We start from the raw sequence: 57,671 nt of genomic DNA on the forward strand, positions 1-57,671 counted from the left end.
TGATTTGTCGATCAACCATGGTGTCCGTAATGCCGCCAGTGAACTGGTCATAGAGAAGTTGACCGTTTTGTTCATAAGAATCTGCAATGCTAAAAGCACCCGAAGGCCCATAGGTTTGTTTCCAGCCCCAGCCGCTCTCTACATGGTTCACATCATAGGCTACAATTCGTTTGTGAATGGCGAGAGCTTCATTCTGCAGAGCAGAGTAGTCCCCTGTAATTCTGGCATCCCGAATTTGTTTGTAAGCATCTATATTTTTATTACCGGGAAAAGGAGTCACCGGTGAGAGCATCCACACCGCTTTGGAGTCATCATTGTAGTATGTTTCATACTGTGCCTGATCCCCCCAGTTGATGTCCAGATGCAGATTCATGAGCTTAACCACGACCTCTGGATTAGAGAAGCCTTTTTTTACAGCAAAGTATTGACCAGTGTTGGAACGTAGCGGAACAAACAGACTCTGGTCAGACTTTGCAACAATGGGATATGCCTGCCATTCTACACCGTTATCCGTATCACGGGTGGTCTGAAGCATAAAGGATGTCCACTGTTCCCCGTAGAGCATCCCTATCTTTCCATCCTGAACCATTCTAGACGCCTTGCTTCCACTCTTATAGCCAAAATCCGGATCAAGCTGGCCTTCACGATACATCGTTTGCAATGCCTTCAGAGCCTCTCGGACTTCAGGCTGGATACCTCCATAAGTGAGTTTTCCTTCCGCATCTTTAACCCATATCGTAGGATAGGCACCGTAGCCTGACATCAGTCCTGCAGCTCCCATAACTGGATCCCATAGATGGTTCGTTAGCGCAAGTCCGTACGTATCCTGCTCTCCGTTTCCGTCTGGATCTCCTTCTGTAAACGCTTTCGAAATCTGAAGAAGGTCTTCCATCGTTTCAGGTGGCCGCAGCCCCAGATTCTCCAACCAATCGGTTCTAATCCACAGATATTGTGCAGTCTCAATAGAGGAAGAAGATTCGGGAATAGCCATCAATTTGCCATCAATGGTTGCCGCATCAAATGCTCCTGTTCCCTCTGCCTCTAATATACTCTTCGTAAGTGGTGAAGCATGCTCTTGGTACACATGGGTTAAATCTTCAATCAATCCAGCGTTGCTCAGTTGTCTAAGTTGATATGGATTTACTTTGACCACATCAGGGAAACGTCCTGCAGCAAGGGATACACCCAGTTTCTGATTGTACACATCTCCATTAGCAATCCAGTCGTAGTGAATCTGAATTCCTAGCTCCTTCTCATACAAACGAGTCCAGCGATTATCCAGCATCGTCTCCCCAGGCAACTGGCTAATCATACGCTCAAGGTCATCTCCGGTTTCCCTGACAAAAGAGACTACTATGGGAGGAGAATATTTCTCATATAACGCGGGAAGTTGGATCTGCTGCCCATCTGGCTGCGAATGATGTTGTTTGGAATTTCCATCGGTATGACCTGCTGGTATCGACACAGCAAGGAACAGAATAAAGGTCCATTTTGTTATGTCCAGACATCTCTTATACATGACGACATGCCCCCAGTTCGGTTTGAACAACTCTTTTCTCTCTGTCAACTTTGAATCCATATCATTGTACAACAACTTGTAATTATTGAATACGAAAAGCCGCCGTTGGGCGGCTTTTACATATGTTCATTGTTTCTCTTCCGGATTAATCACACAATATTCGAAATTCGAAAAGTCAGCTGTTCCTCCAACCATTTGGGTTGAATATACAAACAACCCCGTTCGGCAACCCATAAAATGATCCAGTTTATATATCATCTTATGGACAATCCCGATATCTCTCCATTCCGTCCCATTGAAGTAGGCAAAAGAACACTCATCCAGATTGTTCTCAAAATTTCCGAATGCTTTTAGTTTAACTACTGGACCTGACACAGGGATACGTTCATGCTCCGTAGCTGGCTGCTGGTCAATCAGATTACCAAATATGGTCGAGTCCTCACCATCTCTAGCATGCATGACCAAGTAAAACTGGTTATCCTGCTTCGTAAGAGCGATCATTCCGTATGAACCAATCAGAAAGCACAGCCCGGCATAGTCGCCATTATTCAGACGGCTGCCATCAAGCGTAACGATTGCTTCGCAAGCGGGCCCCATTGAACGCTGGGTTAGTGTGTTGACGGCGAATGTCAGATTCGGGCTGATCTGTCCCGTCCGAACACGATAAACCCCGGGTTTCTCTGTGACAGACCAGAGTTCTTGATTAGGGGTATGATTCCATTGCCAAAAGTCATGGAGGCGTATTCTGCCATCTTCTTCGGCTTCATAATTGAAATTGTCGCTACCTATTAACGGATTATAACGGTGCTCTGGTCTGGTGCTCGGAATATCAATCTGCTTTGGAGCTTTGCTCGCAAATATCGGAATACCTTGATCGAAATGGAGTGGAACCAAAACAGGAATTCGCCCTACAGCCCCATGATCCTGAAACAGCATTGCGTACCAGTCCCCATTCGGCGTATCCACGATGCCGCCCTGAGCAACACCAGAATTAAAATAATCCATATCGTCATTAAATACTTCTCCACCAGAGAAGACATCTTCCAGAGATTCAGCCACGTAACACGCCTGTGTTCTCCGGCCGGAAGCTTTCGTAATATGAATTAGGAACACAGTATATTTGCCATTGATCTTGTAGAAATGTGCTCCTTCATAACCAAGGTGATAAGGCTGCTCTTCTTTTACAATCAAGCGATGCACTCCACCCGGTTTGGGACCGGTCAGATCAGAACTTAATTCAGTCAGATAGATCTCGGTATTCCCGTACACAAGATACACTCGTTCATCATCGTCGAAAAATAAAGAGCAATCATGGTAAAATCCCTCCACTACTTGCTTCTTCCACTCACCTGCGATGGAGGTCGACGTGTACAAGTACGTTTTACGGGTATCATTTGCGACAAAAATGACATAGAACATGCCTTTATGATAACGAAGGGATGCGGCCCACATGCCTTTACTATATATTTGCTGACCATTTTCCAGCCGTTGCGCGGGTGTATCGTCCAGTGTGTCGTACACATAGGTAGCTACTTCCCAATGGATCAGATCATATGAACGCAGAATGACACATCCCGGCATCATATGCATGGTTGTACTAACCATGTAATATGTGTCCTCTACACGAATCACGTCAGGATCTGGGTAATCGGCCCAAATAATCGGATTTGGATACATGCTTTAATTACACCTCATTTTTTCTATTAAACTGCCATTCTCTCAAAAGGATAGTTGAGCTGTCTGTTGTACTTTTAAAGATAATGTACAAGTCTTGCACACCTTGCGCACCCGTAACTTTGGTTGTTACTTCCATCCATTGAAGCGATTCGGTGGCGGGCTGAACAATCAGTTCTCCAATTAAAGGTCCGTCGGTGCGATCCATACGGAGCTCCAACGTACCTTCGGTTCCTTGATTCGAAATCATGGCTGAGAAGGTAGAAGGTCCTCCACTTTCAAAATCAGCCTTGGATATAGCTATCCAGCTTTCATTTTGCAGCTTGGCGGCAATGATATTCGAATCTGATAGAGACATCTCACCCGAGTCCGGATATTGCTCAGTGGATACTCTGCTGCTCCATCCAATCGTGGAACCCGTTACCCGCGCATAGGGATTGAAGTACTTGATTTGATCCACGCCCTGATAATCTGCATGTACTTTCTTAATCTTCCCCGTAGCCGCATCATGCTCGACTCGATTCAGATGTGTTGAACGGTAACCTTCGGGGATATTCATGGCTTGGCATAATGTCTGGGCATGATAGGCAATGTACCACTGATCTGCCAGTTGAAATATAGCCTGGTGGTTGTTGCCGCCAATATCAAAGAAGTGTCCGGGATTCTGAAGCAGCGTGCCCTGATATATCCATGGACCCATTGGTTGAACGCTGGTCATATATGCAATCTCACCAGGTGGCGGGCTGCCCTCTGGCCGATCTTCCTTGTCAAAATTGGAACAATACGTATAGTAGTAATTATTATTATATTTATGTATCCCTGAGCTTTCAAACATATAAGGCGCCTGAATAACCTTAGCTGTACCAACGACACTGATCATATCGTCTCCCAACCGCATAACTCTTGCCGTATCAGGTCTTCCTGCTTTCCCTTCCGGAATACCACCGCCAAAGTAAAGGTAAGCCTGATGATCATCATCTACAATTACAGCTGGATCGAACAGCCAAGTTACGTCTTCCACTCCCGGAGTCTCTCTTGTAACAAGTGCTTTTCCGATGGGGTCTACCCATGGACCTACAGGTGTTGGTGCAGACAATACCCCGATTCCACTGGCGTTGTTAGCGAAATATAGAAAGAAGCTATCCTCGCCATCCAAGATTTGATGAGCAGCTGCTGGGGCCCATGATTGCGAAGCCCATGTTGCTGCACCTTGAGGTCCGGCAACTCTGATCTCCCCATGATCAGTCCAGTTGATTAAGTCATCTGAGGAAATGACCGTAATCCGGTTGATTGAACTATAGCTGTTTTTCTGAGGAAGACCATCCTTATCATATTCAAGCTTATCACTTGTCATATATAAGTAGACTCTATTGTTAAATACCAGAGCATAGGGATCGGCTCCGAATTTGTGGGCCACCAAAGGGTTCCCGTTTGGACGAAGCTTTCCAATCTCCCCTAGATTGGCTGCCTGGTCTTGCTTTTGCTCACCTGAATGTGGTGTAGTATGTTGATTCATCGAAATAATCCCCCTAATAATCGTTATTCGTTACGTCTTTTATAAGAAAGCGTTTGCAATACAAAAGGTATCATGATAGGATGATTACATTTTAAGGTAAGCTGAGTACAATTTCATTGCGTTAACCGCTCTATTTATTGCGTGAAATGACGGGAGGTACTTCATGAGTGGATCCTCTGAGTGTTTTTACGATCCCATCCAGCCTGAACTCTTATATCTGCACCGCGTAACAACGTATAAGCTGGAAACGATCTATCATCGCCATAATGCATATGAGATTTACCTGTTCCTACGTGGCAATGTCCACTTTTATGTAGAAAATCGATGCTATCATGTGCAACCCGGGGATTTGCTTGTGATGTCACCCGAGGAGATGCACCGAGCCTTTATTCTGGATGAATCCGAGTATGAGCGCATTACAATCAATCTCAAAAAAACATACCTTTATCAGCTGTCTACACCATCAACTAATCTGTTGTCATGTTTTGATCATCGCCCCAAAGGAAAGGGCAATATCGTACATTTGGACGATCAAAGCTTGAAAATGATGATGCAATGGACAAACGAACTGGAGGAACTGCTTGCTTCGGATGCTTATGGCACGGACATCAAGATTAATGCAGCGGTAGCCCAATTGTTGGTTTTGGTTAACGTCTGGTTTCACAACAACTCATTTGTTCCCAATGACATCATGCCCGAGCTGGTTCGTGAAACGATGGATTATATTGAAATTCATCTAAATCAAGATATTACACTTCGCAAACTTGCCGATGCATTCTATATGAACAGCACATACATCAGCAGACAATTCAAAAAGCATACCGGACTAACAATCCGCTCCTATATTTTGGGTCGTCGTATAGAACGGGCCAAATTCCATCTGTCTGATGGAATGAGTATTACGGATGCATGCTTTCAATCAGGCTTTAGTGACTATGCCAATTTCATTCGCAGTTTTTCCAAAATGGTCGGCATCTCCCCCGGTAAATATATCAAACAAAGACGAGATGCAACGGAAGTCTTACTAAAATAATGACAAGTTCATTCAATGTAAACTGAAAACATCGAGCCATGCAGAATGGCTCGATGTTTTCTAGTTCTTGACGTATTTATCTTCGGATCTGTAAACCAACCATTATTGTGATCATATCCGATAGTTAATTGACCTCTTTTCCCGTCCACAATCTAACACGATCTTTAATCCACTCTGAGTACTGCTGTTCCATCCCAACTGCACCTGCTTTATCAAGTTCTGAAATCATATTGTCATATATGCCTTCAAAGGCACTCGGAGAGGATGTAATTGCTTCCGCAATCCGTTTCTGGATAATATCTTGTGTCTTCTGATACACCACGTTATAATCTCCGCTATCCGTAGGAATCGGCATATTATAAGCAGCGCCCCATTCTCTCACCGGGAACTCATCTCCGTTAGGGAAGAGCTCCTTCCAGGTTGTAATGCCATAACCTTTCAGCGTTTCTTTTTCAATATCAGAGTAACCTTCCTGGATCTGCTCAGGATAGTTGGTTGTATAATAGTTGTCCGTTGAATCTTTGACACCGTCTCCATAATGAGCACCAAAAATAGTGTATAAGTTTATACCAGTTTCTTTGCTGAATGTGCTATTGTCCTTGTTTTTACGCTCCTGAATATCTGCTGGTATTTTGCGAACTCCGTCTTCCACAACGTAATGTTCACCTTCAATCCCCCAGTTCCTCAACACTTGACCTTCCTCAGAAGAAAGCCAATCCAGGAATTTGATGGCCCGGACAGGGTCTTCAGCATTAACGGTTATGCCGATACCATATCCATCAAAGCCCATATTCTGAAAATCTTTGCGTTGAAAGCTGTCATTCAGCGTTACCGGATAGAATCCGTAAGTCATGTCGTCCTTGCCAGCACTTTTAAGGGCATTTTCCGCATCGCTGAATCCCCAAAGCGGATCAAGCACCGATAGAACACGTCCACTGGCGATTTTGGACTTATACTGATCATCCTTTTGTACAAAACTGTCTTTATCCACTAGACCTTCATTATACATTTTGTTCAACCAACGGAAATATTCCTTCTCCTCAGGACGCTTATAATGAAGAACAGCTTCATATGTGTCTGGGTTAATGAAATATTCACCATCCCCAGGTCCTCCAGTTGCCATCACAGCCGGATCGGTAACGGTGATCATTCGCCGCCATCCATCTGCACTGAGTGTCAGCGGGATTGTCGGTTGGCCATCATCGGTAGTTGGATTATTTTTATAATACTCACGCAGGACATTTTCATAATCCTCCAAGGTTTTGATCTCGGGGTATCCAAGCTCTTTGACTACTCGGTGCTGAATAGCAGCACCATTCGTGGCATCGAAGCTTTCTTGATCAATTGCACCATTCGTTGGAATCCAATATATGGATGGATCTTCATTGCTATATTTCAAGCGATTAAACTGCTCACCATAGATTTTTTTCAAATTGGGTGCATGTTCTTCGATCAGATCCGTCAGATCAATCATTGCACCAGCATCAACGAGTCTGCTCAGGTTACCTTTAGGGAATATTAAATCCGGGTAATCACCGCTGGCGGCCATAAGGGATATCCGGTCGTTTCCTCCTCCGCTTGAGATATCGAATTCTGCATTAAGGGTTACACCCGTTTCTTCCGTAATTTTCTTCCCTACAGCATCCTGCATATTGTTCCAGTTAGGACTTGCATCTGCGCCAAAGAAGGTAAACGTAATCGGACTGTTGGGGTCACTGGTATTCGATTCGGAATTCTCTGCAGTGTTTCCGCAACCTGCAGAAACTAGCACAACACTCGTTACGAGACATACTCCTAGCATTTTTGAAACGGCTCTCATTATTTTTCTGCCCCCTAAATGGTGTTAGTTGTAATAATTAATCCAGACATTAAGATGGTTCGCTATGGAGTGGTATACGCTTACATATTCAACCGCTAGTGTACAATTACACTCCCGCCTAACCTATTCCATGCTTAAAGTATAAGGAAGTCTACTAACCCCAACCTTGATTATTAAGCCATGAAAATAGCATGATCTAGACATGAGTCTGAGTAGAATCTGATGAGAATCTGAAGACCAAAAAAGCGATGGTTGCCCATCGCCTCATCACACCAAACCTATTTTTCAATAATATAATTCCAACGTAAATCCTTGGATCTCCGCTTCAACTTCCCGCAACAATTCGATGACTTGATCTGCGTAATCTCCAAGAATTTCTTTGCTCTTCTCGAAGCCAAGCCATTGAACGGTAAGCGGCATACTTACAGCCCCGGTTAAGACATCCCACAGCGCGTCCAGATTGCCTCCGTAGTTCTCGTCTAACTCAAGCTGATTCCGAAGTGCTTGATGCAATTCTTCCTTGCTGTGAATGTGGTATCCGTCAATCTGAATATTGCTCATATCATGACCTCCGTTTATTTTAACTGTTCAAATGACTTGTAATGATCTGTCGTCTTATAGATCAAACCGTCATTCGAGTATAGAATTCGGTCGCTTCCGCGCCGTCCTCCTGTGTAATTGATATCGGCTTCATACCATATCCGGCCTTTTTTGTTAGGGAGTAGTCCTTCCCGGTTCCCGAACACGTCACCGCCGATGCTTTTACCTGGAGCCACTTCATGTAAATTTCCTTCACTGGCTTCCCATCCCAGATCCCTGGCCTCTTTCTTGGTGATATAGTTGGGTGGAAGCTCTTTATGCTCCGAGATATAATTGGCAACCTCATCGAATCCCATATCCTCCGAAACTTGAGGTGATCCGACGTCTAGTAAAGACTCTGATGTACAACCGGAGAACAATAATGCGGCGAGGATGATTACTAATGTGTACGCGAATTTTCTGAAAAACATAATCTTTTCTCCTTTAGATGTTCTTGCTCTGCTGTCTACCGTTTATAAGCCTATCATTGAATTGAGATTCAATCAATAAAAGCAGTTAGTCCTGCTTCATAGTAGCACAGAGTTATCCTTCAACTAAAAAAGCCGCTAAAATAGCGACTTTAAGCGCATCACGAATCATGATCATTCGACACATGTATTATATTATTTTAATTTATCCATCCAGTTCCGCAATGCTACGACAACCTCTTCCAACTGCTCTTCTTCCGCAGTAGCAGGCTGATTGTCTCCTTTTTGCATACCGTATGAGCCGAATTGACCGTGATTCCCACCCTCAATACTGATGTATGTTGTGTCTTCTGGAAGATTTGCTTTGGCGTTCTCCCAGTCTTCCCTGTTAAGCACCCCGTCATCCGAGCCTGTAATCTGTAAGATAGACAAGTCCGTATTCTTCAAGCTACCTCCTTCATCTGCATAAGAAGCCAAGAAAAAGACGCCTTTCAACTTCTCCGTATGCTCGGCAGCATACCGTGATGCGAATGATCCTCCCAATGAATGACCGCCAATAACAAATGCTTCATCGGGATGTTCCTCAATAAAGGAATCAGCCTTGTTCTGACCGAAAATCGCCAAGTTTATTGGCATATTCGCGATGTATACGCGGTGTCCCTGTTCTGCCATTGCTCTGGCAAGCGGAGAATAACTTTCAGGTTCAACCAGACCGCCCGGATAAAAAATAATATTCGGTTCAGTTACCTCTGTACCCACGGGTTCAAACCGGTAACCGTCCTTAATCTTGGTGATATTAACCTGTGCATCACTTGTCATTGCCGCTTCAGCTCGTTCAGAAGGACTATACGTAACCGAATTAACATATACGAAAGCTCCGGCTACGATGATAACGATGGACAAAATCGTCCACGTGATTATCTTCTTCCATTTGTTTGTACGTTGTGCTGTTTTCAATCCTAAAACCACCTTGTCATGAGGATAATGTGTTCTTATTTTAACTCTTCATAAATTATACTTACCGGTAAGTATAATTACAAGATGATTTTGCTAACCATCGTTATTTGTCATAAACTATTCATGGAGGGAAGTTCAATGACAGAAAAATCACACAAACGTTTGCCTGGAAGACCCAAACATGGCGATGACGATATCTCCATTCAGCAAACCATCATACATACAGCTTCAAAGCTATTCATGGAGTATGGCTACGAAGCAGTTACACTTCAGCAAATTGGCAAAGCATGTAACGTGTCAAAACCAACCATTTATTATCATTTCACCAGCAAGCCAGAGCTGTTTAAAGTTGCCTTCACAACGATGCTTCAAAATGTGAGCCGATTAACCTCGCATATGCTCGATCAAGCCGAGAGTCTGGAGTCGGGGCTTGTGCGTTTGGCAGAGGCCAGACTGGCCAATCCACATGCAGAGATTGTAACGATGCTCCGAGAAGCTGAGCCTTTTCTTGACCAGGTCCAAATTCAGGACATACGGGATGCAGAGCATCATATTCACGAAGTGTTAGCCATTCATTTTCAACGGGCAATGGATGAAAACAGACTACGGATGGACGATCCGTTTTTTCTGGCAGAGACCTTCTCGACCATGATGCTAATGGGTAATCGGGAAGATAACCTGAATAAATATGGTTCCAATTTATCATTAGGCCAGAGACTAGTGGATATTTTCATTCGCGGAGCGCAATGAAAATTTGGGGCAACAAGGAGAGCTGATATGAATATCCCCAGAGGAACTTATGGGTTTCGATTCGCCGAAGACAAAGAGCTCCAACTGTGTGTACTCTATGCAGCCGGAAGTGATTCAATAACTGAACCTTCTTATCATTGGGATGGACTTGAACGTTCGGACGGGCCTCTTCTATTATTCCAATATACAACTTCGGGTGAAGGTGTATTTGAGTCAAACAATTGCATACATCATGTTTCCGCAGGACAAGCTTTTTTGGCAGAAATTCCAGGAGCACATCGCTATTACTATGATTCAGCGTCAAAAGAACCTTGGGAGTTTCTGTTCCTGTTGTTCAGGCCCACTCTTATTCTGTCCCATTGGCGAAAATTCCTTCGGGAAGCGGGAGAAGTTCCCTATCTCCCCGTTGATTGTACACCCATCCGATTGTTGCGTATGATCGTGACTGATGCGGCGGCAGGCAGAATCACTGATCCCCTGATTGCATCATCCAGCGTATATCAGTTCATGACAGAATTGACCCGCTTACAGAGAACAACATTACGCAACAAGGAGAATTGGTCTGAAAACATTCAAATAGCCGTTGAATATATAGAGAACAATTACTCCAAGATGATCAGTATTGATCACCTTGCCGAGTATGTTTCCCTTTCCAAATATCACTTTATACGTCGCTTTTCCTCCAGTACAGGCTTGACTCCAGGTGCTTATCTCACCCGTGTACGTACCGAGAAAGCTTTCGAACTGCTGCGCGGAACTACTCTTAGCATTGAAGTCATCGCCGAACAAGTTGGTTATTCCAGTGGAAGTTATTTTATCAAAGCTTTTCGCAGTATAACCGGGGTTACGCCAGGCGAATTTCGAAGCGGTGGTGAAAGCCTTGTGTACCGTAAATTATTCTTCGACTAACCGCAATATTTTGCTATTACACACTCAACATTACTGTAGATATTAATAAAATCCTTTATTATGATGAATTTAGCGAGAGCAATAATTAATCAGTAGAGGAGTATTCCCATGAATCATACGCTTGCAGCATCAACTCCACCGCTTGGCTGGAACAGTTGGGATTGTTACGGTGCGGCTGTTACGGAAGACGAAATTCGTGGCAACGCGGAGTACATGGCAGAACATCTTAAAGACTTCGGCTGGAGCTATATTACGGTCGACATTCAATGGTACGAGCCTTTGGCCAATTCTTCGCAATATCGTCCATTCGTTCCACTAATCATGGATGAATATTCACGGCTTATGCCTGCTGAGAATCGGTTTCCCTCTGCTGCAGGTGGACAGGGATTTAAGCCATTAGCCGACTACGTTCATAGTCTGGGGTTGCAATTTGGCATTCACATCATGCGGGGTATACCACGTCAAGCTGCACATGCAGGGACTTCGATCTTGGGCACAACCGCCACTGCGCGCGATATTGCTCATCCGAACTCCATCTGTCCGTGGAATACGGATATGTATGGTGTCGATAGCTCAAAAGAAGGCGCACAGGCCTATTACGATTCGCTCTTTGAATTATATGCCCAATGGGGCGTTGACTTGGTGAAGGTAGACGATATCGCTGCTTCCAGGCTCTATGATACTCATCAGCCCGAGATTGAGATGATATCCAAAGCGATTGAGCGCTCCGGGCGCCCCATGGTACTGAGTCTCTCTCCTGGGCCTGCTCCGGTGGAATACTCGGAATTCTTAGCCGCACATGCAAACATGTGGCGTGTTACGGATGATTTCTGGGATCTTTGGCCGCTGTTATTGGATATGTTTGATCGCTGCCGGACGTGGCAAGGGGTTCCCCAAGCTGGCTGCTGGCCAGACTGTGATATGTTGCCATTGGGTCATATCGGTATCCGTTCTGTAGACGGTGGTGGAGCGGATCGCTGGACTCGGTTCACACCTGACGAGCAATTAACGATGATGTCACTGTGGAGTATCTTCCGTTCCCCGCTCATTTTTGGTGGTGAACTGCGAGATAACGACGAATGGACGCTGTCCCTGTTAACCAATCGTGAGGTTCTGCGAATGCATCGCGAGAGTTACGGAGCCAGAGAAGCCTTACGCCAAGAAGATCTTATTGTATGGACTGCCCAACATGCGGATGGTTCCGCTTATGTCGCTGTATTTAACCCAGGAGAGAACCCCCTTCCCGTGGATCTGTCTTTTGATAAAATCGGACTATCCGGTATTACCGAAGGTAGCGAATTGTGGAGCGGGGATGCGGCTGAAATTACACTGAATTCTTTAACTACAACTGTGCCAACACACGGTGTACGTCTCTATCGGTTTTCTTAAGCTTCAATAAGAAAAAGAGAGGTCTGTCATTCATTAGGCAGACCTCTCTCATTTTATGTTCATCCTTAAGATGAACTCGACTGATGAACAGTTTTGGACATACGTCCAAATTGAAGCATATATAGCATAGTCATCGCAATAACAAACAAGGCGAGCACAATAAATATATTACTGTACACAAAAGCTGTCTTATTTTGAAGCAGAGGGTTAAGTTGAAGCGTTGCTGTTCCCCCGTCAAGAACCTTTCCTAAGGCAGCAGTAGACACAGACACTGCAATGAAGTTAAACATGGATAGTAGCCCCATCCCTATTCCAATTTGCTCTCTGGGAAGCGTCTGAGCAATGGTATTTGAGACCGCAATTTGCATATAAGACTGACCCAGAACACCAAAAACAAGAAAAAAGGAAATCAAGACCGGTGTAGCACCTACAACTAACGATAAGCTTATAAAACCAACAACAAGTAGTGAAGATGCCGTATACAGTAAAAAAGGATTCCCTTTTTCATCCGCGAGCCTTCCACCTCTGCGTCCGAGAAGTGCAGCTACGAGCGCAGAAGGTAGCATAATGACACCTGTCCATGCTGGGGATAGACCATGTACTTCCGAGAGCAATTGTGGCGTAGTAAATGGAATAGCAGGACTGATAGCGACCAGAAGGAATGCAATTCCCATTCCAGCTGAATAGGCTTTGTTTTGAAATAAGACCGGTTTTACAAACGGCACTTCCGCATAACGAATACGCACGATGAACAGTAGCAATAAGATAATCCCGGTTAGTAGGAACCATGCATTAGATTGGGTTAATGAAAGCAAAAGTGTAGCAACTGTTCCTGCTAATAACGCTCCACCCAAATAATCCATTTTTTCACTGCCGCCTTTTTCATCATCCAGGTATTTTCGATAAAAAGGTAGCGTAGTAAGAGAAAGTAATGGGATCACAAAAAGAAATTCCCAACTCAAAGCGCTCGATACAAATCCGGCCACGATCGGAGCAAGGGCATTTCCAAGAGCTATGCCAATGGCAGAGGTACCCATGGCTTGCCCTCGTCTCTCCGGTGCGAAGTATCGAACGGGAATAATCATGGCCAATGCAGGTATGACCGCTGCACCAGCAGCCTGCACGATCCGTGCGATAATAACCATCCAATACTCTGTTGCCACCATCCCCAGAAGAGAGCCTGCTGCCAATATCCAAAGACCAAACGAAATTAGAACCTTCATGCTGTATTTATCGGTAAGTTTCCCGTAAGTCACTGTACCAATCGCATATACAACTAAATAACCTGTAACGATCCAGCTCGATTGAGAAGCAGTAAGTTGGAACTCTTCGCCAATCACAGGTAATACAACATTAAACATCATTCCATTCATGACTGATATAATCAGTGTAAAAACAAGAACACGGAGTAATAACGCTTCTTTATTGGTGTTCATCATATTCTCCTCAATTCTTTTGAATATATTTAGTCTGTCAGTACTTACTGTCATTAAAAAGCTTAAAAAAACTAGGGAGTTAATGCCCTAGTAAACGTCCATACACTCTCTGTAATGATGCCTTCCAATGAGAGCCCTGGAAAAAGCACTTCTTCTTCGAGATTATTTATGAATACACCATAATTCAATGACATGAATGAAAAAGCTTGCAGTTCAGGATTGATTTTAGCCAACTTTCCTTTATCATACATGATATTAAAGTAATTGGTTAGAATATCCAAAAGTTGTTGAGGATGCTTTACCGTTCTCTCTCTATAACCGGGTAAATTCTGTACTTCCTTGAGGCTAATCATAAACAATTTTCGATTACGGTTCATGATATTATGATATGTCTTGCTGATTAGCAACAAATCTGTATACAGATCCCATACCAGTTTTTCATTGAAGATCCTTGTCATCTCTTCTGCATAATGATATTGGTCAAAGGCAGTCTCTAACAAGTTTTGTTTAGTTTTAAAGAGACGAAACAAGGTTTTCTCACTTAGTCCGGCTGTTGTGGCTATTTCCTGTGTCGTCACACTTTTATAGCCTTTTTTTGAAATTAAATCGATGGCCGTCAACATTAATTTTTCTTTACTGCTAAGATTACTGCTGATGGACATGTTTATATTCCTCCTTCCTGTATGTCAGTATCCACTGTCATTGATGCAATGTTAACTAAAGAACTTTTTATTGTCAAGGTGTATTTCCAATAGCACTTGAAAGCACAAAAAAAGCCGCTAATTTAGCGACCTGGACGGAACTATGATCTTATAATTTTGATTACGAATCGACAAACAACCTTCATAATGCCTTTCATATTCATAAATCCATTTTCTTGATGGAGACGACGGCTTTTCCTTTCACACGGCCTTCTCCAATATCCCGAAAGGCTTGAGCCGCTTCGCTTAACGCATACTCCCGATAAACAATCGGCACGACTTCTCCTGATTCAACAAGTTCTCTCCACACCTCTTGATCCTCATGATTCGGTTTATGGATAAGAAGCATTATTTTCTTATGTTCAAGTCTGGCAATGAACGGTGCACATATCAGATTGAGAAGAATACGGGGCATTGGGCCTCCGATCATTACGTACCTGCCTCCACTACCTAGTGCACGTTTCAAAGCAAAAACCGAGTGCTTTCCGATGACATCCAGAATCAGGTCGTATTGTACACCTACAGCAGTGAAATTCGCTTTCCTGTAATCCAACACATAGTCAGCTCCCACAGCAAGTATCATGTCGAGCTTTTCAGCACTGTCAACGCCAGTCACCTCAGCCCCAAGCAATTTGGCATATTGGATGGCATATGTTCCGACTCCGCCACCGGCGCCATTAATCAGAACACGCTGCCCCTTTTGCAGCTTTCCCCGATCACGTAGACCTTGCAAAGCCAGAACGGCTGCTTGAGGAATAGCCGCTGCCTGCACATAGTCGATACCGGTTGGCTTGAGTGTCAAGGCCTCCTCAGCCGCACATACATATTCCGCGAATCCCCCCCACCCGCAACCGGAAAGATCTCCGAACACCTCGTCTCCTGGTTTGAACCGTGTAGCAGATGCTCCAACGGCGATTACGCGCCCTGCGACGTCTGCGCCAAGAATTCGATAACGCGGCTGCCTTGCCGCGCCGATGCGGTTAACAAATGGCTTCCCACGAAGGAGATCCCAATCCCATGAATTTACCGAAGTCGCATGGACCTCAATTAACACTTCATGATCCTTGGGCATAGGGACAGATACTTTTTCCAATCGCAGGACTTCTGGTGTTCCATAGGTATCATATACCAATGCATTCATGAAGTTATTTCCCGATTTTTGGGGTAATCCAGCATGATACGTTTTTCCGCCCATGATCAGTCTCCATTCGATAGACATAGTTGTATCCATGGTCCATTACGCATACCCAATCTTCCTGTCAAACAACGGATACGTTGATATATATTCAGCGGTTTCACTTGTAGAAGATTTGTAATGTTGGAATACTTAAAATGCGGGATCATCCATGGCATGAACGGCAAGATGAAATGCTTTCATTCTTCTTTCCAGAAGAGTCTTTTGAGGGCTACCTTCTTTGGCCTTGGCATACATGCTCTCAAGGGATGGAAACAATCCAATCAAGACAAGACGGGCTTCTGTTATATCTTCCTTCGTGTATGAATGAGCTTTTTGATTCCACTGTTTATCCAACAAAGCTAGACCAATGTAAAAAGCTTGGAGACGTTTCTGTAGCAATGTTGTGTTATTACTATTCTGAGTCATATTCACTAAGGCATTTTCCGATTTGCGGATGGTTGATTGAAAGGCTTTGATGGATTCCAGTTTGTCTTCCTGTGACACATTTTCCATGGAGTACAGACCTCGCTTTCTTGCTTGATTTGGTATTCAAATATATATTAAATTAAATCACCTCATAAATATAACAAAAAAAGCCGCTAAAACTAGCGACTTTCAAGTGATAACTGTATAGTCTTGATCAGTTCTAGAGTACCTTTTCCAAAAAGCTGATCGTCCGTTCATTCTTCGGATTTCCAAATATCTGTTCAGGGGTACCCTGCTCGACAATATATCCACCGTCCATGAAGATGACGCGATCAGCTACTTCACGTGCAAAACCCATCTCGTGTGTAACAATGATCATCGTCATACCTTCGCTGGCGAGATCTTTCATAACCCCCAGAACTTCGCCTACCATCTCTGGATCAAGCGCCGAAGTCGGTTCATCAAATAACATCACATCCGGGTTCATGGCAAGCGCACGAGCGATAGCAACCCGTTGTTTTTGCCCACCCGAGAGTTGACTGGGGAAACTATCCGCTTTATCAGACAACCCGACACGATCGAGTAAGCTAAGGCCCGTTTTTCGAGCCTCTTCTGCGTTTAAAACCCCTAATTCTCTTGGCGCAAACATTATATTTTTCAAGACGTTAAAATGAGGGAATAAGTTAAAATGTTGAAATACCATGCCGATATTTTCACGCGCTTTGTTAATGTTGGTTTTAGGATCATTGAGGTCCTGATCATCCACGATAACTCGACCTGCTGTGATATCCTCCAATTGGTTGATGCAGCGCAAGAAGGTACTTTTTCCTGAGCCGGAAGGTCCGATGACACAGACGACTTCTCCTTCGTTGACCGCTACATCAATTCCCTTGAGAACCTGATTCGAGCCGAAACTTTTCTTCAAACCTTCAACTTTAATTTTAGCCACGACGAACCTTCACCTCCAGATAATCAGCAACTTTGGTCAATGTGATGATAACAATCAGATACATAACCGCAACCGTTAACCAAATGTCAAAAGAGGAGAACGTTCTTGCGATGACAATTTTACCCGATTGTGTCAACTCTACGAGACCAATAACGGATAGAATGGACGTATCCTTCAGCGTGATCACCATCTGGTTAATGAAGGACGGAATCATAACCCGCACCGCCTGCGGAATGACGATCTTGATCATCGCTTTGCGATAAGGAAGTCCCAATGAACGGGCAGCTTCCATCTGACCACGATCAATCGATTGAATCCCGCCTCGGATAATCTCAGTTACATATGCTCCTGCGTTCAAACTAAGTGTCAGAATAGCCGCCAAGAACAATGGCATCGTGAAGCCCATCGCCTGTGGAATCCCGAAATAGATAAAGAATGCCAGGACAATCAGCGGAATACCGCGGAAGATATCTACAAATACAGTGGCAACACCACGTAGGAATTTGTTCTGTCCCACTTTCATGAATCCGAATATCAAACCAATGATAAACGCGAAGAACAGTGACACAATCGTATATATAAGTGTGTTCCCCAGACCTTTAAACAAGGCAGGAAGAGATTTCTGAATGAGCTCCCAGCGACCTTGATTGGCGACTTGGGCATTCTCTCCAACATATTCCGCAATAATGCGCTCATACTCACCGTTAGCTTTGATATTCACGAGACCAGCATTGAACATCTCCAGAAGCTCCTGATTTTTCCCCTTACTTACCGCAAAACCGTAGGAAGCCCCGTCTTCTTTGTCAGTAACCACCTTCAGACCATTATTCTGTTTTACCCCGAATTTCAGTACAGGTTCATCTTCAAAACAGGCGGCGGAATTACCGGTCTTAACATCATCATACATTTGGGAAGAATCGTCGAATGGAACAATGGTAAATCCATATTTCGAAGCGATGGATTCAGCAAAGCTGTACCCTTCTGTACCCGTTTTCACGGCGACCTTTTTACCACGAAGATCCTCGTAGCTCTTTATGGTATCATTGTTCGCGCTAATACCCATGACTACGCCTGAATCATAATATGGCTCTGAAAAATCAAATTTTGCTTTTCTTTCATCCGTAATACTCATGCCTGCAATGACACCATCAACCTGATTGGCCTCAAGTGCCTGTACAGCTGCGTTAAATCCGAGAGCTTTGATTTGGTACTTGAAATTTTGGTCTTTGGCAATGGCATCCAGCAAATCCATATCAATACCTACATAATCACCATTCTCGTCTTGATATTCGAATGGAGCAAATGTGATATCGGTTCCGATAATATAAGTTTTACCTGAATCGGATGCTGCAGCAGCGTTCCCAACCCACCCTGATAGACCGCTCACCAGGAGCAGCATCAGTGAAAGTATAAAAAATGAGATCTTCGTTGTTTTCATGTGTCCTCCCCGTCTCGGTTGTCCGAATAATCATTATTTTCTTTGGAATCGGTATTACTGTTATGCTTCTTGTCGATCTTCTGCCCATTTGATTGTTATTATTTACTGTATATTAACAATCAATGCCCTGCCTTTCCACTTGCAACATTTTCCTCCGTCATTTTTTTCCAACCAGTAAAAGCCCTCTTCATACTTACCCTCTAGGTAAGCTATGCGAAACCCAATATTACATTGTGGATCTCATAAAAAGGTACATTTACTTTAAAACGTAATATTTAAAATTTAAAACTCAAAAAAGCCGCGATTTCCGCGACTTTTTATTGTACAGTTTTTTATCATCTATTAATTTTCTCTGGTTGTCAATACAATCCCGAAACTCGAACCGGCTTCACCCGCGAACACAATGGTTCCGTTCTCAGGCAATACAATTTCGTTTTGTCCACTGACCACTGTATGATTAATACCTACACCTGCTTGGTCATATACAGCAAATGCGCTGTTTGAAGACATCTTGACCGTCATTTCTTTACCTGCGGCCGATGCCGGAATTGAGTACCATGTAGCATGACCATTCGCTTGAATTGTTGTCTTCGAATATCTTCCCGCATAGATCGGTTTTATGATATCTTGAGCGGCATAGACATTGCCTCCGGCTGTAACGTATTCCACACCATTTTCCTCATAGAAATTGAACTCCATTGTGTCACGTCCTGCTAATCCAGGAATTTGCAATTGGTTTACGGCTTGGTTAGCTCCCATAATTTTATTGGTGTAGATATAACCAGGCAGCTCATTAAAAGTATGAATGGGAATGATCGGCATAGCTGCATTGTACAATGTGGATGTGTATTTTTCATTGACCAACACGTATGCTTTGCCTTGCCGTTTCTGCCATGCTGCCTTTGCTTCTGAAGACAGTTCATTAGTTTCAAGCTTTTCTGCTTTATATTCAGAAGAAGCAACTTGTCCAAGTCCGGGAACAGACTGATACGAGCGAGACCACAAGTATGTGTTTCCGTTGACTTCCTGAACGAATTTGAGCTTTTCCGTACCCTCATCATTAATGAATGAGCCATCAGCGCTGTAAGTATATGTCTGATCTTGGCTGTTAGGAGAGGACAAGTTAGATAGCGTTAATTGTCCACCATCCTTCACGGCCAAGTTCAATAACATGTTTGCACCACCGCCATACGTACCCGTATGCTTTGTAAGTTCCTTCGGCATGGCTGTTTTTACCGGTACACCATGTGACTTCTCCGGTTTACGCTCTGAAATAATATTTTTTTCCTCAAGCGCACCAAGCAACAGTTCGGTTGCCAGCAATTGATCGGTTGAGCTGTGACCACCCGAAGAGGTTACGGCAGCAGCCATGTTATATTCCGGTAACACAATCAATGAGGAATGATAGGTTATCGTATTGCCACCTTTGCTTACTGCCTGAATGCCGTAATCATTAAAAGGAAACAGGTTCACGCTGTCCCATCCCAGGCCATAGCCAATGGACGAATCGCCTTCTTCCGGCCACATGCCTCTTTTGTATTCTTCTTGCTGCATGGCCTCTACAGATTGCTGTGAAAGAACCGTTTCAACCTCACCTGTAAAGATTTTCGAGAATTGGACTAGGTCTTCTGCGGTGGAATAGATACCTCCCGACCCAATCATATTGGTAGTCTCTAATGGAAGTTTCTCCTCTTGCGACGAGGAATATGTTGCTGCCATTTGGCTAAGGTCCACAATATCCTGCGGTGTTTTAGTATGATCCATCCCAAGTGGTTCCGTTATGTAACGGTGCATGAACGTGGTGAAACTCATGCCGCTGACCCGTTCAACCAGAATTTCAGCTAATGTAAAACCATCGTTACTATACACCGAGTATGCACCAGGATCGGCCTTCAGATGTTGCGTCGCCAATTGTTCCAGTAACGTATCATGTGCATAGGTATCATGATCTCCAAACAGAATTGCACTGTTACTTGACGTTCCGAGAAGTCCGGATGAATGATTCAGGAGCATACGTGGTGTAATCTTATCGTAACGATTGTCTTTCATTTTAAAGTCTGGGATATACTTCACGACAGGCTCATCAAGATCGATTTTACCTTGTTCCACCAGCTTCATTACGGCGGTAGCAAGTACCATTTTACTGGTTGAACCAATGCCATACATGGTATCAGACGAAAGCGGAATGTTGTTTTTTAAGCCATCTTTGCTGGCCTGACCGGAAATTACAATCTCGCCCCCATCCATCAGTGCGTACTGTACACTTGTCGTAGCGTATGATTCGGTAAGTATCTTCGCCTTCTCACTTGCTGCCTTTTTAGTTACATCATACGTAGGTCTACCACCATCACTGGTAGCGGGTGTGGCCATGGCCGACATTGGGGACATCATCGCAAGCACCAAGGTTATGGCTGCGATAGAACTTCGTTTCTTTCGTGTCAATCTCATCTTCTCCTGTCTAGTCTATGGATTAGGAATCTCTGTGGTGTTACTCCCGTAGTGTAACCGAACATGATGAACTGTCTATGGCTTGAATATGAATCGAGTATGAACCAGCCAGGAACGACCAAAATAAATTGAACACATGATAAAGAACCCTTTAGTACAACTCTGTTTTGTTTACAAATCAAACTTTTTCCATGATAATATATCAATCAATGGAGTGCCAATAACGACCGTAAATACATAATTAAAAGCAATCCATAACGCCCCATATTGGAGTTGAATTTATGCTAAAAGTGAATCGAGATGACCCTCGCCCGATCTGGCAGCAACTTTTGGATCAAGCGATTCAACATATTACAACCGGAAAATGGAGACCAGGTGAATTGCTGCTCCCATCCCGCGAACTCGCCCAATTGATTGGTGTTTCACGGTCAACCATACAGATTGTGTACGAGGAATTATTCAGCCGAGGGTATACGGTAACTTCCCGTCGGGCAGGGACAAGGGTTAGTGATTGGGCATACGCCCCGCGTTCATCAGAAGAAACCACGATCCAAGGGCCGCTTCCTCCCGAACTGCCTGCACTAACCGAATCTATTGGTCATCTGCATCGTTGGTTCGGCAATAGAGACCGTCGCAAGATCGAGATAGATTTTAATCCCCACGAGCCTTATCTGGATGAAAGTTTCACAAAAGCCTGGAGGCAATCTTTTTTACAAGCTTCCACTGAACCCAATCTGGATCTTTGGGCTTACGGCGATGCCAGAGGCTTACTGGCGTTAAGAGAGCAGATTCAGCGTTATTTGTCACTTGAACGAGGCATTCATATCGAAGTGGATCAAATCTTGTTAACATCCGGTGCACAACATAGCATTGATTTAATCGCTCAGGCCCTCTTAAGTGAGGGAGACAGAGTTTCCGTAGAAGATCCCGGCTTCCCTGCCGCTTGGATGGCAATGAAACACCGCCGGATGCAAGTCGATTCGGTTCCAGTCGATGAGTATGGATTATGTGTAGATCGTATTCACCCACTGACAAAACTCGTATATGTCACACCTTCTCATCAATGCGCAGCAGGTGTTATTATGTCAGAACCTCGCAGGCAACAATTAATGCACATGGCTGCTCATCATCGATATTGGATTGTTGAGGATGACTACGATAGCGAATTTAGGTACCGTGGAGATCCACTTCCGACTATATTCAGTCAGCAACCTCAAAATACGCTTTATATGATGAGTTTTTCCAAAATGGTTGCACCTGGCATTCGGCTATCCGCTATCATCGGGCCAAGAATAGCCATCGATCGTCTTACCCAAGTTCATGAATTGACTTATCGTCATCTGCCAATTATGGAACAATTAACGTTAACTCATTTTATTGAGCGTGGTCATTTTATGCGCCATATGAGAAGAGTTCGGAACATATATCGACGCAGACACGAAGTCATGACTAAAGCCATTGTTGCTTCTGGGTTAGGCTCACGATTTACATTAAGTGGTGTGGAAACGGGATTACATATGCTTCTAGAATCAGAAATGTCATTTGATGAAGAAGCGCTGACGAATGCTGCTCTTGATCAAGGTGTGCGCGTGTATCCGCTTAGTAGATATTGCCTGGAGAGTCATCGAAAAGGATGGATATTAGGTTTTGCGAAAGTGGATGAGGATCAGATTGAGGATGGCATACATCGACTTGCGAAGATTGTATTATGATGGAGAACATTCTCTCCAATTGGATTTGAAAGGATGTTTTTGCGATGAAAATTTTAGTGTTAGGAGCTACCGGACGGGTTGGAAGTCATTTTGTCGCTAGTGCCCTACGTTCCAATCATCATGTAACTGCACTGGTAAGAAGCCCGGAAAAGGTACATATCAGCGATGACCATTTCGTCCTGCTTCAAGGAAACGCTCTAGCCAAAGAGGATATTCATCACGCCATTCAGGGTGCTGATCTCGTTGTTAGTGCCTTAGGTACAGATGGAACGACTACATTATCACAATCCACGAAATTAATTGTTGAGGCTATGGCTCAGGAGCATATCAGAAGAATCATTACCATTGGTACAGCAGGAATATTGGAAAGTCGAACGGATCCTGGCTTGTTTCGTTTTCAATCCTCCGAATCCAAACGTAAGTCAACGCGCGCAGCTGAAGAGCATCTGGAGATGTACAACATTCTCAAGGCCTCAGAGTTGGAATGGACGATTGTGTGCCCCACCTATTTATATGATGGAGACTCGCCCGGTAAGTATCGAGTTGAGCGCAACTACTTGCCAGACGGTGGAACTTCAATATCTGTAATCGATACGGCAGAGTTTGCTTATCAGCAATTAATATCTGATGAGTATGTACAGTCTCGTGTAGGAATAGCCTACTAGGGTATGTCTTAAACTTCACTTATGGTGTATCTCTTCTGTTCAAAACAATAAGTTCTCAATTTAAGCAAGCAACATTAAAAGCCTGCAATTGTAATCCATCAGGATCAATTGCAGGCTACATATGTTTCTGCTCTTAAACTATTCAAGCCCTTCATATAAAGGGAATTGCGAAGTGATTTCGCGGACACTACCTAATATCTGTTTTTTGACATCCGAGTTCGTTGGATTCTTGAAGGCAAGCGCTATAAGCTGACCGATTTCTTTCATTTCCCTGCCTCCAAGCCCTCTTGAAGTCATAGCCGGTGTTCCAAAGCGGATACCACTCGTAACCAAAGGACTTGCCGTATCGTGAGGGATTGCATTTTTATTTGCCGTAATCCCTACTTCATCAAGTAATGCCTCGGCTTCTTTGCCTGTAAGATCAATGGATCGTAAATCAACCAACACCATATGATTATCTGTTCCTCCTGATACAAGGGTGAGTCCTTCATTAATTAATGTTTCTGCCAATACTTTGGCGTTATCCAGAACACTCTCCATGTATGTTGTGAAATCAGGTTGTAATGCCTCACCGAATGCCACCGCTTTCCCCGCTATGACGTGCATGAATGGACCACCCTGAATTGCCGGAAATACAGCTTTGTCGATCGACTGTGCCCACGGCTCCCCGCACAAGATGGCTCCTCCTCTTGGTCCTCGTAAGGTCTTATGTGTGGTAGTTGAAACAAAATGTGCATGTGGTACCGGGTTAGGATGCAAACCTGCGGCAACAATTCCCGCTATATGCGCCATATCTACAAAGAAAAGTGCTCCCACTTCGGCGGCAATCTGGGCAAATAATTCAAACTCAATGGTCCGCGGGTATGCACTTCCACCTGCAACGATCATGCGTGGACGATACTTATGAGCAAGTTTACGTACTTCGTCAAAGTCAATACGGCCCGTATGTGCATCGACACCGTATGGAACAAAATTGTACAATCTCCCTGAAAAATTAACAGGACTTCCGTGTGTTAAATGACCACCATGGGATAAATTCATACCAAGGATTGTGTCACCGATCTCCACCGAGGCAAAATAAACAGCCATGTTTGCCTGAGCACCGGAGTGAGGCTGCACATTCGCATGTTCAGCTCCAAAAAGCGTTTTAAGGCGGTGATTCGCTATCTCTTCGACGGTATCGACATGCTCACATCCGCCATAATATCTTCTGCCCGGATACCCCTCCGCATATTTATTGGTCAATACGGAACCCGTTGCTTCCATCACAGCTTGACTCACAAAATTCTCTGATGCAATCAGTTCAATCGTATTCCGCTGCCGTGCAAGCTCTTGCTGGACAGCATTTCCTATGACTTGATCTTGCTTCTCCAAATGTTTCATGAACATCTTCCTCTCAATAATGAACTTATCTATTCGATTCAAATCGTTTTTTGGGAATTCTACTATTCATTAGTAGATGCGCCATCATTCCTGCAAATAGTCCCCAAAATGCACCACCAACACCAAGTAAGGTCACATTGGCTGCGGTCGCCAGAAAGGTAATCAATGCGGTTTCGCGTCCTTTAGGCTCCGTTAATGCATTCGCGAGACTGCCACCAATTGTTCCTAGTAACGCCAGTCCGGCTAATGTTGCAATAAAGGTAGCAGGAAGAATCAAAAACAGTGCAGCCAAGGTTACGCCAAAAATACCAACAAAAATATAAAAGATTCCACAAGCAATCCCCGCTATGTACCGTTTTGTTGCATCCTCATGTGCATCTTTTCCTGTACATATCGCTGCGGTAATAGCCGCCACGTTAAAAGCATGTGATCCAAATGGGGCTGCAAGCAGTGAACCCAAACCTGTTACCGCCAGAATGGGATTGGCACTTGTCTTGAATCCATCATTACGCAAAACTAGCATTCCGGGCATATACTGCCCTGTCAGGGTAATAATGAACAGTGGTAGAGCAACGCCAAGTAAAGCATTTAACGAAAACGCGGGGAAAACAAATACAGGCGAAGCGACCGCCAATTGGATCGTACTGAAGTCCGTTTTTCCCATACATATTAAATAAATCAAACCAACTGCCAATATGCCAACTATGGCGTAACGGGAAGTAAACCTTCTTAGCACGATGTAGGCGGCAAACAGCACAGTAACAAGCAAAGGATCAAGCTTAGCCCCTCCAAAGGCCGAAATTCCAAACTGTAGCAAAATACCTGCTAACAATCCGGAAGCGATGCCTGGGGGAATAAGTCGAACAAAACGTTCAAACATGCCTGACATACCCAAAATAATAAATCCGACTGCTGAAATCATGTAAGCGCCGATAGCTTCTGGATAAGGGGTCACCGCTAATGCCGAAACGAGAAACGCCACACCCGGTGTAGACCAGGCTGTAATAATCGGTTCCTTGTATCGATAACTGAGCCAGATCCCCGTTACTCCAACCCCAATCGAGATGGACCAAATCCAGGAAGCCGTCATTTCCGGGCTTAAACCAGCCACTTTTGCAGCTTGAAACACAAGAATAAATGTACCCCCGTAATTAACAATCACAGATATTAAGGCGGCGATCATCGGTGAGATCAGATCGCGACCACGTAATGAAGCAGATGCTGTCTTCATATTTAACACGACCTCTCACTTAATCATCGATGCGTGTGTTTTCATTCCAGTAATATTCGTCTGGTAAATACCGTGGCCCAAATACACTTGTTCCTACACGAATCATTGTAGCTCCTTCTTCAATGGCGACCTGGAAGTCACCGGACATGCCCATCGATAAAATATCCATTTCTACACGCGGAATATTTTTCTCTTTAATTTGATTGCGAATACGGTTTAACAAACGAAAGCAATGCCGTGTTTCTTCATTCGTTGCATTCAGTTTTCCAATGGTCATTAAGCCCTTCACGTTCAACGTTTCGAATTGAGTTAATTGTTCTACAAGCTCAATGGCTGTTTCTGGAGAGGCCCCAAATTTACTTTCTTCGTAGGAGGTGTTAATTTGAACTAGAATGTCTAGAGTCTTATTCTCTTTGAGAAGCTGGTTATGTAACGCCTGACCCAGCTTCAGACGATCTACGGAATGAATGAGCGTAACATATTTAACAACGTCCTTTACTTTGTTTGTTTGCAGATGTCCGATAAAATGCCATTCTACCTGTTTGTTTTGTTCCATAAGTGGAAATTTGTCCCGAAGTTCTTGAGCTTTGTTTTCTCCGAAAAGGACCTCACCTGCTTGAATAGCCATTTGTAATTTCTCTAGCGGTACCGTTTTGGTGGCGAGCAACAAGGTAATGTCCGATATGTCACGCCCTGAGGCCTGACAGGCCAATGCGATTTGCCGTCTTACCGATTGGAGATTTTCTTCAACTAGATGTTTCATGTCATTCGCCTTCTTTCTATTCCGCACAGGAATGAATCATTAAGATAACCTTCCTCCTTATGTATTGTGAAGATGTGTAGAACGTCATGCTAGTATATCAATCAATGGATTGGTTATACATATCCAAAAACATTCTTTTGGAGCAATCCAAAACAATAAAAACTACCATTCAATTGGGGCACCTTTTGTAGGCTTTTAAACGCCAATAGGTCCATTTGATGTGATGTCCACACTTATAAAATGAAAAAAAGCCGCTAAATTAGCGGCTTGGTTATATCCCTATGCTCTTCTCCACAAGACGAGAAACATTGCATGTCATGATTTATTCGTTCACGTTTTCCTTCGTTACCAGCTTTAATTCAGCCGGGATCGATGGCTCCACCTGCTTGCCACTGAGCACATCCAGAGCAGCTTGCAGCGCCAGTTGACCAATTAGTACAGGCTGCTGAGCGACGGTTGCCGTCAATTTTCCATCTTTAATGGATTTGATTGCATCATCATTGCCGTCGAATCCGATGACCGGAATGTCTTTACCCGAGCTTTGAATCGCTTCAATCGCACCAAGTGCCATCTCATCATTATGAGCAAATACCGCTTGCACGTCCGGATTACCTTGCAGCAAGTTCTCCATGACATTTAATCCTTTGGACCGATCAAAATCCGCAGATTGTTTGGAAACCACATCGAGTTGCATGTCAGCCACTTCATGGAAGCCTTTACCCCGTTCTCTTGTTGCAGAAGCGCCAGGCACACCCTCAAGTTCAATAACTTTGGCTCCTTCACCGAGTTGTTCCACGAAGTATTCCGCTGCCATGCGTCCACCCTTAACGTTATCCGAGGCTACTAATGCTGCCACTTCCCCTTTGTCTGCGGAGCGATCCAGCGTGATCACGGGAATGCCCACACTATTGGCCGATTGAACCGCTGTGGAGATCGCTGCAGAGTCAGCAGGGTTAATCAGAAGTGCACTGACTCCTTGCTGAATGAGATCATCCACATCATTGGTTTGTTTGGCCGAATCGTTCTGTGCATCCACCACGATGACCTGTACTCCCTGTTTTTTGGCTTCAGCCACGACCCCGTCCTTTAGTGATACAAAGAATGGATTGTTTAGTGTAGAGATCGACAAACCTATTTTTTTCTGTCCGTTACTTTTGGAAGGGTCAGGTTTGGCCCATTCCGGTGGTTCCAAAGAGCATCCGGCCAGAACGATAATCATCATCACACTTACAAGTGTTATTGTCCACTTTTTCATATTCGCTTCTCTCCTTATGCTGTTTTCTTGCGGTCCAGCAGGACGGCAATGGCAATGACGATACCTTTCACAACCATTTGGTAAAATGAGTTTACTTCGAGCAAATTCAATCCATTATTCAGTACGCCGATAATCAGAACACCGATCAGGGTACCGACGATTCGTCCACGTCCTCCGGCAAGACTTGTACCACCCAATACAACCGCTGCGATTGCATCCAGCTCATAGGATGTACCGGCCGTTGGTTGTGCTGAATTCAACCGAGATGTCAAGATTGCACCTGCCAGAGCAGCGAGCATGCCTGTCAGGGAGTAGATCATAATTTTCACGCGATTAACTTTGATACCCGAGATAATGGAAGCCTTCTCATTACCGCCGATGGCGTACGTTTTGCGTCCAAAAGCCGTTTTATGCAAAATAATCCATAGAATCATAAAGGTAATCAGCATCGTGATTGCAGGTACCGGAATGCCCAGCAGGTATCCACGGCCGAACAGTTGGAACAACAGGTTATCCCCTAGTCCTGTAATTGGATTACCATTTGTGTACACCAACGTTAATCCTCTAAATATCGTCATGGTTGCCAATGTAGCGATAAACGGAGCCATTCTTCCTTTGGTAATCATCAGTCCATTCACCATACCCATGACACCACCGAGTGCTACCCCGATAATGATGGACAAGATTGGATCCAGACCGGACAACATCATGTTTGCCACAAAAGCACTGGATAAAGCCAGGATCGATCCAACTGACAGATCAATTCCACCCGTCAGGATAACAAACGTCATACCGAAGGCAATCAGTGCATTAATCGAGACTTGACGCAATAAATTCAAGATATTAAGCGGTTCCAAGAAACTTGGATTCAACACCGATACGATAAGAATAAGAATGATTAAGCCGAGCAGCGGTCCCAATTTTTGTATCACGCTTGAGAAACGGAACCCGCTTTTAGCCGTTTTGTTTTCCTGCATTGTTGTCATATCACTGTCCCCCTGTGGCCAATGTCATAATGTGTTCTTGTGTTGCTACTTCCCTTGCAACCTCGCCGCTGATGTGTCCTTCATGCACAACTGCGATCCGGTCGCTCATACCAAGCACTTCAGGTAGCTCCGACGAAACCATGATGATTGCAACCCCACGGTCTGTAAGTTCATTCATCAATTCATAGATTTCGCGCTTTGCTCCGACATCCACTCCGCGGGTGGGTTCATCCAGAATAAGTACGCTTGGACCAATACCAACCCATTTCGCGATAACCACCTTCTGCTGGTTACCCCCGGATAGATTCCTTGCCGCCGTCTCGGAGGATTGTGTTTTGATCTGAAGACGTTTGATCAATGTATCCACGAAATCTTGTTCTTTCGAAGCGGAGATGAAACCTTTGCTCGAGAAACTGAACAGATTCGTCAACGCCATATTCTCGCGAATGGAGAAGTCTAATACCAGCCCCTCATCCTTCCGGTCTTCGGTAATAAATCCAATTCCATGTTTCACTGCATCTGCCGGTTTACGAATGTTCGCTTTTTTGCCGCGAATGAAGATTTCACCGCTATCTAACGTATCCAAACCAAAGATTGTTCTCATAATCTCGGTTCGCCCAGAACCCATAAGTCCTGAGAAACCGAGAATTTCTCCCGCTCTCACCGTGAAGTTAATATTCTCGAACAACCCTTTGCTGCTGGCATTCCTTACTTCCAGAACAACTTCACCATAAGAAGGATTCCGGACAGGATAACGCTCGGTAAGTTCACGACCTACCATTTTCCGTACCACTTCATCAAAGCTTGTCTGTGGAATGGGCTGAGTGTCCACCGTTCTGCCGTCACGCATAATGGTAATCCGGTCACAGATCGTGAATATCTCCTCCATGCGGTGAGAAATGTACACGATGGATACTCCGTCCTTCTTCAGTGAGCTGATTACACCAAACAGTTTCTGTATCTCGCGCTCCGTAAGGGCGGCTGTTGGCTCGTCCATAATGATAACCTTGGCATCTGTCATAAGTGCTTTGGCGATTTCTATCATCTGCTGCTGCCCGACAGAGCATTCTCCCGCAGGACGTTCCAATGGGATGTCAACGGACAACTTTTCAAACTGCTCTTTGGCAAGCGCTTTCATCTGTCTCGTATTAAGCAGCCCCAAGGATGATGTCATTTCCTTACCAATAAAGAGATTATCCAACACTGTCATTTCAGGCCACACGTTTAGCTCCTGATGTATAAAGGTGATCCCTAACTTCTCTGCTTCCTTCGGACTTGCAAAATAGTTTTCTTCTCCGTCTATTCTGATGGTTCCCTGATCTCGCTCATGGAGACCAATCAGAATGTTCATCAGTGTGGATTTGCCGGCTCCATTCTCCCCCATTAAGGCATGAACCTCACCGTCTTTTAGTTCAAAATCCACTCCGCTCAGCACCTGATTGGTGCCAAACGCTTTATGAATGTTTTGCATCTGAATATGCATTACGCAACCTCCTTTTAACCGAAATGGACTCCCGATTGTAAAATGCAATTGGCATACGGTGTCGCTTCGCCTGTGCGGATGACCGCTTTCACCTGTCGAGTTAATACTTTGAATTGTTCGTGACTGACCGAAGCATCGATGGCTTCCTCACTGAACTTCTCCGTGATGAATTGCATAGCTGCAGGATTGCCTTCGTGAATTTCTTCTGCCACAATAATTTTCTCAATGACCATATCTTCTGCGATAAGCTCCACGACTTCCTGAAAACTGGGTGTTCCCAGTTTGAGGGCCAGATCGATTTTAACAACTCCGTCCGGTACGGGCAGACCTGCATCCGCAATCGCAATCATGTCCGTATGACCCAGATCAGACAGAATTTTGGAGATGTGACTATTCAACATGCCGTATCTTTTCATTACAAGCTCTCCTCTACTTCATCACGCGTTGGCATGCCGCCCTGCGCTCCGAACTTGGTGACTGACAACGATGCAGCCCGATTAGCGAAGCGTATACTCTCTTGCAACGGTTGACCTTCAGCCAAAGCAACTGCGAATGCGGCGTTGAACGTATCCCCTGCACCAGTCGTATCGACTGCCTGCACCTTATAAGTTGGGACTAGAATTTCCTCTGTGCCATCAAAATAACGAACCCCTTTACTGCCTTCCGTGATGAACAGTTTGTTCGCATATTGGCGCAATGCCTGTGCCGGACTCATACCGTGAAACAAAATCTCGGCCTCATGCTCATTTGGTGTGATATATGCAGCATTATCAATAACTTCTTGCGGCAATTTTCTCGCCGGAGCTGGATTAAGCAATAATGGTGTTCCGAACTCCGCACACATTGCACTGACATGAACAACAGTTTCCTCCGGGATTTCCTGCTGAATCAGTACGATATCTGCATTGCGGATCACTTCCGCTGCTTCATCGACGTATGCAGGAGTGACTTCGCGATTCGCCGCTTCAACCACTACGATACTATTATCACCTTCCGCCAGAATGATATGAGCCGTTCCACTTTCTAAATGTGTAACCGGTTTCACATTTTGCGTATTTACAGCATTTGTTCTGAAGTTCTCTAAAATATCTTTGCCAAAAGCATCGTCGCCTACCCGGCCGATCATCGCAACCTCAGCCCCCAGTCGTGCAGCAGCGACAGCCTGATTGGCTCCCTTACCGCCAGGGACCGTTTTGAAGCTGTCTCCGAGAACGGTTTCACCCGCCCCCGGCCGTCTTGACGAAGTAACAACCAGATCCATTGAACTGCTTCCAATTACACATATTTTAGCCATCTGATCTCACCTTTCTCGTAGTGCCTCGTTCGATGAAGCTTACGGGCAACTGTATGTTTTTGTTCTCTATTGCAGCTTGTTCCACAAGCTTGATAAGTAATCCCGCCGCTTCTCTTCCCATCTCGTATGCTGGCTGATGGATGGTGGACAATGCCGGCGATAACAGGCTGCTCATCGGTATATCATCGAAACCAATCACTTGGACATCATCAGGAATCTTCCTTCCAATTCGTGAGGCCTCATGCAGTACTGCCATGGCTGCGATATCATTACTAGCAATCACCCCATCTGTGTCCGCATACTTCCTGAATAATTCTTCAGCCCATATACCTGCCTCGTTAATTGAAAATGAGGTCGTCTGGATTACCCGGTAATCTAACCCAGCATCACGGATAATTTCTATCGCCCCTTCAAAGCGATCCTGAGCTGGTCTGATCTGTGACGGTCCTTGCATAACTGTGATCCGGCGACTGCCGCGTTGGATAATCTCCCTTGCAGCTAGTCTTCCACCTTCCCTGCCATCCGCATACACGGATGGACGATCCAGTGATGTTCTATCCAAAAACACGACAGGAATCTTCAGGTTTTTATATATTGAAGAATGAGGGTAGTTCGTTGAAGAGATTACACCGACCACATTGTTCTGGATAAACGTCTGAATGTAATCCTGCTCCTTCCGTTCATCCTCATCACTGTTTCCGAATATCAGTCTATAATCCTGCTCCTGCATCCCATCCTCTACACCGCGAGCCAACTGCGGAAAGTAGGGGTTGGCAATGTCCGGCAACAACAGGCCAATCAGTTTGGACTTGCGCTTATATAATGAGCGGGCCACTTCATTTGGCGAAAAGTTAAGTGCCTTCACAGCATCTTCCACTTTCTTGCGTGTATCCGCGTGAACATAACCTCTATCATTGATGACTCTGGATACAGTGGCAACAGATACGCCCGCCTGTTGAGCTACGTCTTTAATTGTTGTCATAAGTTGCTCTCCTCTATGTGTAACCGGTTACAGATATTAAATTATCATATTACTTTCGATTTGACAAGCGCTTTCATTCTGGAAATTTCTCCAAGTAAACATGAAAGTACATTGAAATTCATCAGTAACCTGGCTTCTTCCCTTCTTATTCAGTCTTCTCAGCTATATTAAGGAGTTAATTATCATTACAAATATTAGCGATATGTGATATGGTCAGTGAGGATATTAGATACATACATATGTGCATAAAATGTGAGGAGAAGATTGAAAGTGACAGACAGAAATACCCTTAAAAACCACAAACCGAGTAAATTTAGTGATCCCATTTTTGTCATGCTTATAGCGAGCCTTTGCTGCTTGTTATGGGGTAGTGCGTACCCGTCCATCAAACTTGGATATATCGCATTTAACATTCTGCCGGAAGACATTGCTTCCAAATACGTCTTTGCCGGATATCGATTCACACTGGCGGGCTTGCTACTATTACTATTGTCTCGTATCGTTCGAAAAGAAAAGCTGCAATTATCCAGGACTCAGTGGACAAGCCTTATCATGTTAGGGATATTGCAAACCGGTTTGCAGTATATGTTTTTCTACGTTGGCGTAGCTAATACGACGGGTGTCAAAGGTTCCATTATGAACGCAACGACGACCTTCTTCAGTGTTGTTCTGGCCCATTTCATCTATAAGAACGACAAATTAAGCAGAAATAAAATCGTTGGCTGCTTGCTCGGATTCGTTGGCGTCATTATCGTAAACTTCCATACCGATCTGCTTACTTTTTCCTTTTCATTTACAGGCGAAGGTTTCATTATTTTAGCAGCCCTTGTGTTTTCCGTTACAGCCCTTTACGCAAAACGTCTCACCGCGACCATCGACGTTCTAATCATTACAGGGGTTAGCCTGTTCATTGGTGGACTGGTGCTTACGCTGTTAGGTCTATCACTCGGCGGACGAGTCACTCATTTCACCCTGGAATCCACCAGTAATTTGATCTATTTGGCCTTGCTGTCATCCGTTGCATTTTGTCTATGGAATATGCTTCTTAAGTACAATAAGGTCGGAAGAGTATCTGTATACAACTTTCTTATCCCTGTGTTTGGTGCATTGTTATCAGCGTTATTCCTCGGTGAAACGATCTTGGAATTGAAGAATCTGGCCGCATTGTTGTTTGTATCCGTTGGCATCTACTTGGTTGATCGTGTACGTTCTGTACATAGCGCCGATAACACACCAATAAAATAACTAATAGTGTATCTTATTCACATTAAAAAAAGCCGCTAATTAGCGGCTTTTGTTTGTTTATACAGTCCCATGAATATTCAATTCTCTGGATTATACCACTTAATATATACTCGTAAAGTCAATCAAGTCCTCTTCTTCCTCATAGTTAAATACAATGGCGTGATTACCCAAATGATATACCATCTCATAACCACCTACGACTTCATTGTAATATTCTGAGGACGGTTTCCCCATCCATATTCTCACATTCCATGGCGAAAGATTTTGCTTCTCATTGTACAGGTCAAAAACGGCAATACGTGATTTATTGGTAAGCTCGTGCATATATGAATCGAATCCAACGCCGAATTTAGAGTAATAATAGAACGCTCCCCATTCTTCGTTAGAACGAGAATTGGGTTTCCCCAGCTTTTTTTGTGCATTTTGAAGCGTCATGCCAATCTTGATGTCCGTTCGCCCAGGCAATGCACCCTTTAATGCAGCGTCCTTCAGGCTTTTCAGGTAAGCACGATCGCCAACACCCGAGTTCGGCCAATCTCTTGTACGAAGGTTGCGCGTATCTTCCAACCGCATTTCCAATTTGTTCACATTCAGCTTAAACGTATTAACCCCATAGACGAATTGAAGGTTGTTGTAATTTTTGAACTGCACTCGGGCACCTGTAAGAGTACGAATTCCACCATCTCTGATCGCGGAGTATGCATCGTCAATTTTTTTCCCCTTATTATCGACATATGTGACACGGCGCAATTCCCCGGAACGAACGATATACGTTTTCACTTCATTGAAATTAGAAGTTCCCCAGTCCGTGATCATCAGCATATCTGGTGTACTCGCCTCTTTGCCTTTCACAACGAAGTTCCAGGTTTGAGGCAAAATAATCGTATTCAGATCCAGTTTTGCTGCTTGCACTGTTCCGTATGCTGCACCTTTTTTCAGCAAGGCCGCCCGATAGGTTCCAGTGTAACTTTTATCTCCTTTTTTGTTTTTCGTCCAACCATTTTCCTCGGTCAGCGTGCTCTTCTGTTCATCATAAGCAAAAATATAAACCGTGTATGCCGTTTGCTTGGCATCACGAAGCGTAAATGAAAGCCGGCTCATACTTTCCAGCTGTTTAGCTGAGATTTGCTCTCCTTTGGCAGCGGCATTGGGCGGCAGCAGGAGCAATGCGCTCAGAACATAGCTGATTAAGGTAAGTAAGGCAAGTGAAGCCCATTTTGCTTTGTATTTAGGGTGTATCATTGATGACTCTCCTCTGAGTAATAAAATAAACATCTAAAATCTCATTTCTAATTTTTAATTGTGCATAATCTCAACATTTTAATAAGTCTTGCTAGAGTGTACTTTTGATCAAACTATGTAATTAATATAGGTTTATGTTCAATAAGCATATCCTCCTACTAGTACTATTTTCCTAAGAATGATAACATACCCTTTCTAATAAAGAAATATATATCAATCTATTTTTTGTTATTAATCCATATAACATAAAAAAGCCGCTGATTAGCGGCTCTTCTTCCATATTCGAAAACGATATAATTTATAGACAGGAGTATATCACATTGCGTAAGCGTCGTTGAACATATCCTTCCTGACTGTTCAGCAAATGCTGGGCATACATGACCGTAAGCTCTGAATCCGGATCAATAATAGCCATACAACCAGCAGCACCACTCCATCCAAATTCACCAAGCGGGCTCAGCGAACCACTGCGTGCTTTCGAGATATGTGTACGGACACCTAGTCCATAGCCGTATCCATACATATGATCCCAGGAATAATCACCGCGAGTCATCTCGTTCAGATGATCCGTTCGCATCAGTTCCACTGAAGCTTGTGACAAAATGCGCACACCTTCAGGACTCGTACCACGTCCAGTAAGCGCGTTCAGAAACCGTGCATAATCGCTGACGGTTGATAACAACCCAGCGCCACCGCTCTCCAGCTCGGTACCTACACGGAATCCATTCCCATCCATACGTACAGCCTTTTCAAGTTCGTCATTGTATGCATATTGCGGAATAAGGCGTTTCTGCTGCTCATCGTTCAGATTGAACGTTGTGTCGTTCATACCAAGTGGTCCGGTGATTTCGTCCCGGAGATACGCACCAAAGCTTTTACCACTGACGACTTCCACCAAGGCTCCGAGCACATCATGGCACATGCTGTAATTCCAATGTGTTCCTGGCTCAAACAAAAGCGGTTCCTTCGCTAGCGCTTTCGCGAATTCACGTGTTGGCAATGTTCCGTGGGTGTTTTTTACGGCTTCCTGAATACTTGGACTACCTACGTCATAGGAGAATCCGGCGGTCATGGTGAACAAATCGCGTACGGTAATGGCTCTTGTCGCCTTTTCCAGTCGAACCTCTCCGTTTACCATCGTTTTCTTCACCGTCATATCGGCATATTCGGGCAAATAATCGGAAAGTGGATCACTTAGCAGTATTTCACCTTTCTCCACTAGTTGCAGTCCTGCCACACAGGTCATGATTTTGGTCATGGAGTATAGATTGAAGATTGCTCCATCGCTAATAGGCGTTTTGTCCTCCAGATTGGCGTAACCATTACGGTAATGGAAAACAGTATCATTTCGATGCATCACCAATACCTCTGCCCACGGTATACGCCAGGATGTCATGCGGTCAATAAATGTAGCAAGTGGTTTAAAGTCCATTTTTTCCCGTCCTTCTATGTAAAATCGTTTATCATTTTGCGATGTGGTCCATGTTCACTCCACAATCCACATAGTAATAATATACGACCTTTTACAACGATTGACCACCTTCTATATCCTCTCTTTTGTGCAACTACCATACACAGTCCTCTGTGTTACAAAGCTTCGCATGAATAAGCCGATCCCCTAAAGGATCAGCTTAATTTTGAACTTTTAGACCTCGCCGCGTCTGTTTTCAACCGATTTCATACGGTTTTGATCATCTGGTACACGGTCAACACTGAACTCTTGGCCAGCTTCAACCTCACCATGACCTGAGATATTTCGGGAAAAATGAGTGAATTGCTTTTTTTGCTCATCCAGCTCGTGTTTTTGCTTCAGAAGCTCTTGCGGGTCCTGATTTGTCACTATACTAACCTCCCATTAATGAAACCATATTATTTGTTCGCACTACAGAAGTTTTCCATAAGTGAACTGTAGTTATGCATGAGGTTCAGAATCCCTACATAAAATGAGCTCAAGCTTCCATTAGCAATCAATAAGTGAAAGAGCATGTTTAGCCGTTTCACTATGGAGAGGGTGCTTGTTCAGACCTGTGCACATCGATTACAGAGGAGAGAACAACTAATGAAACGTCTGCTCTTATCCTATCCGCTTAGCGTAAATACTCCCGTATATAAAGATAATCCCCCAGTTGAGATCCAGCAGCAATCAAGCATAGCTCAAGGGGACCCGTATAACCAATTTATCATCACATCCCTCAACCATAGCGGCACTCATATTGATGGGCCTTGGCACTTTAATCCCAAAGGCAAAAAACTGAGTGAGCTTCCATTAGACGATTTTATTTTCTCTCATCCTACGATCCTCGACATTCCCAAAAGTGATGACGAATTGATTACCAAAGCCGACCTGGAGCCCTATGAGCACCTGATTGCAGGCTCTGATTTGCTGCTCATACGTACAGGTTTTGGGAAGCTTCGTTCCTCAGACCCTGTTCGTTATAGTGATCATAACCCTGGGTTTGCCGCATCAGCTGCCAGTTACCTCATGGTGTTTGATTCACTACGAGCAATCGGCATGGATATGATCTCTGCGGGCTCTTCACTTCATGAGGATGAAGCTATCGCTTTTCATCAGAAGATCCTGGGAAAAGATCGTGTGGATGGCAAATTCATTCTAGTCATAGAGGATATGAATTTAAACCAGGATTTATCAGATATCGGTGTTGTTTATGCTGTGCCTTTGTTTGTTGAAGGGGTTGACAGCAGTTTCAGTACCATTTTCACTGAAAAATGTTAGCTGGAGCAGCCCGAAGTATTCATAAACAATATGTAGTGTATACCAAAAAAACGCGCCAAGAGATCCTCTCTGGCGCGTTTTTTTATAGTGATTACGTTGTTAGTGAATATCTTTCTTTTTGAAATTGCCACCTCTTACTTCAGCTACATCGTATACAACTACAAAAGCAGATGGGTCAATTTCATGAATAATATCTTTAATTTTACTCTCTTCCATCCGGTTAATGACACAAGTAATTTCCTTGAATTGTTCATTAGAATATCCACCGTACGCCTCGGTGTACGTTGCACCACGACCTAGACGGTCACGAATGGTTTCAACCATAATTTCAGGTTGATTCGTAATAATTTTAAATGTTTTGGAACCGCTCAAGCCCTCTTCAACAATATGTATTACTTTGGAAGCAATAAAATACGCAAGTCCTGACAAAATCGCTCCTTGCAGACCGAACACGGTAGAAACGACAATAAAGACAAACATGTTCAGGAACAGGATGAGATCACTGGTTCCAAAAGGTACTTTGCGTGAAAGAAGTACAGCCAGCATATCTATGCCATCCAATGCTCCGCCATTACGCAATGCAAGTCCCATACCAAAACCGATGATAATCCCGCCGACAACCGTAACGAGCAACGTATCGCCTTCGATGATGGTTGGTACATGGTGCATCAGACTGGTGCTGATCGCCAGTGAAGCAATACCGATGATCGAATATAACGCAAAGCTTTTACCAATCTGCTTGTACCCGAGCCACACAAACGGAATGTTAATAATCCCGATGAGCATCCCCAGTGGTAATCCGAACAGCTGTGATCCTACGATACTCAGACCTGTGACACCGCCATCTGAGACATTATTCGGAATCAATATGGCTTCCAGGCCATATGCCGTTATAAATCCCCCAATGATAATCAATAATACTTTGGAGAGGATCTTTAACTTGTTTGACTTTTGTTTTCTGTTTTGATGCATTCCATTTCCCCCTTGATGAACAACCGATAAAAAACAGTCTATAATAAAAATCACTGTTTTGGCAAATAGATCGGCATTGGTATGTGTAATATCATTGCCCGATGAACGTACGGTACGACGAAATTTTATGCTCAAGCATCTCATCGGCTGTGTTAAGTATGTGCATCTGTTTTTGAATTGACTCTTTATGCTCCTCCAGCAACTTCAAGCGATCTGCCGCTGTATGCTCCCCTTCCTGGAATAAGGATGCATACTTCTTAATGGTAGCAATGGGCATCTGGGTCTCTTTTAGTTTGATCACAAATTGAAGCCATTTCAGGTGGGACTCGTTGTATCGCCTGTCTCCACTGGCATCTCGGAGTGGAGTTACAATCTGTTCTTTCTCATAATAACGCAGCGTATGTGCACTGATATGGAGTAAATCTGCCACTTCACCAATGGTGTGCATGGTTAACCTCCCTTCTATATTCGAGCTTGACTTAGAGTAAGCTCTAATCAGTATAATCAACTCGTGCTCACATCACAATAAAAAATGAAATCAGATCCAGGAGGAATTCCCATGAAATACACAGTGATTACCGGTGCCAGTTCAGGTATTGGATATGAAGCGGCATTAGCTTTTGCAGCTCGTGGCAAAAATATGATCCTGGCTGCACGCAGAACCGATGAATTGGACAAGTTAAAAGGAAAAGTGGCTGAAATCAATCCTGATCTGGATGTTGTCATTCGTACAGTGGATCTATCCATTGGCACTAATGTGCATGAATTCTATGAAAGTCTTAAGGATTATTCCATTGAGACGTGGATTAACAACGCCGGATTCGGGAATTTTGCTTCCGTTGGAGAACAACACCTGCCCAAAATTGAGCAGATGCTTCATCTAAATATAGAAGCTCTTACGATTCTTTCCTCCCTGTATGTACGTGATTATGCAGATGTCGATGGCACACAGATCATTAATATTTCCTCTGGTGGAGGATATACCATTGTAGCCGATGCAGTAACTTACTGTGCAACCAAGTTCTATGTAAGTGCTTTTACAGAAGGGCTTGCGCAGGAGTTGAAAGGCAAGAATGCAGCAATGCAAGCCAAAGTGCTCGCCCCTGCTGCAACCGAGACGGAATTTGCTAAACATTCCTTTAATGTAGACGAGTTTGAATATGAGGGCAGAGTTCCTAAATTCCATACGGCGGAACAAATGGCTGGTTTTCTGCTGGAGCTGTATGACAGTGAGAGTGTAGTCGGCATTGTGGATGGCTTGACGTATGATTTTGAACTAAGAGAACCGATCTTTCCATACGCAGCCAGAGCAGCCTCGAAACCACAAAATTAACCCGAAGCTGAAGTTTAAACCGAGTCGCCTGAATACATTTAGACATCACCTAACCTTACTGATAGACATCGAAGATAAACATCATTACATCTAATCATTAAAACATCATTGGACGTTAAAAAGGGAACCTGTCTCCAGGCTCCCTTCTTTTTTATAATCACTTCTATATTAATACCTTCTATATATAATGAAAGCTTATGCCAGCCTCATTTTGAAATCCTGATATCCGAATTCGCGAACAACTTCGCAATCGCCGTCTTTTCTTTTGACTGCAATCGCTGGAAGTGGCATGCCGTTAAACGTGTTGGTTTTCACCATGGAGTAAATCGCCATGTCCTCAAATACCAGACGGTCACCTTCTTGCAAAGGCTGATCGAATGAATAATCCCCAATCACGTCCCCAGACAGACAGGTTTGTCCACCTAGGCGATACAGATGGGCTTTCTCGCCCACTTCTCCCGAACCGATCAGCGGCGGACGATATGGCATTTCCAGCACATCCGGCATATGGCATGTAGCTGATGTATCCAGAATGGCGATGTCCATACCGTTCTTATGGAAGTCCAGCACAGAAGTCACCAGATAACCCGCGTTCAGCGCAACAGCTTCTCCCGGTTCCAGATATACTTCCAGGCCATAATCATTCTGCATACGCTTGATGCAAGCTTCCAACCTTGGAATGTCATAATCTTCACGCGTGATATGGTGTCCACCACCGAAGTTGATCCATTCCATTTGCGGTAACCATTGTCCAAACTTCTCAACAACTGCGTTCAACGTAGTCTCCAGATCATCGGAATTTTGCTGACACAGTGTGTGGAAGTGCAGTCCGGAGACACCTTCCAACAGATCTGCTTGGAAATCCTCTTGTTTCGCGCCAAAACGCGAACCCGGAGAACACGGATCGTAGATCTCGTGCCCTTCTTGGGTAGAGCATTCAGGATTGACGCGCAAGCCGACCTTACGGCCAGCCTGAAGCGCCTTATCCTTGAATTTGGCAAGCTGTGAAAAAGAATTAAAAATAATATGGTCGCAGATAGAGATAATCTCGTCGATCTCTTCTGCGCGGTATGCCGGAGCAAAGACATGGTTCTCTTTGCCCATTTCCTCGTGGCCCAGGCGTGCTTCATATAGACCGCTCGCCGTAGCACCGCTCAGGTATTCTCCAATCAGCGGATACATCGCAGTCATGGAGAATGCTTTTTGAGCGAGCACGATTTTGGCACCTGTACGCTGCATAACACCGTTCAGGATTTTCAGGTTTCTCTCGATAAGCCCCTCGTCAACAACAAAACATGGTGTCGGTAATTGCTCGAACCGCATTTTAACGAACAAGCTCCGATTCTTTAACTTCTTCTGGCAGCTCATCAACCAGTACCGGGTTGAAGTCTTCTACCCATGGGAGACCCCATTTGTTCAACTCTTCCATGAATGGATCCGGGTTGAATTCTTCTACATTGTATACGCCTGGTTTGTTCCATTTGCCTGTCATGACCATTGCTGCACCAATCATAGCTGGAACGCCTGTTGTGTAAGAGATCGCTTGGGAACCCACTTCTTTGTAGCACTCTTGGTGATCACAGATATTGTAAACATAATATGTTTTATCTTGACCATCTTTTTTACCTTTGAAAATACAACCGATGTTTGTTTTACCTACAGTACGTGGTCCAAGGGATGCTGGATCAGGCAGCACTGCTTTCAGGAATTGCAGTGGAATAATTTGTTTACCTTCATATTCAATAGGCTCGATTGAAGTCATGCCTACATTTTCAAGAGCTTTCAAGTGAGTCAGGTAGCTTTGACCAAATGTCATGAAGAAACGGATACGTTTCAGACCTGGCATGTTTTTTGCCAAAGATTCCAATTCCTCATGGTACAACAGATACATGTCTTTTTCGCCTACTTCTTTGAAATCGTAGACACGTTTGATTTCCATCGGTTTCGTTTCGATCCATTCACCATTTTCCCAATATCTTCCGTTCGCAGAAACTTCGCGAATGTTGATCTCAGGGTTGAAGTTCGTTGCGAACGGATAACCGTGGTCGCCACCATTGCAGTCCAAAATGTCGATGTACTCAATTTCGTCGAAGTAATGCTTCAGGGCATAAGCGGAGAATACGCCAGTCACACCAGGGTCAAATCCACTTCCGAGCAAAGCAGTAATGCCTGCTTGTTCAAAACGCTCTTTGTAATCCCATTGCCAGCTGTATTCAAACTTCGCTGTATCATGTGGCTCATAGTTTGCTGTGTCCATGTAATTTGTTTTCGTTGCAAGGCAAGCATCCATGATGGTCAGATCTTGATACGGCAAAGCGAGGTTCATCACGATATCCGGTTTAACTTCGTTGATCAGAGCGATCAGTTCGTCAACATTATCAGCATCTACTTGTGCTGTCGTAATTTTTGTTTTTCCGCCGTCCAGCTTGGCTTTGAGTTCATCACATTTGGATTTTGTACGACTCGCGATGCAGATTTCCTCAAAAACTTCGCTGTTTTGAACGCATTTGTGTACTGCCACGGAAGCAACGCCGCCGGCGCCGATGATTAGTGCTTTTCCCATTTTACATTCTCCTATCCCAATGTGTATTTTTTTTATTGGTTTAATTTGGTTAATACCGTGACAACAAAAAAAGCAAGGTGAAAAATGCCCGCAATCGCGCATCATCACACTTGCTTATCGATATACATCATAAAAAAGACGTGAAGTCTCCATGACCAAAAAAGTTCACAAGAACTCCTTGGCGGAAAGCTCCTTCATGTATATCAATATTGGATCAGAGTCTATATAGCAAATAATTCGCCTTTACCACTCTTATTGACCGTTTCACAAGTTGATGTGCAATTGCACTGGTTGTAAAGTAACCAACTTATAAAATTTGAGCTTTGAACTCAATCAATAAAGCAACGTAAGTTGCCAATCGGCGTTTGACCCGGCTGTCCGTATGGCCTTAACTTCCTGATGAAGTGGTCAAAATTATCTGCTGGAAAGCTCTAATTCATATTGATAAATCAACTTCCCAAAATCACAGGTCTTACACTATCAGACGTTGAAAAAAAAATCAAGCAATTATCAAAAAATATTTTTTTGTCCGGATAACGACTAGGAATGAAATTGATATCCTTCGAAAACTTTTAACCCTTCTGCGCCCAGTAATCGCCCTGTTACTTCAGGCTTTTGAGGACTTTTCTCAAACACTTCTTCACACGCGATCATGATGTTGCCACCAGCAATTTCAGCTAGTTGATCATGGGATACGCTATATACCAGCCTTCCCAGATTTGACCAAACCATAGCACCGGCACACATTACACACGGTTCACAACTTGTATACAGAGTGTACTCGCTCAGGTCAAACACATGATGTTCAGAACAATATTTTCGGATAAGCCCAATTTCTGCATGATGCGTAGGATCACAAAAAGTGTTGATTTTATTTTCCCCAATCATGACCACTTCTCCATTTTTCACCAGAATGGCCCCGAATGGTTCGTTTCCTTCTTTGCGTGCTTGCAGAGCAATCTCAATGGCTTTATGCATAAAAAGTTCATCTTTATTCATATCGTTTACCTCCAGAACAAAATGATGTACTCAAATACATCTTTGCTTTTAATCATTGATCAATGACACGACTGACCTTTATTCATTCCATTCTATCACTATTACAAATAAAGAGTATGACGAAAATTCGTCATACTCCAGTGAGTCAACCTACGTTAATCTATTAAAATTTTACGGGCAACGATGCCAATCCTTGTGATGACAAAGCGGAGTGCCAATGAATCTCTTCCTGGGGAACACTGAGCTGAAGATCCGGCAGTCGACGTAAAAGCGTCGTAAACGCCACGTCACCCTCCACACGAGCAAGTGGAGCGCCGAGACACATATGGATGCCGTGTCCAAAGGCCAAATGCCGTTTTATTTTGCGTTCAATATCCAACTCTTCGGGGTCACTGAACTGCCGCTCATCCCGATTCGCTGATTTCAACAGAGGAATCACAACATCTCCTTTATGAATCAATTGTCCATCCAGTTCCGTGTCCTGCGTTGCATAACGAGGACCTGAAGAAGTGGCGGGTCCATTATATCGTAACAACTCCTCCACCGCAGAAGGAACCAGATTCAGATCTTGTTTAAGTTGTTCCAGTTGTTCGGAATGTGTCAGAAGAAGATAAGCGCCGGTTGCAATCAGATTGGAAGTTGTCTCATGTCCAGCAAATATCAATAATGTGATCATGGATATTAATTCATCCTCATTCAGTCGATCACCCTCCTCCTCAATCGCAATTAATTGACTGATGAGGTCATCTGAAGGTTCTACTCGTTTGTTCGTCACAAGTTGTGCAGTGTACTCTGCGAATGATCGCAAATGTTGCGCTACTGCAGGGTCCTGTTTACCAAAACCAAGGCCTTTTGCAATGGCTTCAGACCACACGTGGATCTGAGGTCGATCTTCCTGTGGTATACCCAGCATCTCGGAAATAACGTTGATTGGAAATGGATAGGCATAGTCTTTTACAAGATCCATCTCTCCTTTTTCTTCAAATTGATCAATTAATTCATCGGCAATTTCCTGGACACGCGGACGCAGGCTTTCCATATATCTTGGAGTGAATGCTTTGGACACTAAATTTCGCAGTCTTCGATGATCCGGTTCATCCACAAAGAGCATCGACTTTCCGGTAAAAAAAGTTTGAGGTTCCGATGAACCAAGCTCACCTGAGAGATTTTTTCGAATATCATTGCCACGATTAATAGCGTTCATATCGACCGTAAATCGAGCATGATCTTTCAACACTTCCATGGCGACGTCCATCCGAGTTACAATCCAGGTTTGCCCTTCTCCACCCATCGGATTAGGAATAGGGACAACGGAGCCTTTGGAACGCATCTGTGCAAACATGGCAAATGGATCTTTACTATTTTCTTCGCTAAACAAATTAAATTGTGCTTTCTCTGAGGATTGGTTATTCGAGTTAGTCATATAAATCTTCCTTTCGAAGTGAAGTTATTCAAATCTATGGAAATATATGTTCATTTCAATTATATACTACCCGTATATTTTATTTCAAATACCATAGTTTAAACATCACAAAATAACGGTTATAACAACAATTAATAGATGTACTAATAGTACATTAATTATAAATGCATATACTTGAAGCATAAAAAAAGAGGTCGGCTTTGAGCCAACCCCCATATTAATCACGTTACTTTACCAGTTCTAAATACCACCAACAGGCTTGGGTCAGTCTATTGGCTTCGGTATGAAATGCACTGGACTTGTCCTCTTTGTGAAACGCTTGAAGCACTGCTTCGATCACAGGAATATTTATATCCTCTCTAGCTTGTAATAGCGTTAAAAGCCCCTTCGAGAGTTGCTTCAATGAAGCAGATTCCTTGGATTTTTGAACACGCTTGTTGAACTCATCAAAATCTTTCAATAGATTATCGATGTCCAGATCCGTATTATGGTTACGCTCATCGGCATTCAGGAAATAGAGAGACTGAAAGTCGAAAATATGTTCATTTCTCTGGTGCATCGTTCTTAGGATCACTTCAATGTACGTTAATACTTTTGGAACAACTTCGCTCCATACTGGTTTTTGCGTATTTAGACTTCTCGAGGTGTTGGCAATCTGATGTAATATGCCGTAGCACAAGATCGCCCCTTCGTTGGCATATAAGCTAATGTCGTTCCCGTACACCTGAATCAAGCGTGTAGACAGCCAGTTTAGATGCACTTTAGCCAGTTTCGCTGAGTTGATCTCTCCGGCGTAAAAACCAGTCCAATACAATTCCCACACTCGCTCTTTGTCAGGTCCAGACATGGGAATGGCAATCTGATCAACAAGCAAGTCATAATCCGATGTATAGTGATTCTGTTCAAGTTGTTTGCGAATGAAAACATCCTCTTGCATACGTTGATCCATAATCGAATATAAACAATCTTCTTTGGAACTGAAGAATTTGTAAAATGTGCCTTTGGATACACCTGATTGATCCAGGATCATCTGGATTGTTGTATTTGCATAGCTATGCTCCAAAAATAGTGCAAGTGCTGTTTCCAATAAACTTTGTTTACGACTACTCATATCTCGTTATCGCCCCAAGTTTTTCTATTGATTTTAACATTCATTCCTCAGGAGTTGAAGCATTGATTCGCAGGATAACCGTCATATAAAATAATTGCACAATGAGTAAATTTGCACAATGAGCAACTTGTTGTTATGATAAATCCCACAGAGCGCATACTTATGCTTACGAGTATGTTCTTCATTAAACGACTTTAACCATTGTCATTGGTGTTGGAGGTGAACGCATAAGCGGAAAATAATGATCAAACGAAACTTGCGACACTTGAAGAAAGAAGCAACTGAAAAAGCCCTTGCGGGTACTGCATTTGAACTGACTCTTGAACATGGGCTTGATGGCTTTACGGTCGAAGATATCGTGCATCAGGTGGGATGTTCACGCAGAACATTTGCGAACTACTTCACATGTAAAGAAGAAGCTGTTGCAAGAGGAGCAATATCTGTTCAGAATACAACAGAACTCGAAGAGTTACTTACCCAAATGCCTGAACATGCCTCCTTGCTTGACGTACTTTATAACCTGATCAAGATGCAACTTACAACAGAACTAATAGGAAGGCTTCATCAGCTACTCTCGCTATCCCAGACCTATCCCGTGCTTGAACCGCATTACCTTGGAGCTATGCACCGGATGCAGACGCAGGCACAAGATACCTTATTAGACTTATCCAACGGGAAGTATGACGAGATCTATACTTATCTTCTAATTAACGCACTATATGGAACGATACTGCCATTAATTGACGGAAGACTCAATGTGCTGCTGCCCGGACAAGTCATTACTGAAGATACCAAGCCCGGTGCTATCACCTTCGATCAATTTTTGGAAACGACGTTTAGTCATTTGCGGGCAGGATTCGAACATGCCAACCATCCACATTCATCATAGAGGGAGTGTAAAATAGATAAATGTCTACATTATTATACAGAGTGGGGAAAACCGCTTTTAGCAAACCTGCAACCTTCATCATTGGCTGGGTATTAATTCTGGGAATTGTCATCTCCATGATCAGTATCAATGGCATTCACATCAGTTCTGAAATGAAGATTGAAGGCACAGAGTCGCAGAAGGTTCTGGATCAATTGGCCAAAGAACTGCCAGCCGCCTCCGGCGGTCAAGGAAGTGTTGTGTTCAAGGCACCGGACAATGAACGTCTGGATACGCCTGAACGTTTGGCTGCCATAATGAAAGGTGTTAATGAAGTTTACGGATTAGATAAAGTCATTAATCCTGCGGACTATGCAGCTGAAGTGGCTAATTCAGGTGCTACGGCGGAAATGGCTCAGAATGCTCAGGCTGCGGGTGCGGCTCAATCCGCAACAACCACGTCTCCTCCCTACGGACCTTTGATGGTGGATGGTGTTCCTGTACCTGGTATGCTGATCTCTTCAGACGGCAGTATCGCACTGTTCCAGTTCCAATTTACAATCGAGCAATCTGCCATCACGCAAGATGTATTTGATTCCGTGATTCAATCCGTTATGACGGTAGAGAACGGAACCAACATTACGGTCTTGCCAGGCGAGACGCTCAAAGCCGTATCGATTGGGGTCGGCTCCGCAGAGATTGTCGGACTGGTCATTGCTATCATCGTATTGCTGATCACACTTGGCTCCGTCGTTGCGGCAGGTCTGCCTCTGATCACTGCACTACTGGGTGTTGCGATCGGAGTAGGTGGAGCATTCTCAATCTCCAAATTCATCGAAATGCCAAGTGTCACTTCCGTACTGGCTCTCATGGTTGGATTGGCTGTTGGAATCGATTACGCCCTCTTCATTGTTAATCGCCAACGTCGAATGATCATTGATCAAGGCTTGAGCGCAAAAGAAGCAACAGCCAGAGCCATCGGCACATCAGGCAGCGCAGTGTTTTTTGCCGGATTAACGGTCATTATTGCACTGTGCGGTATGCTTGTCATCGGTCTCACATTCTTGTCTACGATGGCTTTGGTCGCAGCTGCCACCGTACTCATCAATGTATTCGTTGCTTTAACCCTGTTGCCAGCTTTACTGGGATTGGTGGGCGAACGGATCTGTTCCGCCAAAGCTCGTGAGAAAAGCACGAAACATCCTAAAGCCTCTAGCCACGGAGTTGCGGACAGATGGGTGAAATTCGTTATCAAAAATCGTTGGGTGACCATTATCGCCATCATCGTCATTCTTGGTTTTGCGGCGACACCGATCGCGAAAATGGAAATGGGCATCCCTGGCGCTTCCTCAGCCAATCTGGATACGGACGCAAGACAGAGCTATGATGCGATCTCGGAAGGCTTCGGAGAAGGATTCAACGGACCGCTTATTCTGGTTGCAGAGCCTAAGCAATCTTCTGCGAAAGTCACGCCAGAACTGTTGGGTGGCCTGATGATGGAGCTTCAAGGCCAAAACAACGTGGCACAGGTTACACCGCTCGGAATGACAGAGGATTTGGCTATCTTTAGTCTCATTCCTAAAACGGGTCCTAACGATACGCTCACTAAAACACTGGTCAATGATCTGCGCTCGGCTGATTCGAGTATCGCACAGACCTATGATGTGAAGCTTGGTGTTACCGGACTTACAGCGGTTAACATCGATATGTCAGCCAAACTGGCGCAGGTGTTCCCTATTTATGTAGGTATTATCATCCTGCTGTCACTGATCATCCTGTTACTCGTATTCCGTTCGATCATCGTTCCAATTAAAGCAACGATTGGCTTCCTGCTTAGTATCCTGGCTACATTCGGGATCACAACGGCTGTATTCCAATGGGGCTGGCTTCATTCGCTCTTTGGTTTCGATACCGGCGGACCGTTGCTGAGCTTTATGCCGATCATCGTGACAGGTATCCTGTATGGCCTCGCGATGGACTATCAGGTCTTCCTGGTTAGCTCCATGCGGGAATCCTATGTTCACGGTCATCGCGGCACTGAATCCGTCGTTCATGGGTACAACCAGGTCAGTCGCGTGGTCGTTGCCGCAGCAGTGATCATGGTCTCTGTATTCGCAGGGTTCATCTTCACCGATGATGTCATGATCAAGCAGATTGGTTTCACCTTGGCGGTGGGCATCCTAATCGATGCTTTCATCATCCGTATGGGCTTGGTCCCTGCCATCATGGCTATCTTTGGTGACAAAGCTTGGGCACTTCCGAAATGGCTGGATCGTATCCTGCCAAACCTGGATGTGGAGGGTGAGAAGCTAATCGCTACCCTTCATGCTGAAGAGCAAGCCAACACCAAGTCTGGATTAAAATAATCAGTCCACAACAATGGTAATAGTCACACCACGGCGACTCATTACGACTACATGCACCAATACAAAGACCTCCTCTGTTTTTATAAACAGGAGGTCTTTTTACTTCCCCGCATTTATGCGGTAATTTCTTCGATATGAACAGTACTTCTTGCAGATTTAGAAGCATTAACAAACGCGGCAAATAACTTTTGACTATAGTCATCTACGTTGTAGCTGTACTCCGGATGCCATTGTACCGCCAAAGCAAATGTCTGGTTCGGCATGACCACGGATTCGACGAGTCCGTCTTCAGCAATTGCCACGGCCATTAATTTATCCGATAACTGCTTGATCCCCTGATGATGATAACTGTTCACTTTTATCGTATCGGTTTGCAACATATCGTATAGGATATTATTCTTCTCAATATGTACATCATGTACAAGATTCGAATACGGCGGACTTTGCTTATGCTGGACGATCTTGTTCCCCTGAAGTTGAAGGCTAGTCGGAATGTCTTGATACAATGTTCCACCCAAAACAACGTTAAATAATTGTAGTCCCCGGCATATGCCAAAGGCAGGCTTATCAAGCTCAATTACATTCTGTAATAATATTGACTCCATGATATCGCGTTCAATACATAACTCTCCACAGGTAACCTCTACATACTCATCATATAGCTCAGGATTAAGATCATGTCCCCCGGTGAACAGGAACCCATCGAACGCATTAGCCAACGTTGCAATAATCTCGGTATCCGTTGTCAAAGGCAGCATAATTGGAATCCCGCCGGCTTCCTCTATTGCGTTCATATAATTCGGAAGCATCCAGTAACTTTTTTTGTCGGTATCGTACAAAGGCAGAACACCGATCATCGGCTTTTTCATGGGTTCCCCCTCCTATCTTTTCATTCATTTTATCAGATCTCTTCCTATACAAATCCACTGAATTATTGCATTATCCTACCTCTATTGTCTGCGAACGCGTCTCATCCGGAATGCTAGAAAGGATATGTTGAGGATGAGTGATCACATTCCTACTCCTCTCTCTTAGCTAAGCACAAAAAGACGCTCCCTTTGGGGGAACGCCTTTTGCTTAACACGTTTCGTTTCACGCTTACTTACCTCTACTCTAGAGCTTAAACCGACGAACCAATTCTTGCATATTCTCAGCTGTTTTGGATAGCTGTGCAGATGAAGCGGATATCTCCTGCATCGCCGCCATTTGCTCTTGGGCTGCTGCTGAAGTTGTCTGCGCGCTTTCAGCCGACACTTTAGAGATATGACTCATCGCAGCAACGGTAGCCGAGACTTCTTCCGTACTGGCTGACAACTGTTCGGAGACAGCGGATATATCCTGAATTTGATCCACGATATGAGTTGTATATTGTTCAATATTAGATATGGTTGCAGAAGCTTCTTGGCTGATCCGCATTCCCTCACCAACCTGATTGCGAACTTTATCATTCATAAGAGACGTGGATTTGGCAATCAGATCGAGCATTTTGCCAATGGTAGCGCCAATGTCGTCCGCACTCTGTTTGGATTGCATGGATAACGTGCGCACCTCACCAGCAACAACAGCAAAGCCTTTACCGTGTTCTCCTGCTCTTGATGCTTCAATAGAGGCATTCAGTGACAGAAGGTTGGTTTGCCGAGAGATATCCGCAATCGCTTCATTCATTCGATTGGCTTCGGTGGACAGACTGGACAGCTCATTAATCAATGCCGAGGTTTCTTCAACAGCTCCAAGAATATGTTCCATTTGTTCTCCGACCTGGTTAATGGTTTTCCCGCCATTAGCAACAGCGCGCTCCGTCTCTTCAGCGGAATCAACGATGGCACTCGCAGATTCTGCAATTGTACTGATGCCTCTCGCCATCTCTTCTACGGCATTCGCGGTTTGTTCGGAATTTTCCGCTCCAACGATAGCTGACTCCGCAGTCTGGTGCATGGTTTCCGCCACATGTTGAACCGATTGGGTGGTTTGTTCTGTACTCTCCTGAATCATCTGGGAAGAGTGACTTAACAACGATGATGTCTGATGAAGTTCGGCAACCACCGATTGAAGGGAAATGGTCATCTGGTCGAAATCATTGGCCAATATTCCAAATTCATTTTCAGTTTTAAGATTAACCCGTTCGGACAGATTCCCTTCGCTTACGCTGCGAGTGGCCTTTCTCAGTTTTTGCATAGGTACAATAAATGATCTCAGTATGAAGAAAATGATAACTCCAGAAATCAATACGGATACAGCAATGACGGTTAGACTCGATACCATGATGGGTTTCGCTGCGGCGATGAAGTCTTCATGGCCCATCAAAGCAATGACATTCCACCCCGTCAAGGCATTAACACCGTTATACACCTCCAGATCATACGCCAGATCTGTTCTGACAAACTGGGAAAATGCCATCGGGTCATCGGAACTTGAAGCCGTATTCGGATGAACGGGAATCCCCTCAATAAGCGCTCCGCCGAGCTCTCCTCCCCCACCTTTTACAATGGCACCGGACCAAGCTGCGATGGTTCGATTGGAGTCAACTACAATCAGGCTCCCATTACCTCCTACATCCACATCAGATATTTCTTTGGCTAATTGCTCCAGATCAAGTTTAATACTTGCTACACCTTGTTGATTTGAAAGAGCCTTTGACATTTCTACATAAATCTTCCCGGATACTGAATCTGTCATAATACTCGAAAAATAGAGTGATCCATTGTTACTCATACCATTGGAATACCATTCCGTGCTGCGTGGATCATATGTCGCTTCATCTATTGCTGGAGATGATATAACACTTCCTTGGTCGCTGCCCACAGTTATGCCAAGAATATCAGGATATGTATCTGCTAATTGCTCGATTCCTACTTGTACCGCTTCGGTATTCGCCTGACTGGGAAGGGAACCATACATACGGTCTATATAACTCAATAATTCTGCTTTTTCACCTACCAGATTGTTAATATGCTGTCCTGTCATCGTTAATATTGTGTTGATGGGATCTGTCATTTTTTGTTGCACCTGATCTTTGGCACTATGATACGAGAAATAACCGATAAGTGCAGTTGGGATAATAAGCACCGCAAGGAAGGCCGCAATGAGCCTAGTACTCATTAATCGTAAACTGGCTCCTCCTTTCTTATAAAATGACCTTTTTTTCTTTTTCTTTTCCAAAGTGAATCTTCCTCTCTTTATTCATTTTTGGTAGAATCAATCGGCAAGTAAACGCAAAAAAACCCATATATATACACACCCAAAGAAAGATTGAGCGTGTATATACATAGGTATTGCCTGAATGAATTCAGTAACAAGCCGTATTTGTTCGTATTATAGCATAAATAAAAAGGGTTTGTTAGCTATGATTGGTTCTTTATACCAGGCATCTGTTGTTTATATTCCGTAGGACTTAGCCCCGTGTACTCTTTGAACACCTTCGAGAAATAGTGTTGATCGCTAAACGACAGCAAATCGGATACTTCTTTAAACTTCATGTCTGGTTGACTTTCCATCAGTCTGCAGGCTTCCTGAATGCGAAGCTGGGTGTAATACTGAACAAACGTAATTTGTGTCGCATCCTTGATCACTCTGCTGACATATGACGGACTGACATGAAACTTCATGGCAATGTCGTTGATCGACAATGGAGAGTACTTATTTAGTTTTACGTAATCGTCAATCTGTTCGAACAGGATCGCCTTGCTTTTGCGGACGTGGGATTGCAGCATATCGAAGCACTGTCCCGTCCATTCCGTCAGATCCCGGCAAAAATCGGCATAAGACTGTGCATGGACGAATTGTTTTGCCCGAAGCTCCAACCCCAATCTCATGCCCGAACCCTGTTCCTCGTACAGATGGGCAAACGTGTCTACGATCAATCCAATAAACCGCTCCACTTCGGTCATATGTATATGATCCTCTGCCCATCGATTCAACAATTCGGATAACTTAAGAGCAAACCGTTCTTTCTGCCGAGCCTGTATCATCTGTACAAAAACAGATTCCAACACCGGATCCAGACAGCCTGACTCGGATCTGGCCATCGACACCGGATTCCCGGTATCCAACACTATTCCTTGTTTCAACCGTTGCTGCTCAGACATAATGGACGACATGCGGTGATAGAGTTCAGGCAGATTACCAGACTCAGCGAATAGGAGTTGTCCTCCAATGATCGCATCGATGTCATGCGCAACCAAATGCCGTCGCAACGCTTCAAGACATTCATGTACGGAAGAGTACACCTCAAGTGCACTTTTGTTGACAAAAACGATAAATTGATATGGGGTTTGACTGGTGTACACACGACAAGAATAGAATGCAAAAAAATTCTGCATGATAGCCTCAAGCTCCACCTGCACCCATCGTTCATGCCCTGCGGTGAAGGGTTGTTTGCTCATAATAATCATCATCTGGCTGAATAAGGGCGGAAAATCCTCCCCTTGTTTCAGCGCAGTCTCACATTGGGGATGAATGATCTCCTGCAAATCCAGCAGTTCCTTGGACATCTGTTGATCAAGTTGGTCAATTACCCGGCCCATGACTTCTTCAAGCGCTTCTCGCTCGACAGGTTTTAGCAAATAGTCAAACACTTGCAGGTTCAATGCTTTTCTTGTGTATTCAAAATCGCTGTACCCGCTAATTAGAATGACCTTCAGATCCGGATTGGCAAGCTTGGCTTGCTCAATCAGGGACAGTCCATCCATTTTTGGCATTCGAATATCCGTCAACAACAGATCAATCGATGACTGCTTTATCGCCGCCAAAGCCTCCTCTCCATTTGTGGCCGTAGCCGCTACACGAATCGGGAAGCTCAGCGTTTCCAGGAGCATTTTAATATTACGTAATATCGGTTTGCTATCCTCTACGATCATCGCATTATACATCGCCTATGCCTCCTAGTTATGTCGTGTCTCAAATCTGCTTCCTTCGGAGTTTTCAGACACGACCTAGTAAAAATCCTTCGTCAGTGAGCCGATGATTTGAATCGTTGCTCCATGTTGCTCTTCCGAATAATTGTTGAAAATATTAATAAAGAGCCGGTTGTTATACATTAGTTTGAGTCGATTGACACTGTTGATGATCCCCATATTACCAAGGGCTGTGGCACGATCGGCCGCCTGGTTCATTCCGAAACCCGATGCCTGAATATTCGCTAAAATCTCCTGGATCTTATCCGGTGGAAAGCCCTCTCCGTTATCCTTGATCTCCAGAGCCCATAATCCGTTGTATTGCTTCACGGTAATCCGGATATGCCAGGGTGGCGCGGTGTTGGCAAAGGCATGTTCAATGCAGTTTTCCACAAACGGCTGAATGACCAACCGTGGCAACCGGATTTCGTTTGCCAGCTCGTCAGCACAGATGTCCCACTCCAGGTCCTCCTCGTACTTTTGTTGGACAAGGGACAGGTAATGTCTCGTATGTTGAAGCTCCTCAGCCAAAGTCACATGCGCGTATGGTGAAGAGACAATATAACGCAGACTGTCCGAGAGATGTTTGCACATATCGGATACAACTTTGGTCTTCCCCTCTTGGGCGGCAATACTGATCAGATATAGAACATTATGAATAAAATGAGGTGCGATCTGGGCTTGCAGCGCAGAATTACGCGCCTTTACTTCTTCATGAAGCGCCGATTTTTCCCGGTCAATGGATTGTTGAAGCCTCTCCATCAGATCCTGAAAGGCTTCATTCAGCAACAATAGATCGTTATTTTTCGGCGTTTCATCCACTTTCAGATTCATATTGCTGTAGTTCATGCGCCAGATCTGGCTGCGTAGCTTGCGGATAGGCAGCAGCAGGTTACGCGTCGACAGGAAGATATACACGAACGAAACCAGCATCAGTGCTGTAATCAGCAGGATGGACATTGTCTGAACCGAATGGATCGAGCCTAGAACAGATTTTTTGGGCGTTATGATGTATGTAATCCAACCTGTACTCGGTGAAATAGAATGTGTGACGTAATTGTCGTCTTTGTCGACATCTAACCCCTCGTCTGATGAAGGCTTTGTCCAATTGGCAAATGTCTCACTAGCTTCCGTACCTGTCATCTGCTCTCCTTGTTCATTCAGAATATAGACTTCCCCTGCTGTAATGCCTTCCGTAAGGTTCTGTATATAAGCTTGTTCCATCTGAATGCTAAGATAACCGTACACCTTGCCATTCTGATCATTGATCGTACGAACAAAGGAAATGGTATCGACTTGGCGCAGCAGAACAAAACCACTTTCCGTCCACTCTCGTCCGATCTGACTACTCTCCATCAGGGTGTTCAGGATGGCGGGTGGATTACCCGAACCCAGATATGACGTCAGGAGAATGCCGTGATTGTCATAGATGGACATGTCCTTGATATTCATGCTCGGACCGATGGCCTGGAACATGATGTCTTTAATGATCCGAATCTGTTTCAGTCTTTCATAATTACTATGCGCTGAGGAGCTCTTGTCCATGGCTGCAAAAATATTTTTGCTGGATAATATTCGCTGTGACATCTGGTTCTGCTGCTCCACATAGAGATCAACTTGTTCTCTTACCTTCGTAGCGGTCACGAGCGTATCCTGCTCCGTTTTCAATTTGAGCGGACGGACAACGATCACATTCACATAAACGATAAAACAGCCCAGCACAAACAAAAGCAGAGCCAGAAACGTCAAAAACACCTTCGTCTGCAAACTGAATTGAGTTGTTTTATGTATGAACTTCGCCATTATTAGAGATACCCTCCTGTTCTGACATGATGTGAAATCCCTTACATTGATGTCTACTCTATCACGGTACTCCATGAAATGATAGCGATTTCAAGTTCAGGATTTTACACATCAACGTTCAAGCACAGACATGTACCGGGGAGAGAAAAAAATCTATAATCGGACTTGTAAACGGATTCACTACATGTTTTAGAGGGGGATTTGCATTGAAAACAATAAAAAGAAAAAAGGCGATTTCCATTATTCTGGCCAGTTTATTATCCATCTCATTAACCGCTTGTGGTTCAGGAGATACGGATTCAGGTACAGCTGCTGGCGGGGACAGCAAGAGTGGCAAGGTCACATTGGAGCTGGCAATCTCCAAAAGTTCTCAGGACTCTGCCTTCATTCAGCAGGACATTCTCGATGCATTTGAAAAACAAACGAACATTCGCGTCAACTTGCAGCTGATTCCTGCGGAACAAACGACGACAGTACTGCAAACCAAACTGGCAGTAGATGAAACGCCTGATATCATTCAGTACAATCTGGCGAGTGCTGTCACGGACCTGAACCTTGAACGGAACTTCGAGATTCTAGACAACGAACCTTGGGCAAGCAGAATTGTGAACAAGGACGTCCTCTCTTCCGGCGGCCATCTCTACAGCTTCCATGTCAGTCAGGATACGGGGATGCAAGGGGTAGTTTACAACAAACAAATCTTTGAAGAACTCGGGTTGTCGATTCCAACGAACTACGAAGAATTCCTGGCGATCTGTGAAAAAATCAAAGCAAGTGGCATTACACCTGTATTCATGCCATACAAAGATGCCTGGGCTGCCAACATCTGGCCCGCTGCAGCTTTTGCCGATTTTGTAGCCAAAAATGATCCGACGTTTTTTGATGAGTTGAACAGTAACAAGAAAAAATGGTCCGATATTCCCGAATTCAAAACATTCCTGGAACAACAGTATGAAGTGTACACCAAAGGGTACACCAACACCGATGTACTTAGCGACAGCTATGACATGGCAGTAGGTAAATTCCTGAACAAGGAAGTTGCCATGATGTTTATGGGTGATTGGTTAATTGAAGGCGTGGCCGAGCAAGATCCAAATATGGAACTGGGTGTATTCCCGATTCCGTCGTCGGATAATGCCAGTCTGGGTGCAAGTCCGCTCGGCGGACAACTGTTCATTCCGAAGAAATCCAAACATTTGGATGAAGCCAAACAGTTCC

At 44.2% G+C, this 57,671-nt stretch carries 49 protein-coding genes (2 of these 49 running past the window's edge); 12 read left to right on the forward strand and 37 right to left on the reverse strand.

The window, feature by feature from the left end; all coding sequences use genetic code 11:
* The 3 genes from ACX9NY_RS08980 to ACX9NY_RS08990 all read right to left on the reverse strand — a co-directional run.
* Window positions 1-1,519, reverse strand: partial view of an extracellular solute-binding protein gene (locus tag ACX9NY_RS08980; protein WP_472478215.1) — the 5' portion only. It extends 161 nt beyond the left edge of the window; only the first 1,519 of its 1,680 coding nucleotides appear in the window; its start codon is at window positions 1,517-1,519; its stop codon lies off the left edge, out of view.
* Between the two features lie 126 nt (window positions 1,520-1,645).
* A complete protein-coding gene (locus ACX9NY_RS08985; RefSeq protein WP_472478217.1) occupies window positions 1,646-3,196 on the reverse strand; it encodes a glycoside hydrolase family 43 protein in 1,551 nt (516 codons plus the stop codon).
* A gap of 7 nt (window positions 3,197-3,203) precedes the next feature.
* A complete protein-coding gene (locus ACX9NY_RS08990) occupies window positions 3,204-4,709 on the reverse strand; it encodes a glycoside hydrolase family 43 protein (RefSeq protein WP_472478219.1) in 1,506 nt (501 codons plus the stop codon).
* A gap of 163 nt (window positions 4,710-4,872) precedes the next feature.
* Between ACX9NY_RS08990 and ACX9NY_RS08995 the strand changes: the two genes are divergently transcribed.
* The gene (locus ACX9NY_RS08995) at window positions 4,873-5,742 is read left to right on the forward strand and encodes an AraC family transcriptional regulator (RefSeq protein WP_339261161.1); all 870 of its coding nucleotides are present in this window, start codon (window positions 4,873-4,875) and stop codon (window positions 5,740-5,742) included.
* A gap of 124 nt (window positions 5,743-5,866) precedes the next feature.
* On the opposite strand, the gene ACX9NY_RS09000 is transcribed toward ACX9NY_RS08995, so the two are convergent.
* The 4 genes from ACX9NY_RS09000 to ACX9NY_RS09015 form a co-directional block, all read right to left on the reverse strand.
* Complete coding sequence (locus tag ACX9NY_RS09000; RefSeq protein WP_472478221.1) at window positions 5,867-7,561, reverse strand: ABC transporter substrate-binding protein; 1,695 nt, start codon at window positions 7,559-7,561, stop codon at window positions 5,867-5,869.
* A gap of 285 nt (window positions 7,562-7,846) precedes the next feature.
* Window positions 7,847-8,122, reverse strand: coding sequence for a barstar family protein (locus ACX9NY_RS09005; RefSeq protein WP_472478223.1), 276 nt, complete (start codon window positions 8,120-8,122; stop codon window positions 7,847-7,849).
* A gap of 14 nt (window positions 8,123-8,136) precedes the next feature.
* Complete coding sequence (locus tag ACX9NY_RS09010) at window positions 8,137-8,571, reverse strand: ribonuclease domain-containing protein (protein ID WP_339261160.1); 435 nt, start codon at window positions 8,569-8,571, stop codon at window positions 8,137-8,139.
* 192 nt (window positions 8,572-8,763) lie between these two features.
* The gene (locus ACX9NY_RS09015; RefSeq protein ID WP_342573123.1) at window positions 8,764-9,525 is read right to left on the reverse strand and encodes an alpha/beta fold hydrolase; all 762 of its coding nucleotides are present in this window, start codon (window positions 9,523-9,525) and stop codon (window positions 8,764-8,766) included.
* A gap of 138 nt (window positions 9,526-9,663) precedes the next feature.
* On the opposite strand from ACX9NY_RS09015, the gene ACX9NY_RS09020 reads away from it, so the two are divergent.
* The 3 genes from ACX9NY_RS09020 (at window position 9,664) to ACX9NY_RS09030 (ending at window position 12,573) form a co-directional block, all read left to right on the forward strand.
* Window positions 9,664-10,275: a TetR/AcrR family transcriptional regulator gene (locus ACX9NY_RS09020; RefSeq protein ID WP_472478226.1), complete on the forward strand. Its 612-nt coding sequence runs from the start codon at window positions 9,664-9,666 to the stop codon at window positions 10,273-10,275.
* Between the two features lie 27 nt (window positions 10,276-10,302).
* A complete protein-coding gene (locus tag ACX9NY_RS09025; protein ID WP_472478228.1) occupies window positions 10,303-11,184 on the forward strand; it encodes a helix-turn-helix domain-containing protein in 882 nt (293 codons plus the stop codon).
* 108 nt (window positions 11,185-11,292) lie between these two features.
* Complete coding sequence (locus ACX9NY_RS09030; protein ID WP_472478230.1) at window positions 11,293-12,573, forward strand: glycoside hydrolase family 27 protein; 1,281 nt, start codon at window positions 11,293-11,295, stop codon at window positions 12,571-12,573.
* Between the two features lie 65 nt (window positions 12,574-12,638).
* Here the strand turns inward: ACX9NY_RS09030 and ACX9NY_RS09035 are convergent, their stop codons facing one another.
* The 7 genes from ACX9NY_RS09035 to ACX9NY_RS09065 all read right to left on the reverse strand — a co-directional run bounded on the left by ACX9NY_RS09035 (window position 12,639) and on the right by ACX9NY_RS09065 (window position 21,148).
* Complete coding sequence (locus ACX9NY_RS09035) at window positions 12,639-14,012, reverse strand: MFS transporter (protein ID WP_472478232.1); 1,374 nt, start codon at window positions 14,010-14,012, stop codon at window positions 12,639-12,641.
* Between the two features lie 68 nt (window positions 14,013-14,080).
* Complete coding sequence (locus ACX9NY_RS09040) at window positions 14,081-14,671, reverse strand: TetR/AcrR family transcriptional regulator (protein WP_472478234.1); 591 nt, start codon at window positions 14,669-14,671, stop codon at window positions 14,081-14,083.
* Window positions 14,672-14,870: 199 nt separating this feature from the next.
* Window positions 14,871-15,905 carry an NAD(P)-dependent alcohol dehydrogenase gene (locus tag ACX9NY_RS09045; RefSeq protein WP_339261150.1) on the reverse strand — a complete coding sequence of 345 codons (1,035 nt, stop codon included), beginning with the start codon at window positions 15,903-15,905 and terminating at the stop codon, window positions 14,871-14,873.
* A gap of 132 nt (window positions 15,906-16,037) precedes the next feature.
* Window positions 16,038-16,400, reverse strand: coding sequence for a hypothetical protein (locus ACX9NY_RS09050; protein ID WP_472478236.1), 363 nt, complete (start codon window positions 16,398-16,400; stop codon window positions 16,038-16,040).
* 133 nt (window positions 16,401-16,533) lie between these two features.
* Window positions 16,534-17,262 (reverse strand): amino acid ABC transporter ATP-binding protein, encoded by a 729-nt coding sequence (locus ACX9NY_RS09055; protein WP_339242646.1) that lies wholly within the window; start codon window positions 17,260-17,262, stop codon window positions 16,534-16,536.
* Window positions 17,255-18,700: an amino acid ABC transporter substrate-binding protein/permease gene (locus ACX9NY_RS09060; protein ID WP_472478239.1), complete on the reverse strand. Its 1,446-nt coding sequence runs from the start codon at window positions 18,698-18,700 to the stop codon at window positions 17,255-17,257. The genes ACX9NY_RS09055 and ACX9NY_RS09060 overlap by 8 nt, the downstream gene beginning before the upstream one ends.
* A gap of 342 nt (window positions 18,701-19,042) precedes the next feature.
* Window positions 19,043-21,148: a serine hydrolase domain-containing protein gene (locus ACX9NY_RS09065; RefSeq protein WP_472478241.1), complete on the reverse strand. Its 2,106-nt coding sequence runs from the start codon at window positions 21,146-21,148 to the stop codon at window positions 19,043-19,045.
* Between the two features lie 281 nt (window positions 21,149-21,429).
* Here ACX9NY_RS09065 and pdxR point away from each other — a divergent pair, with 281 nt between their 5' ends.
* Window positions 21,430-22,860 carry a MocR-like pyridoxine biosynthesis transcription factor PdxR gene (pdxR, locus tag ACX9NY_RS09070; RefSeq protein WP_472478243.1) on the forward strand — a complete coding sequence of 477 codons (1,431 nt, stop codon included), beginning with the start codon at window positions 21,430-21,432 and terminating at the stop codon, window positions 22,858-22,860.
* A 44-nt stretch (window positions 22,861-22,904) separates the two neighbouring features.
* Window positions 22,905-23,525, forward strand: a complete 621-nt coding sequence (locus ACX9NY_RS09075; protein ID WP_339242641.1) for an NAD(P)-dependent oxidoreductase — start codon at window positions 22,905-22,907, stop codon at window positions 23,523-23,525.
* Window positions 23,526-23,663: 138 nt separating this feature from the next.
* Here the strand turns inward: ACX9NY_RS09075 and ACX9NY_RS09080 are convergent, their stop codons facing one another.
* The 9 genes from ACX9NY_RS09080 to ACX9NY_RS09120 all read right to left on the reverse strand — a co-directional run bounded on the left by ACX9NY_RS09080 (window position 23,664) and on the right by ACX9NY_RS09120 (window position 32,902).
* Window positions 23,664-24,908, reverse strand: a complete 1,245-nt coding sequence (locus ACX9NY_RS09080) for a serine hydroxymethyltransferase (RefSeq protein WP_472478245.1) — start codon at window positions 24,906-24,908, stop codon at window positions 23,664-23,666.
* Between the two features lie 25 nt (window positions 24,909-24,933).
* Window positions 24,934-26,139 (reverse strand): benzoate/H(+) symporter BenE family transporter, encoded by a 1,206-nt coding sequence (locus ACX9NY_RS09085; protein ID WP_472478247.1) that lies wholly within the window; start codon window positions 26,137-26,139, stop codon window positions 24,934-24,936.
* A 19-nt stretch (window positions 26,140-26,158) separates the two neighbouring features.
* On the reverse strand, window positions 26,159-26,902 hold the full coding sequence (locus ACX9NY_RS09090) for a YggS family pyridoxal phosphate-dependent enzyme (protein ID WP_339242635.1): 744 nt from the start codon (window positions 26,900-26,902) through the stop codon (window positions 26,159-26,161).
* Window positions 26,903-27,224: 322 nt separating this feature from the next.
* Window positions 27,225-28,157, reverse strand: a complete 933-nt coding sequence (rbsB, locus tag ACX9NY_RS09095; protein WP_472478249.1) for a ribose ABC transporter substrate-binding protein RbsB — start codon at window positions 28,155-28,157, stop codon at window positions 27,225-27,227.
* A 14-nt stretch (window positions 28,158-28,171) separates the two neighbouring features.
* Entirely contained in the window at window positions 28,172-29,134 is a 963-nt protein-coding gene (locus tag ACX9NY_RS09100) for an ABC transporter permease subunit (protein ID WP_445252824.1), read from the reverse strand.
* 10 nt (window positions 29,135-29,144) lie between these two features.
* Window positions 29,145-30,626 (reverse strand): sugar ABC transporter ATP-binding protein, encoded by a 1,482-nt coding sequence (locus ACX9NY_RS09105; protein ID WP_339242632.1) that lies wholly within the window; start codon window positions 30,624-30,626, stop codon window positions 29,145-29,147.
* Window positions 30,627-30,640: 14 nt separating this feature from the next.
* Entirely contained in the window at window positions 30,641-31,042 is a 402-nt protein-coding gene (gene rbsD / locus ACX9NY_RS09110; protein ID WP_339242631.1) for a D-ribose pyranase, read from the reverse strand.
* Window positions 31,042-31,920 carry a ribokinase gene (gene rbsK, locus ACX9NY_RS09115; RefSeq protein WP_339242630.1) on the reverse strand — a complete coding sequence of 293 codons (879 nt, stop codon included), beginning with the start codon at window positions 31,918-31,920 and terminating at the stop codon, window positions 31,042-31,044. Before rbsK ends, rbsD begins: the two co-directional genes overlap by 1 nt.
* Complete coding sequence (locus ACX9NY_RS09120; protein WP_339261124.1) at window positions 31,913-32,902, reverse strand: LacI family DNA-binding transcriptional regulator; 990 nt, start codon at window positions 32,900-32,902, stop codon at window positions 31,913-31,915. The genes rbsK and ACX9NY_RS09120 overlap by 8 nt, the downstream gene beginning before the upstream one ends.
* A gap of 270 nt (window positions 32,903-33,172) precedes the next feature.
* Between ACX9NY_RS09120 and ACX9NY_RS09125 the strand changes: the two genes are divergently transcribed.
* Entirely contained in the window at window positions 33,173-34,147 is a 975-nt protein-coding gene (locus ACX9NY_RS09125; protein WP_472478252.1) for a DMT family transporter, read from the forward strand.
* 99 nt (window positions 34,148-34,246) lie between these two features.
* Here the strand turns inward: ACX9NY_RS09125 and ACX9NY_RS09130 are convergent, their stop codons facing one another.
* The 3 genes from ACX9NY_RS09130 to ACX9NY_RS09140 form a co-directional block, all read right to left on the reverse strand.
* Window positions 34,247-35,389, reverse strand: a complete 1,143-nt coding sequence (locus ACX9NY_RS09130; RefSeq protein WP_339261120.1) for a DUF4309 domain-containing protein — start codon at window positions 35,387-35,389, stop codon at window positions 34,247-34,249.
* A gap of 298 nt (window positions 35,390-35,687) precedes the next feature.
* On the reverse strand, window positions 35,688-36,821 hold the full coding sequence (locus ACX9NY_RS09135; protein WP_339242624.1) for a serine hydrolase domain-containing protein: 1,134 nt from the start codon (window positions 36,819-36,821) through the stop codon (window positions 35,688-35,690).
* A 213-nt stretch (window positions 36,822-37,034) separates the two neighbouring features.
* Window positions 37,035-37,229, reverse strand: coding sequence for a hypothetical protein (locus tag ACX9NY_RS09140; protein ID WP_339242623.1), 195 nt, complete (start codon window positions 37,227-37,229; stop codon window positions 37,035-37,037).
* A 219-nt stretch (window positions 37,230-37,448) separates the two neighbouring features.
* Here ACX9NY_RS09140 and ACX9NY_RS09145 point away from each other — a divergent pair, with 219 nt between their 5' ends.
* Window positions 37,449-38,123, forward strand: coding sequence for a cyclase family protein (locus tag ACX9NY_RS09145; RefSeq protein WP_339242621.1), 675 nt, complete (start codon window positions 37,449-37,451; stop codon window positions 38,121-38,123).
* Window positions 38,124-38,222: 99 nt separating this feature from the next.
* Here ACX9NY_RS09145 and ACX9NY_RS09150 read toward each other — a convergent pair whose 3' ends face one another.
* Together ACX9NY_RS09150 and ACX9NY_RS09155 are read right to left on the reverse strand one after the other, a co-directional pair.
* Window positions 38,223-39,095, reverse strand: a complete 873-nt coding sequence (locus ACX9NY_RS09150; RefSeq protein WP_419892429.1) for a YitT family protein — start codon at window positions 39,093-39,095, stop codon at window positions 38,223-38,225.
* Window positions 39,096-39,186: 91 nt separating this feature from the next.
* Window positions 39,187-39,543, reverse strand: a complete 357-nt coding sequence (locus ACX9NY_RS09155; protein WP_253435527.1) for a MerR family transcriptional regulator — start codon at window positions 39,541-39,543, stop codon at window positions 39,187-39,189.
* Window positions 39,544-39,654: 111 nt separating this feature from the next.
* On the opposite strand from ACX9NY_RS09155, the gene ACX9NY_RS09160 reads away from it, so the two are divergent.
* The gene (locus ACX9NY_RS09160) at window positions 39,655-40,428 is read left to right on the forward strand and encodes an SDR family NAD(P)-dependent oxidoreductase (protein ID WP_472478256.1); all 774 of its coding nucleotides are present in this window, start codon (window positions 39,655-39,657) and stop codon (window positions 40,426-40,428) included.
* Between the two features lie 195 nt (window positions 40,429-40,623).
* Here ACX9NY_RS09160 and nspC read toward each other — a convergent pair whose 3' ends face one another.
* From nspC to ACX9NY_RS09185, 5 genes are all read right to left on the reverse strand, one after another.
* On the reverse strand, window positions 40,624-41,751 hold the full coding sequence (gene nspC / locus ACX9NY_RS09165) for a carboxynorspermidine decarboxylase (protein WP_442030014.1): 1,128 nt from the start codon (window positions 41,749-41,751) through the stop codon (window positions 40,624-40,626).
* Between the two features lies 1 nt (window position 41,752).
* Window positions 41,753-42,991, reverse strand: coding sequence for a saccharopine dehydrogenase family protein (locus ACX9NY_RS09170; protein ID WP_017688530.1), 1,239 nt, complete (start codon window positions 42,989-42,991; stop codon window positions 41,753-41,755).
* A gap of 540 nt (window positions 42,992-43,531) precedes the next feature.
* The gene (locus tag ACX9NY_RS09175; protein ID WP_472478260.1) at window positions 43,532-43,990 is read right to left on the reverse strand and encodes a nucleoside deaminase; all 459 of its coding nucleotides are present in this window, start codon (window positions 43,988-43,990) and stop codon (window positions 43,532-43,534) included.
* 163 nt (window positions 43,991-44,153) lie between these two features.
* Window positions 44,154-45,413 (reverse strand): cytochrome P450 family protein, encoded by a 1,260-nt coding sequence (locus ACX9NY_RS09180; protein ID WP_472478262.1) that lies wholly within the window; start codon window positions 45,411-45,413, stop codon window positions 44,154-44,156.
* 226 nt (window positions 45,414-45,639) lie between these two features.
* On the reverse strand, window positions 45,640-46,524 hold the full coding sequence (locus ACX9NY_RS09185; protein ID WP_472478264.1) for a TetR/AcrR family transcriptional regulator: 885 nt from the start codon (window positions 46,522-46,524) through the stop codon (window positions 45,640-45,642).
* Window positions 46,525-46,765: 241 nt separating this feature from the next.
* Here ACX9NY_RS09185 and ACX9NY_RS09190 point away from each other — a divergent pair, with 241 nt between their 5' ends.
* Window positions 46,766-47,413 (forward strand): TetR/AcrR family transcriptional regulator, encoded by a 648-nt coding sequence (locus ACX9NY_RS09190; protein ID WP_472478266.1) that lies wholly within the window; start codon window positions 46,766-46,768, stop codon window positions 47,411-47,413.
* 20 nt (window positions 47,414-47,433) lie between these two features.
* Window positions 47,434-49,758, forward strand: a complete 2,325-nt coding sequence (locus ACX9NY_RS09195; protein WP_472478268.1) for an MMPL family transporter — start codon at window positions 47,434-47,436, stop codon at window positions 49,756-49,758.
* 113 nt (window positions 49,759-49,871) lie between these two features.
* Here the strand turns inward: ACX9NY_RS09195 and ACX9NY_RS09200 are convergent, their stop codons facing one another.
* The 4 genes from ACX9NY_RS09200 to ACX9NY_RS09215 all read right to left on the reverse strand — a co-directional run bounded on the left by ACX9NY_RS09200 (window position 49,872) and on the right by ACX9NY_RS09215 (window position 56,453).
* On the reverse strand, window positions 49,872-50,627 hold the full coding sequence (locus ACX9NY_RS09200; protein ID WP_472478270.1) for a gamma-glutamyl-gamma-aminobutyrate hydrolase family protein: 756 nt from the start codon (window positions 50,625-50,627) through the stop codon (window positions 49,872-49,874).
* 244 nt (window positions 50,628-50,871) lie between these two features.
* Entirely contained in the window at window positions 50,872-52,857 is a 1,986-nt protein-coding gene (locus ACX9NY_RS09205; RefSeq protein ID WP_472478271.1) for a methyl-accepting chemotaxis protein, read from the reverse strand.
* Window positions 52,858-53,099: 242 nt separating this feature from the next.
* Window positions 53,100-54,626: a response regulator gene (locus ACX9NY_RS09210; protein WP_472478273.1), complete on the reverse strand. Its 1,527-nt coding sequence runs from the start codon at window positions 54,624-54,626 to the stop codon at window positions 53,100-53,102.
* A 63-nt stretch (window positions 54,627-54,689) separates the two neighbouring features.
* Window positions 54,690-56,453: a sensor histidine kinase gene (locus ACX9NY_RS09215; protein ID WP_472478275.1), complete on the reverse strand. Its 1,764-nt coding sequence runs from the start codon at window positions 56,451-56,453 to the stop codon at window positions 54,690-54,692.
* Window positions 56,454-56,659: 206 nt separating this feature from the next.
* Here ACX9NY_RS09215 and ACX9NY_RS09220 point away from each other — a divergent pair, with 206 nt between their 5' ends.
* Window positions 56,660-57,671 carry the 5' portion of an ABC transporter substrate-binding protein gene (locus ACX9NY_RS09220; RefSeq protein WP_253435486.1) on the forward strand. Its footprint extends 302 nt past the window's final position, so the window shows 1,012 of its 1,314 coding nt (coding positions 1-1,012); it begins with the start codon at window positions 56,660-56,662; the stop codon falls past the right edge of the window.

This window comes from Paenibacillus sp. CB74, from assembly GCF_055687625.1.

Excerpts from the sequence above, each read along its gene's own strand:
- ACX9NY_RS08985 (WP_472478217.1), bottom strand. The coding sequence starts at position 3,196 with ATGTATCCAAATCCGATTATTTGGGCCGATTACCCAGATCCTGACGTG.
- ACX9NY_RS08990 (WP_472478219.1), bottom strand. The coding sequence starts at position 4,709 with ATGAATCAACATACTACACCACATTCAGGTGAGCAAAAGCAAGACCAG.
- ACX9NY_RS08995 (WP_339261161.1), top strand. The coding sequence starts at position 4,873 with ATGAGTGGATCCTCTGAGTGTTTTTACGATCCCATCCAGCCTGAACTC.
- ACX9NY_RS09000 (WP_472478221.1), bottom strand. The coding sequence starts at position 7,561 with ATGAGAGCCGTTTCAAAAATGCTAGGAGTATGTCTCGTAACGAGTGTT.
- ACX9NY_RS09005 (WP_472478223.1), bottom strand. The coding sequence starts at position 8,122 with ATGAGCAATATTCAGATTGACGGATACCACATTCACAGCAAGGAAGAA.
- ACX9NY_RS09010 (WP_339261160.1), bottom strand. The coding sequence starts at position 8,571 with ATGTTTTTCAGAAAATTCGCGTACACATTAGTAATCATCCTCGCCGCA.
- ACX9NY_RS09020 (WP_472478226.1), top strand. The coding sequence starts at position 9,664 with ATGACAGAAAAATCACACAAACGTTTGCCTGGAAGACCCAAACATGGC.
- ACX9NY_RS09025 (WP_472478228.1), top strand. The coding sequence starts at position 10,303 with ATGAATATCCCCAGAGGAACTTATGGGTTTCGATTCGCCGAAGACAAA.
- ACX9NY_RS09030 (WP_472478230.1), top strand. The coding sequence starts at position 11,293 with ATGAATCATACGCTTGCAGCATCAACTCCACCGCTTGGCTGGAACAGT.
- ACX9NY_RS09035 (WP_472478232.1), bottom strand. The coding sequence starts at position 14,012 with ATGATGAACACCAATAAAGAAGCGTTATTACTCCGTGTTCTTGTTTTT.
- ACX9NY_RS09040 (WP_472478234.1), bottom strand. The coding sequence starts at position 14,671 with ATGTCCATCAGCAGTAATCTTAGCAGTAAAGAAAAATTAATGTTGACG.
- ACX9NY_RS09045 (WP_339261150.1), bottom strand. The coding sequence starts at position 15,905 with ATGGGCGGAAAAACGTATCATGCTGGATTACCCCAAAAATCGGGAAAT.
- ACX9NY_RS09050 (WP_472478236.1), bottom strand. The coding sequence starts at position 16,400 with ATGGAAAATGTGTCACAGGAAGACAAACTGGAATCCATCAAAGCCTTT.
- ACX9NY_RS09060 (WP_472478239.1), bottom strand. The coding sequence starts at position 18,700 with ATGAAAACAACGAAGATCTCATTTTTTATACTTTCACTGATGCTGCTC.
- ACX9NY_RS09065 (WP_472478241.1), bottom strand. The coding sequence starts at position 21,148 with ATGAGATTGACACGAAAGAAACGAAGTTCTATCGCAGCCATAACCTTG.
- pdxR (WP_472478243.1), top strand. The coding sequence starts at position 21,430 with ATGCTAAAAGTGAATCGAGATGACCCTCGCCCGATCTGGCAGCAACTT.
- ACX9NY_RS09075 (WP_339242641.1), top strand. The coding sequence starts at position 22,905 with ATGAAAATTTTAGTGTTAGGAGCTACCGGACGGGTTGGAAGTCATTTT.
- ACX9NY_RS09080 (WP_472478245.1), bottom strand. The coding sequence starts at position 24,908 with ATGAAACATTTGGAGAAGCAAGATCAAGTCATAGGAAATGCTGTCCAG.
- ACX9NY_RS09085 (WP_472478247.1), bottom strand. The coding sequence starts at position 26,139 with ATGAAGACAGCATCTGCTTCATTACGTGGTCGCGATCTGATCTCACCG.
- ACX9NY_RS09090 (WP_339242635.1), bottom strand. The coding sequence starts at position 26,902 with ATGAAACATCTAGTTGAAGAAAATCTCCAATCGGTAAGACGGCAAATC.
- rbsB (WP_472478249.1), bottom strand. The coding sequence starts at position 28,157 with ATGAAAAAGTGGACAATAACACTTGTAAGTGTGATGATGATTATCGTT.
- ACX9NY_RS09100 (WP_445252824.1), bottom strand. The coding sequence starts at position 29,134 with ATGCAGGAAAACAAAACGGCTAAAAGCGGGTTCCGTTTCTCAAGCGTG.
- ACX9NY_RS09105 (WP_339242632.1), bottom strand. The coding sequence starts at position 30,626 with ATGCATATTCAGATGCAAAACATTCATAAAGCGTTTGGCACCAATCAG.
- rbsD (WP_339242631.1), bottom strand. The coding sequence starts at position 31,042 with ATGAAAAGATACGGCATGTTGAATAGTCACATCTCCAAAATTCTGTCT.
- rbsK (WP_339242630.1), bottom strand. The coding sequence starts at position 31,920 with ATGGCTAAAATATGTGTAATTGGAAGCAGTTCAATGGATCTGGTTGTT.
- ACX9NY_RS09120 (WP_339261124.1), bottom strand. The coding sequence starts at position 32,902 with ATGACAACAATTAAAGACGTAGCTCAACAGGCGGGCGTATCTGTTGCC.
- ACX9NY_RS09130 (WP_339261120.1), bottom strand. The coding sequence starts at position 35,389 with ATGATACACCCTAAATACAAAGCAAAATGGGCTTCACTTGCCTTACTT.
- ACX9NY_RS09135 (WP_339242624.1), bottom strand. The coding sequence starts at position 36,821 with ATGGACTTTAAACCACTTGCTACATTTATTGACCGCATGACATCCTGG.
- ACX9NY_RS09145 (WP_339242621.1), top strand. The coding sequence starts at position 37,449 with ATGAAACGTCTGCTCTTATCCTATCCGCTTAGCGTAAATACTCCCGTA.
- ACX9NY_RS09150 (WP_419892429.1), bottom strand. The coding sequence starts at position 39,095 with ATGCATCAAAACAGAAAACAAAAGTCAAACAAGTTAAAGATCCTCTCC.
- ACX9NY_RS09155 (WP_253435527.1), bottom strand. The coding sequence starts at position 39,543 with ATGCACACCATTGGTGAAGTGGCAGATTTACTCCATATCAGTGCACAT.
- ACX9NY_RS09160 (WP_472478256.1), top strand. The coding sequence starts at position 39,655 with ATGAAATACACAGTGATTACCGGTGCCAGTTCAGGTATTGGATATGAA.
- nspC (WP_442030014.1), bottom strand. The coding sequence starts at position 41,751 with ATGCGGTTCGAGCAATTACCGACACCATGTTTTGTTGTTGACGAGGGG.
- ACX9NY_RS09170 (WP_017688530.1), bottom strand. The coding sequence starts at position 42,991 with ATGGGAAAAGCACTAATCATCGGCGCCGGCGGCGTTGCTTCCGTGGCA.
- ACX9NY_RS09175 (WP_472478260.1), bottom strand. The coding sequence starts at position 43,990 with ATGAATAAAGATGAACTTTTTATGCATAAAGCCATTGAGATTGCTCTG.
- ACX9NY_RS09180 (WP_472478262.1), bottom strand. The coding sequence starts at position 45,413 with ATGACTAACTCGAATAACCAATCCTCAGAGAAAGCACAATTTAATTTG.
- ACX9NY_RS09185 (WP_472478264.1), bottom strand. The coding sequence starts at position 46,524 with ATGAGTAGTCGTAAACAAAGTTTATTGGAAACAGCACTTGCACTATTT.
- ACX9NY_RS09190 (WP_472478266.1), top strand. The coding sequence starts at position 46,766 with ATGATCAAACGAAACTTGCGACACTTGAAGAAAGAAGCAACTGAAAAA.
- ACX9NY_RS09195 (WP_472478268.1), top strand. The coding sequence starts at position 47,434 with ATGTCTACATTATTATACAGAGTGGGGAAAACCGCTTTTAGCAAACCT.
- ACX9NY_RS09200 (WP_472478270.1), bottom strand. The coding sequence starts at position 50,627 with ATGAAAAAGCCGATGATCGGTGTTCTGCCTTTGTACGATACCGACAAA.
- ACX9NY_RS09205 (WP_472478271.1), bottom strand. The coding sequence starts at position 52,857 with ATGAGTACTAGGCTCATTGCGGCCTTCCTTGCGGTGCTTATTATCCCA.
- ACX9NY_RS09210 (WP_472478273.1), bottom strand. The coding sequence starts at position 54,626 with ATGTATAATGCGATGATCGTAGAGGATAGCAAACCGATATTACGTAAT.
- ACX9NY_RS09215 (WP_472478275.1), bottom strand. The coding sequence starts at position 56,453 with ATGGCGAAGTTCATACATAAAACAACTCAATTCAGTTTGCAGACGAAG.